Raw genomic sequence first — 57,671 nt, forward strand, 5'->3', positions numbered from 1 at the left:
TAAACGCTGTTCACTTGCCCAAGCCGTGACCAAATGCAAAGCTTTTACGCCTTGATTACGGTCATAAGAACCTCTAATACTTTTGCCATCAATGGGGATAATCTCGCCAACTATCGAACCAAGCATACTTTGAAGCCACTTCGCTAAACATTGTTCTCTCATCATCAGGATTGATTTTTTCAAAGACTCGTCGAAAAGTATCGTCACTCGGGATACCATTGGGTAATTCGAGAAATTCCTCTAACCATTGCTGTTTAGCGATGCCATAATTTTCCAGGTCTTCCCAACCTTCGGCACCGCCAATGACGGCTAAAATAGAGATTACTAAAATATCTTTTAATGAGTGTTTTTGGGTTCTTTGAACTCTGGGGTCCGGGATCTCTGCTACATAATTCAATAAATTGGCTTGGATGTCGCCCAGAGGTGTTAAATGTCGTTTTTCTGCTCTTTTGGCTTGAGATTTTACAGCGAGTTTCAATCTAGGTGCAAAACCCTTTGTCATTGTCTTTGACTCCGTTTAAACTTGATTGACTTTGTTAAGATTCAAACTTGATTATAGGTTTGAGTTCGGTGCACAGATATAGAGCCTATTGGCGGCTTTTTGTCAAGTACAATTTATACCAAATTAGATGAGCTTACCCTGCCCCGAATACAGCCCCGACTATAACTTAATTGAATTAGTATGGCATTCGGCAAAAGAATATATTGCCAATCGACTTTTTACATCTATTGAAGAGCTAGAGTATTTATTGCACCGCCTCTTAAATGAAGGGCAATTAATAATTAAATGGGGTCGCAAAATCAAAAATAAGGGTAATGCTTGTATCACAGTTTAAATGTGCAACAGCTTATTGTTTGCTCCCAATGCTCCGCCTGCAGAATCCCGTAGAAGATATTTGGCTAAATGCCAAGACTTGGTTGAGAAAATTTGGGAATCGGCTCAGTTCTTTTGCCTTGGTTAAATGGTTTTTCAATTTTACCATACAGGAACAAAGCTTTGACTTTCTCAAGTTACACAAATTTGGTATTTTTGAACCAACACTCAATGGAACTGCTGCTCGATCGAACCCTTAATTAATTTACGAATGATTTGCGATCGCTATAGTAACTCTGCTGAGAACTAAAAACAATCTCATACCGCTCCTCTATATAAGCTTTTAGTTTTCCTAAATTCCAATAATTATTTTTTTGTAGCCAATCAATGATGGCTGCTCGTTCCTCATGTTTTAAATATCCCACAGAACCCTTATAAGGCAGCTTGAGAGCAGATACACCTTGCAGGGCGAATATCTGAGTCCATTTACTAATAAAGCCAGAACTGACTGATAGACTTTCCTGAATCTCTCGTTGCTTATATCCTTTAAGCTTCATAGAGACGGTAATTGCTCGTTTCAACTCACGGGGATCGGGATTAGATTAGATAAATTCCGTTAACTCTTGTAACATAGAGAACTTATGTAGTGATTCTAGCTATCTCATAAATCATTTAGGATTGCTATAGTTTAGCATACTAGCTACTGAAGAGCCGTTTTTTTCCGAATCAAGAGAGTTAATGCCTACTTGTTGACATATTCATCTCAAACTCCAAACAACCAAGCCTGAGAGCATTTGCTCTCAGGCTTTTCTAGCGGAATTTTTAACTGCTTGTTGCATCTGGCGCGCTAGCTCAAGCAGAGGATTTGGTTTCTTCAGCTACTTGCTCGTTGTTGGGCAACTCCAGGCAATAACCAGCCCCATATACGGTTTTGATGTACCGAGGATGTCGGGGATCGGGCTCCATCTTGGTTCTCAGGTGTCTGATGTGTACACGAATAGTTTCGATGTCGTCGTCGGGGTCGTAACCCCACACTTCTTTGAGAATTTCGCTGGGAGAGACTGTCTGACCGTGGCGCTGAAGCAAGCAGTGCAGCAACTCAAACTCTAGGTGGGTCAGTTTGACTGTCTGATCGTACCAAACAGCTTCAAACCTTTCGGGGACAAGGGTCAGCGGGCCGTAATTCAGAATTTCGGAGTGTTTGGCAGCTTGGGGGATGCGGTCTGTGCGCCTTAGTAGAGCTCGCACTCGGGCTAGCATCTCTTCTAATTCAAATGGTTTGGTCAGGTAGTCGTCGGCGCCGGAGTTGAAGCCTTCTACTTTGTCTTGAGTTTGACTTAAGGCTGTCAACATCAAGACGGGAATGTCTGAGGTGCGCTCGTCACGCCGCAAACGCTGACATACGGTGAATCCGTCTACTCTAGGCAGCATGAGGTCTAGCATGATCAGGTCGGGGAGCAGTTGTATTGCTAGCGCCTGACCTTTGATGCCGTCTTCTGCCTGGGTGACTTCGTAGCCAGCCATTTCTAGGTTGACTGCTACGAGTTCGGCGATCGCCGCGTCATCATCAATAACAAGTATCCGAGGCATCATTATTTATCTCACCGCTAACCGAATGGCAGATCCTACAGCCTTCTGGGGGTTCCAGGTAACTTTAACGAACAATTTTTTAATTTTAAGCTTCATTAAGGATTATAAGGTTGATTAAGAACTTTCGGGACTCTGTAAATATTCTTGTACTAATTATAAGCCCTAAGAGGCCTTATCAGAAAACTGTTGGGCCAAAATCTTGCTGGGGGCAGATTTTTGGTCGCCAAGAACCGCCTTAACTTTTGCAGGGTGCGCCTGGGGCTTCAGAGGATAGCCCTAACGGTAGTCCGCGTTTTGCATAACCCTGTTAACCGTTAACTGTAAATTTTTTAAGTTAGTTAATTTTGCTTATAAAATTTTTGTGTTTTTTGAGGGGGTAGGGCTTGCTTTTTTGGCGTATTGACGGTATTATTAAATAATATTAATATGACTATTTATAAAATAAATAAAAATATTGCAATTATTAATTGATATCACAGAAAAGTCAAATAATCAATCCCGCACCCTCACAATTTTTGGCCTGTGGGGCTAATTTTTTCATCGCCCTGGAATCAGAAAAACAACCGATAACAACCGCTTGCATACCTACTGAGGGCGAGTTTGCGATCGAGCTGGCTGAGTATTTTGGTTAGGAACACTCGCCTTAGAGCTTAATTTTTGGAAATAAAGACCGCCGATGGTGGCTAAGAATATTGTGTAAGCCGCTGCTTGGACGAGATAAAGTCGATCTCTGTATCCAAACAGTGCTTTGAGAATCACTCCCGGAAATTGCCGATCGGGCAAAATTTCCGCTGCATTCCACACCATCGGCCCTAAAATACAAGAGTGGACTGGTGCGAGGCGCTCGTAATAAAAACAAATCGCTGCATACTTGCTATTCATCTGCGACAAAATCCCAGCGGCTTGGTCAAAATGTTTGAGTGCAGATACTGCCAAACCTGCCACAATTAACAGCAACAAAATCCCCATAAACTTGAAAAACAGGCGGATATCAATTTTGACACCCCACTTGAACAGTAGCGCGCCAATGATTGCCGCCCCTGTCAAACCGCCCAAAGCTCCCAAAGCGGGGCTCAAACCTTGTTGAAACTGAGCGCTGACAAATATAACTGTTTCAAAACCTTCGCGCAGTACCGCAATAAAAATTAAGCCAAATACGCCCCAGCCAGCATTGCTATTTTCTGTCAAAGCTGCTGTAACTGCTCCTTCAACTTCTGCTTTGAGAAAGCGCGCTTGCTGAGTCATCCAAATTAGCATCCAGCTTAGCATTGCGATCGCCCCAATGCCCAACACGCCCTCTAATAGCTGTTTAATTACTGGTGCGTAAGGCTGCTCTGATGTTGATAGTGCTGCGAGCAATCCATTGAAGAGAACACCCACAAAACCGCTAGCAGCAATGCCGGCTGCGACACCTGCATAAACCCAAGAATTGAGGTGACTTTGCTCGGCTTTTTTGAGACAAGCTAGTACAATTCCTACGACTAAGGCGGCTTCTACGCCTTCGCGCAGGGTAATTACAAAAGTCGGTACCGCTTCGCTAAAATTCATTTTTTATAATCATGGAGGATGGGGCCTGGGCATGGAGCCGTGGTCATTGGTCATTGGAAATAACAACTCGCCACTAACCAATAACCAATGATTAAATCAACTATAATCCCGCAGCATTTTTTTTAATTCTACTTGGTGCAATTCTTCTTGTCCAATCAGATTGCGGGCATATTCTTCCAAATAAACGCTGGAGTTAGTCACAACTTCAAGTAAAGATTTATACTTTTTGAGCGCTTTTTTCTCGTGATTTAAACTTTCTTCCAATAAGTCTTTCACCGAGTGTTTGTAGGTTTCTTCGATGGGAGCAATTTTCTGACTAGGATGCCCCTCTAAACCGGTGAGAATTTCTCCTGCTTGTTGGGCGTGGAGTAGGGATTCCGTGGCTTGTGCTTTAAAAAACTGCACGATGGGAATCCTGTTTGGCCCTGTCACCATTAGTGCATAGTGAGTGTAGCGCACGACACCTGCTAGTTCCCATTCCATGATGGTGCATAGCAGTTCCTGAGTTTTTTTTTCGTCAAGTTCTTTCATTTGTTGTTTTAGATGTAGAATGCCTTAGAGGGCGCTGTTTATAATATCACATTTAAGTGAAAAATGAAAAGTAAGGTGCGGATGGCGCACCTTACCGGAGAGATGTTGTATGTGAGCTACGGGTTAACTTCTAAGGTTCCCGTAGGAGCAAACACTACAGTAAACTTAGCGACTGGTGCTGCACTGTTACTGCTGCTAGTTTCGGAAGATTTCAGCAGATTTGGCAAAGGAGTTTCTTGGGTGTAATCCTTGGCTGGTTGATTGAGCGGCTCGAAATTGCCGATCGCCCCATCTTGACTTGTACTGACTCGATAGACTAGATTTTGATTGAACGTAGGGCTAGTTTGCCAACTTCGATCGATGTGATCGTAGACTTTTAGAGCTAACTCATCTAGTTTTACGCGATCCGTAATTTCTGCTGTCTGATTTGGTCCATCCACCGCCTGAACTTCCTGCTGGCCTGCTGATACAGGTACAGCTTGGAAAGTCTTATCTGTACGGCTACTCGCAATAGCCGTTTCAGTAGACTTATTAGTGAAAGGTACAACCTTTGGAGACTTCTCAGGCAGCTTTTTTTGGCTGTCAACAACTAAACTGGAATTATTTGTAGTCGCAAGCGCACTGCTACTCGCAATAGCTGGTTGGGCAAGCCCCTTAGCAATAGCATTATCCGGTTTTTTCCCCTCGATTGTCAAAGACTTGACGTGGGAACCGAGAAACTTTTTTTTTTGGCTGACGCGCCACATTGAGATAGGAAAAGTCACAAAGAAAAGAGTCAAAACTCCCATACTAATCCAAACTATTTTGTGCATCTCCCTGGCTGGGAGCGGCTTATTTTTTGTTTCCATTATCAAACCTCACATTATTTAAGTTAACGGCAAATAGGGGAAGAGAGGATGCCAGGACATAGCTGTCGCAGCAACTAACAAAGCAAACATCCAGAAAAATATGGTGCGACTTTTAATCTGCTGATTTTTCCACAGCAGATGCAGAATTGGCCAACTGACCAGCCAACCGACAAGCAACATAGTTTCTTTGCCCGTGTAGCTGCCGATGTTGCCCCACAATTCATCATTAGTCTTGCTTCCCGGAATCCAACTACCCAGGTTCCAAAGCATTTCGTTTATCTCTTTGGATGTGTCCCCTAAATGGTGACTCACCATCATTGTGAAACAACCAATTGCAGCGCTAACTATTGCTGCTGCTGCCGGGCCCGAAACGCTAGGCGCAGTTGCCGAACCCTCAGCTAAACCGTTGGGAAAGTGTTTTAATTTGCTCCAAAATTTTCCGTAAAAAGGTTCATCACCCGCATGGCTTTGGCGGGATAATTGTCTGGTCATTTCACAAATCTCCTATGATAGTTGATAGTGGGTAGGGGCAGTGCCACCTTGTCCGCCCTGAGAGTCAATCGATTGAGAGTTGAGAGTTGAGAGTCGATCGATTGATAGTTGTGGATAATTGGCAAATGCTGACTACAAAGCATGAATTTTTGCAACGCCAATTCCACTTACCATGCCACCCATTGAAAAAAACATTAGCGCCATCAAAGCTACACAGGTTGCGGTTAAAACCTGGCGATTCTGCTTTTCTAAAATTGCATCGCCGTAAGTCCACAGAATCCAGGTGCAAGCTATTGCTAATGGCAGGGTAAACAGGACGCTAAACTCGTGATATTCCATCAAAACATACTGCCCTAAAGGCGAGTTTTCTTTCAGCCAAGCCCGAGCTCCGCCAAAGTCCATGCCTGCCCGATAACGCATATAAGCCCAATTCCCGGTAGCTATGGCTAAAAAGCTCAAAATAGATGACCAAAAGGCTAATGTACGCATTTGCGGCAAGATTTTACCGGCACCCCGCAGCAAGGGGAAAGCTAAATGTCCCGTGTAAACCATCACTACCATTGCAAACATTGCGCCTAAGCCGTGAATGGTTCCCATCAATCGTTGCCAATGGCTGGGATGCAGTAGGTTGACTAAAGGTAAAAACAGAAACATACCAGCCGATAAAAAACTCAGTCCGTAGATAGAAACTTGAGCAATATCTAATTGTCTGGGAAATTCAGATGTAACTAAATTGGTAGTTGAGTCTGGTGTTGAGTGCTGCACCACTGGCGGGCCTCCTGTAGGTTGGTCGGAAAATTACTTGAGAATAAGCGCATTAGTATTGTGAGTTTCTTGATAATGCAGCCCGTGCGGGAAAAGCCGATCGCACATTGGCGCTAGTGACAACTGCAAACCTACTGCTAACTATATCAACTCGCAATAATTGAGGCTTTTTCGTTTCTAGAACACCCAATAATTACGACTTGACCAGCTTTAGCCCAATTTCGCTGCTGCTGTGGTCAAAAAATTAATGCAACTTATTCTCAAGAGTTGAGAATAAAACCAATTAGGGATTTTCAGTTTTTTCTTTATATTTTTTTAATATTCTTGTTTGAGCTTGACGCTGAATACATTTTGCTTGTAAATCTGTAAACAAATATTGATAATTCTTATCAAAAAGCTTCTATTTGCAGGTGGTCTGTAAAATATCCGAATAATTCTTCAGGATTATTTAATGTAAAATTTCTCCGGCTCAAAATCCTGCCCCAGAGGCGCTAATCTATATCGAATAAGCGATCGCCCGCCGCAAACCCCCCGATCGCTCGATCGCATTAATGCCCCCAGAGGGGGTTTTAAATTTTTGTAAAAAATAGTTGACTAAAGAGTTGGAACTTCTCTCGTTTGGGATAGATCGATGCACATACCTGATGGTTTCCTTTCACCGCCAGTAGCCGTTGCCACCGGCATAGCAAGTGCAGCAGTAATTGCAGTTGCCCTGAATCGAACCCGCGCCAGTCTTGGACTTCGACAAGCCCCAATCATGGGCTTAACTACAGCTTTCGTATTTGCAGCCCAGATGATCAACTTTCCTGTAGCCGGCGGCACCAGCGGCCACTTGTTGGGAGGGGCGCTCGCATCCGTCGTTTTGGGGAGCCCTTGGGCGGCAACTTTAGCGATGAGCACAGTTTTTATAATTCAGAGCGTCTTGTTTGCCGACGGGGGCATCACCGCCTTGGGAGCCAATATTTTTAACATGGGGCTAGTTGGCATTTGGGTGGGCTGGTGGCTGTTGCAGCCATTGCAGCAACTCTTGGGAGGTTCCAGAAATCGTTTGCCCCTAGCCGCGGGCATCGCCGCCGCCCTTAGCGTTGTGGCTGCTTCGATTTGTGTGGCGATCGAACTGGCAATTTCTGGTACAGTAGGGCTCAATATCGCGCTCCCAGGAATGGTAGGCGTACATATTTTAATTGGGATTGGCGAAGGGGTAATTACAGGCGGCGTTTTAACTTATCTCGTCAAAGTGCGGCCGGATTTACTGCCGGGAGAACAGCCGCAATTGCAGAAATGGGTAGTGCCAGTAATCGGAGTTTTATTAATTTCCGGGGTGCTTTCGCTGTTTGCTTCAAGTTGGCCTGACGGGTTAGAAGCGGTAGCCGAAAAACACGGCTTTAAAGATAAAGAAGCTGTGGCGATCGAAAATCCTACTCCTTTAGCAGATTACACAGTTAAAGGATTAGAAGAACAGCCTATTGGTACTAGCATTGCTGGACTTTTGGGGTCTGCCTTCAGCTTCGGCGCGGCCTTTGGTATTGCTCAGTTGGTGGTAAAACCTAAAGATGGCTAAACTCTCTATACCTTTTCGATTGCGCCTGTCTTTGACAATTGTCATCGGCATTGGTTTTATGAATACTGGCGCTTGGCTGTGGCTGGGAATTTATGGGGCGATCGCACTTTTTTGGTCGTTTTGGCTCAGGGCTCCGGTACGAACCCTAGCGCAACTGTTGGGAGCAGAATTACTTTTTCTCTCCTTATTAGTGCTGCCGCAAGGTTGGGAACGTGCCAGTTTTCTGTTGCTGCGTTCCCTAATTTGCCTGCTAATTATGAACAGTTTTCTGCTAACTTTGCCGCCCCACAGTTTCGGAATCGCCCTCAAAGGATTACCCCTACCAGCAGGTTTGCAAGAGATTGTACTTTTAACGGGACAATACTTAGAAATTCTGCTGGCCGAAGTCAACCGCATGAAAATATCCGCCCAACTCCGAGGCTTGTCCGGCGCCGGAGGATGGCTGCGTTACGCCAGTGCTTCCATGATCGGAGCGCTTTATTTGCGAAGTCTCGATCGCGCAGAAAGAGTACACGCAGCCATGCTAATTCGGGGATATCAAGGAAGTTGGCCCGCAGACTCAAAATCGACACCAAAAGAGCGACTCTGGCTGACAATAACAATGTTAATAGTAGCCGGATTAACAACAGCTTCTTACGGTAATTGGGAATGGGTAATTGGGAATGGGTAATTAACTGGTTCCCAAGCTCTGCCTGGCAACTGATGTCCAGACGCTCTGCCTCGCTTCTTGCGGAGGGAAGTTGGAGGCAGAGCCAAAGCATCTGCCTTCGCAGGCAGAACCGGGGAACAAGTAGAAATTATTCAATCTAAAATCTAAAATCTAAAATCTAAAATCGGATGACTAATCTCAAATCCCCACCAACAATCGAAGTGCAAGACTTAGTATTTGGCTATCCCGATCAAAAGCCAGTATTGCGGGGAATTTCTTTTACTTTGCAACCGGGAGAAAGAGTTGCTCTACTTGGCCTGACAGGTGCTGGTAAAAGCACTTTGCTCGAAAACTTGATCGGATTAAAAATGCCTCAATCCGGTGAGATTAGAGTGCAGGGAAAAAAGTTGGAACCGAAGACGTTATCGCAGGCGCGCAGGCAGATTGGATTTTGCTTTCAAGATGCTAATGACCAGCTATTTATGCCGACTATTTTAGAGGATGTCATGTTCGGCCCCCGCAATTACGGAGTGCCGCCGGGAGTTGCGCGCGATCGAGCTTTATCACTATTAGACGAATTCGGTTTAGTAGAATTTGCCAACCGTTCGGCCCACGAACTTTCGGGAGGCCAAAGAAGATTAGCAGCCTTGGCAGCAATTTTAGCATTACAGCCGGCAATTTTAATCTTAGACGAGCCGACGAACGGACTCGATCCCTCGTGGCGGCGTCATTTGGCTAAGGTTTTGTCCCAATTGCCGATCGAGGTAATTTTGATCGCTTCTCACAATTTGAATTGGATTGGGAAAACCACTCAAAGAGCCTTAGTTTTGGCGGACGGTGAGATTAAAATTGACAGAAGAACTAAAGATTTGCTGGCAGATAAATTAACTCTCGAGTATTACAATTTACCGCCAGATTGGTAATTAATTATTGGTTTGTATTGAGAATTTTATTCCTCTGTACAAACCTGCTAACCGTTATTTTACAGGACATCAAATGAAAGAGAATAGACTTATTACTACATAAATCTTTGATGGAGCGAGAAACCGTAGATGCAATGCCGATGAAAAGCAGATAATTTTAAGAGAATTGGCTATTTTGGTAAGAGGTATAATATCTAGCTCTAATTACAGCTCGAATTTGCAAACGGCTTCATTGTACAGATGAATAGCTAAATCGCGAATAATTTGTTCATTTTGAAAATCACTTCCTAACTTCAGTTGTGCCGTTTGAACACACATTTTCATCAACTCGCATGAACTTTCGATGTGAAGTGCGATCGCCATTTGCTTTTGTTCAAAAATTACCTCCCTCTCCGTCAACATTTCTACCGATTGAGAATTGGCAGATGGTTCTAAATTTTCCGGTGTTTTTTGTTGCTTTTTCCTTTGCAATTCCTCGGAAAAACCAGAAGAAATTATACCCGCAGGCAAAGCAAAAATTCCGATGCCCAAAAATGCTAATATTGATCCTAAAAATCTGCCGATAGGAGTGATGGGATAAATATCGCCGTAACCGACAGTAGTTAGAGTCACAACTCCCCACCACATTGCATCGGGGATGCTCCCAAAAGATTTAGGCTGGGCTGATGATTCCACAAAATACATGAGACTAGATGCAAAAATCAATAAGATAAAAACGGCAAAAGCGGTAGCTAGTAATTCCTCTTTTTTAGCGTATAAGACTGAACCCAAAGTTCGCACCGACTCAGAATACCTGCTGATTTTTATCAAGCGTAATAAGCGCAGAATGCTAATTATATAAACAAATCTTAATTGGGGAAATAACAACAATAAGTAAAAGGGTAAAATAGAAATCAAGTCGATCAGGCTCAGCGGTGTGAGAGCGTATTTAAGTCTTCCCCAAATCGGGTGGCTGTATTTGCGATCGACGGTACACACCCACATCCTCAAAACATATTCTAGTGTAAAGACCAAAGAGGAAAAAATTTCGATATATTCAAAAAGTTGTTTGTGTCCTAGGGAAAAGCTTGGGGAAGTGGAAGCAATAAAAGCTGTAAGGTTTAAAACTATTAAGGAAGGAATAATTAGATCATCTGCTAAGCTGTAGAAATTATTGCTATCTGAGACTTCTAAAATTTCATAGAGGATTGTTTTGAGTTTTTTTCGCATCTGGTTCTCTCGTGGGTGATGGCAGATTAATGATTACTGCTTAGTGTAGCTTAATAAATTTAATAAAAAAAGTAAGCTTTGGAGCTAAGCTGGGAAGAACTGCCAACTATTACTGGATTAGCAGGCAAAATCATGAAGGTAGCCGTATTTAATACCAAATCCTACGATCGCACTTTTCTGACAGCAGCCAATGTCGGCGGTCAACACGAGTTGGTTTTTTTTGAACCGCATTTGACCCTAGAAACCAGCGTTTTGGCTGCTGGATTTCCGGCCGTCTGCGCCTTCGTGAACGACTGCTTGGACGCGAAAACGCTCGGGGCGATCGCCGAAAAAGGAGTCCGCTTGCTGGCCCTGAGATCTGCCGGATTCAATCACGTGGATTTAGCAGCAGCGAAGGATTTAGGCTTAACTCTCCTCCGAGTTCCTGCTTATTCTCCCTACGCCGTTGCGGAACACGCAGTCGCTATGATGTTGTCCCTCAACCGTAAAATCCACCGCGCCTACAACCGCGTCCGCGAAGGCAATTTCGCCCTAGACGGCTTGTTGGGTTTTGACCTCCACGGGAAAACGGTGGGAATCGTCGGGACTGGCAGAATTGGCGCAATTACTGGCCAAATTCTGCACGGATTCGGGTGTCGCCTCCTGGGTTACGATGTTTTCCAAAACGTAGATTGCCTCGCCCTAGGCATGAAATACGTCGCACTCCCGGAACTGTTCGCCGCCTCTGATATTGTCAGCCTCCACTGTCCGCTGATGCCGGAAACTTACCATTTGATCGGTGCAGAGGCGATCGAGCAAATGAAACCGGGGATGATGCTGATCAATACCAGCCGCGGTCAGTTGATTGACACTGAAGCTGTTACCAAAGGACTAAAGTCTGGTATAATTGGCTACCTCGGATTAGATGTTTACGAACAAGAGACGGATCTGTTTTTTGAGGATTTGTCAAATCACGTCATTCAAGACGACGTTTTTCAGCGTTTGCTGACTTTTCCCAACGTCCTGATTACCGGACATCAAGCTTTTTTCACCGAGGAAGCTTTGAAAAATATCGCCGAAACTACGATCGGCAATATCACCGACTTTGAACAAGGACGCCCTTGCCCGAATCAAATCGACCTCGATCAAGTGAAAAAATGAGTCAAAAGACCGATTTGGCAGCGAAGGCAATTGTTTAAAATCAAGTCATATCGTTATTTTTGCTTGCAATTTGTGAAACTCTGCCTTAGTCTCATCAATTAGTCCCTGCAGCGCGGATGCTGTGCTAATTGCCGGAGAATTATACTGGCAGCAATTCACAGCCTGCAATTTTACCTGACAACGGAGGAAGTATTCAATGACACAAGCTAACTTTTCGGACGAGACACAAACAATCACTGAAGTCGTGACAGTAGATCTGGTGGAGGACAAACCGGGGGTCATGACTACAGTGACAACCACAGAAACACCGACCAGCCAGTTCCAAGATATTAAAGACCAAGTTATTACAATTTTGTCGGAACTTCCAGCCTATCTCTCTAATTTTTTTGCTGACTACCAAAAGCCCCTCATAACTGTTGGTTTAATTCTGGCAGGTGGTATTAGTATTAAGGTAATGCTGGGAGTTTTAGGTGCTCTTAATGATGTCCCTTTGGTAGCTCCAGTTTTTGAGTTAATTGGCATGGGATATACGGGTTGGTTTGTTTACCGCTATCTGCTCAAGGCTTCTAACCGCCAAGAGTTGTTAACGGAAATTGATTCTTTAAAAGAACAAGTTGTAGGTAAAGATTCTTAAACGGATGTTGAAGGAAGAGGGAAGTTCGGCAACGGATTATGTAACGGATGTAACGGATGTCAGGAAGAAGGAAGAAGGAAGAAAGAGAATTTTTCCCACTCTCCCCTCTCCTAATCTCCTAATCTCCCACTCCTCCCTCTCCCACTCTCCCGCTCTCAATTTGGATGGCAAACTTGTTGCAAAGTGGCGGTAAAGTCGGGGTAGGAAATGGCAGCAGCTTCTGCCCGGTGAATGTTAGTAATACCTGTGGCGTTGAGCGCTGCGATCGCCAAACTCATGGCGATTCTGTGGTCGGTGTAGCTGTCAACATCCGCACCCGTCAAAGGAGTTCCCCCGGTAATTTCTAAACCGTCGGGTAACTCGGAAATTTGCGCTCCCATGCGGTTGAGTTCGGCAGCAGTCACGGCCAGCCGATCGCTCTCTTTGACTCGCAACTCGGCCGCATCTCGAATTATTGTAGTACCGGACGCAAAGATCGCCGCTACGGCCAAAATCGGGATTTCGTCAATCAGTCGGGGAATTAAGTCGCCCGCAATGGTGCATCCCCGCAATTGGCCGGAACTGCGAACCAAAATATCCGCTACCGGTTCCCCAGCCGCCTCTCGCTGATTTTGCAGTTCAATATCGGCGCCCATCATTTCCAAAGCTTCCAAAATGCCTGTACGAGTTGGGTTGACGCCGACATTTTCGACTACGAGCTCGGAACCGGGGACTATCGCCCCAGCAACTAGCCAAAATGCCGCCGAACTAATATCCCCCGGTACAATCACATTCTGCCCTTGCAGTTGTGTCGGCCCAGTGACTGTCACGCTACAAGTTTCTGGATCGACGCTCAATTGGGCTCCAAACGCTCGCAGCATCCGCTCGCTGTGATCCCGCGACAGAGCGGGTTCTGTGACTGTAGTTTCTCCGCTTGCCATCAAACCGGCGAGCAAAATGCAAGATTTAACTTGAGCCGAGGCGATCGGAGAATGGTAGTGAATCGGTTTTAACTGCTGTCCTAGTATCGCTAAGGGAGCTAAAGAATTACTTTTTCGGCCCCAAATTTGCGCTCCCATTTGTTGCAGCGGTTTAATGACGCGCGACATCGGGCGCGATCGCAAAGAACTGTCACCCGTTACCGCAAAAAAACGCCCCGGATGAGAGGCTAAAATTCCCAGCATCAGCCGCATCGTCGTGCCGGAATTGCCCGCGTCCAAGACTTCTACAGGCTCCTCTAACTCGCCAATTCCGACGCCCGTGACCCTCACCCGTTCCGCGTTGAGTTCAGAAACTTTGGCTCCCAAGAGCGAGAAACATTTAGCAGTGCTGCGGGGGTCTTCTCCTAGGAGTAGTCCCTCAATAGTAGTTTCACCTTGGGCGATCGCACCCAACATCAAAGCTCGGTGAGAAATCGACTTATCCCCCGGAACTCGAATCCTCCCCATCAGCGACAAGCCCGAGGCCGGTTTTTGAATGCTTAAAGTTTGGCTTTTGTCAAGAAGCGTAGTAGTTATAATGTCAGCTTGCATTGAGATAAACTAGGATTGGATGGCGTTAGCTATCCTACCTTTTTCCCAGTCCTAAGTTAGTCGTCTTTTGTACGGCCTGCGGGTTTTTTCCCAATGTGTCCGGTTAACTTAAAGCCTGATTAAACTCGCCCGGAGACTCCGCTGTCAGTTCTCGATGACACGGGAGTGCGGACGCAACGGCACGGATTTCACATTAATTTCACAAATATTATCCGTGTATCTGCTTAGATTTCATCTCCTGCTCTCAGTTATCGACCCGATGATTGAAGTTTGACTGAACAATTTTAGATTTTCGATTGCAAGTTGTAGATTTTTCATTTTTTTAAGCAAAAGCTCCGGAATTTGGAACCCAGCCAATCTAAAATCTAAAGTCTAAAATCTCAAATCTCAAACCGCCCGATCCACCACAACTCCTAAACTTTTATTTATGCTGACCCACCACCGCAAGCCTGTAAGTTTATCGCTGGTATCCACAGATTTACCTTTGTGGTCAGTCGTTGAAACCGCTGCTACGGTTTATCAAAAAGACCGGGATCGCTTTCACTTGTTGTTGCACGAACCAGCAATAATCGATCGCGAATTTTCCGACGGCTCCGACAAATCTGCCGAGCAAGTTACAATCTTACCCCCAACTACAAAACCCCGGTTGCTCTGGCTAGAAGTTTCGCCCTATCGAGTCATTATGACGATGCAAGGAAACGGCAAATACAGTTACCGCCACTGCTGGGAACGAGGAATGTACGGCCTGAGCCGTTATTGGCTTCAGGGTGAATCCTTGGCGACTCCCGAACAGTTGCGGCTCCGCAACTTCACTCGCAACTTGACGCTGACAGGAAAGCCGGAACCGGATCACTTGCAGTTAGAATATGAGTTGTGGTCGGACAAAGTACAACTCGGTCGCTATATTTTGAATCTAGAAATTCATCACTAAATTGGGTAATTGCAAAGGGGTAGATAGTAGGTGAAGGCGACGCCTTCCTCAAATTCATTCACCTGCCGTGGGTTGTTGGGGTTCGCGTGGCCATCTCAAAACTCAAAAATCTTAGCCTTTAGCGATCGCTCTTACAATAATTAATCAGTTTGCTAGTCAAAGCGTCTTGATTTGCGGCTGCTTGATTCGCCTGTTGGCCGGCTCTAATAATATCTGCTTGAGCTGTTTGGATTTGCTCTCGACCTTCTATACTTGTAGAAGCTAGATTGCCAGCCTGAAGGCTTTTGCTTATGTCGCCGAGTGCTTGACTAATTTCCTGGAAGGATTTAACCGATGGCTTCTGAATTTCTTTGAGGGTTGGATCTGTTATTCGCAGAGCCTCAAGTTCTTTGGCTATCACGTTCAAATTTTTAGCTAAGTTGTCGTTCGTTGCAGCATCGTTGCTGTCTTTATCAACATCAATGAGAGCGTTGCCTTTGTTGACAATTTCAATAAATTTAGTACACTGGACAGCTCGGCTATCGCTGCAACTAATCGTCAGCGTACAGCAAGCAACAACTATCAGCAGGATGGCAATCTGTTTGCGAAAAAAGTACATGAACCCTCGGTTGCAAAAAAAAGTAGATTCTGGGATTTTATAGTAGAGTGAGTCAGCGATTAGCCGATATATCGACTGTCGAAAAACTTTCGCGGCATTCAGACACGCTCTACTAAGCTAAACTACGTACCTGTTTAGGAACTATGGTCAAAAACAGCAATAACCTAAAGAAGGGAAGCATTTGGGGATATCTTACCCTGCTTTTGCCTATTTCCTTGACGGCGGTTGCCAGTTTCGAGTCGGGAAGGATGTTTTGGGCGATCGCCACCACAGCGGGCATTGCTTGGGCTTGCAGGCTCTACCAGCAGCAGCAAAAACACAAACTCGCTCATTTAGACTCGGTTTTCTATAAGTTGATCAAGGAAAATCAAGGGCGAGTTACGGCTTTGGATTTGGCGATGAATGCGAAACTCCCCGGGGAAAAGGTTCAAGAGTATCTCGACGAACGAGCCTCTGAGTTTGCAGCGGATTTTGAAGTGACGGAACAAGGCGGAATTTTGTATTATTTTCAAATAGCTCCACCTGCCAATCAAAGCGAAACAGCTAATGCGGGAATAGCTGTTCAAGAGCCTCCCACAAATCGGGAAAAAGCACAAGATAAAAAACCAAATTTATTCCCCCTTGCTCAAACCAAGACTCCTCAAAAGCCCAAAATCTCTTTTACGCAGACGGAACTCTCTCGCAGGTTCAAAGTTCACGCAACTACGATCGGCAAGTGGAAACTTAAGCCGGAGTTTGCTCAGTGGAGCCGCGAAAAAGACCCGGAGGATCTCGCCTGGGAATATTCTACAGAAAACAAGCGATTTTATCCCAAAGATTGAGTTCCTCCGGTATTTACCAAAATATCTCAAGAAACCCGGTTTCTACGACGCTCTGCGCTTAGTAACGAAGAATTTTGGAAGAAACCGGGTTCCTGAGATTTGAGCGCGTCCTGGACTAATTTTACTGCGGTTGACCGAAAGCATCCAGGATACAAGCTCCCGGATTCATCCGTCCAGAAATAAAAAACCTGTATCCGATGAAACTTGCCCCCCGAATTTATCCGTGAAGTGAATGCTTCAATTCTAAAATCTAAAATCTAAAATCGATTGACCGATCGACCTGTTTAGGTTATTTTAAGTAAAATCCTCTATTGTTGAGTTTGCCAAATAAAAATCGGTAAATTCGATCGTCCTATCTGTGACTTTTTTCTCCTATGTCCAAAACAACCTTGCGAGTAGTTGCCCGCCTCGCTGCCTTTCCTGACAAAGTAGCAGAACTTAAATCTCTGCTGCTGAGCATTATGGAGCCCACTCGCAAAGAAAAAGGCTGCATCAAATACGAACTCCTGCAAAATCAAGCCGATCCCACAGATTTTACCTTTGTTGAAGAGTGGGAAAGTGCAAATTTGCTCGAACTACATCTCGGTTCAACTCACATTCAAGACGCCGTGCAGAAATTAGACGGTTTGGCCGTTGGGCCTCCAGATATCCGCCGCTATGAATTGCTAGCTTAATTGGGTTTTTATAGCAATTTTATTAAGGGTTGGGAAATAGCTTAGACCCCCCTAGCCCGCCTTATGACAATCCTAAATCATTTGTGAATTTCTTAGTCCCTCCCTTTGGTAAGGGGATGGTTGGGGTGAGGTAAAAAAATTACGAATTATTTAGGATTGCTATAGTAAGGGGGAGAAAAGTTTAGGTTAAATTGAAGCACAGCTAAAAAAAATATGACAGTAGCAACAATAAAACAGTTATTTATTTATCCAATTAAAGGGCTGACACCGCAAGAAATGTCGGAGTTTGCTTTAACAGCAGGACACGGAATTAAGGGCGATCGAGCTTTTGCCTTAATGTTTGCAGATAATCCTGAAGCTGCAAAGATGCCCCCCCAAAATATGCGTTGGATGAGCAAAAAAAATTTTGCTGTCCAAAACGATTGGCCTTTGTTAGCAGCTTTAGAATGTGATTATCAACCGGAAACGGGGGTTTTAACAGTCAAGCGTCAAGGAGTTGAAGTGTTATCGGCAGAAACGAACACAGCAGCGGGGCGCGATCGCATCGGCACTTTTTTCACCGAATATCTGGCGGCAATTGAACCCACAAAAGAAGCGAGACACCCGCAGTTTGCACCTTTGCACTTAGTCGGCGACACCAGCGGCGAAACTCGTTATCCCGATCGAGAACCAGTACACATTTCTTTACTCAGTCAAGCCACATTAGACCAATTAACAGAAATCGCTCTTCAAAACATTGACGTGGGCCGATTTCGCCCGAACATTGTGCTAGAAGGTATGGCAGCTTGGTCAGAATTTGAGTTGATCGGAAAACAGTTTCAATTAGGCACGGCGCGCATAGAAGTTACAGCACGAATCGGTCGCTGTGTCAATATAGAAGTGAATCCAGAAACAGGCGATCGGGATATTTCCCTACTCAGTTTACTCCAAAAGGAATTCGGTCACGCACAAACTGGAGTGTTAGCCAAAATTATCAACAGCGGCACAGTTAAAATCGGCGATGTTTTGACTTCTTAATAAAAAGCAACATTAAGATTGTGAATGCTGCCTAACTTCCTCTACTGATAAACCGAGTGCTTCTGCTACTTGCTGTGTATTCAATCCCATTGCCAACAACCGAGGGATGGCATCCCGCCGTGCTTGGGCTTCTGCACTCAAAGCCTGCTCTGCTAAGGAAGCTCGTTGCTGTTCGACAGCAGCTCGTTCTGTACCTGTCAGCAGCAAATTGCCCTCGCTGTCCCACCACCGCAGCCACAGCATTGTCTGGTTTTGATAACTGCCTTGCCACAGTCCTAATTCTACGCCCATTGGCGCGATCGGATAATGAGCGCGAGCGTTCGGAAGCAACTGCTGGTAAAACCCATTATTCAGGCTGTAAACCTCCAGCCTGCCACTATTGATCTCATAGATGCCATAATACGGAATCCGCATGATCCGCTCATAGACCCAAAACTTCCCAGGTCTTGGCGCCGATTCGACTTCGGAGTACGATAGTGGCGTTGTGTCTCGCTCTTGTGAACCGTCTCCCGATGCGAACTCCAAAGCAATCATCGGAGCCATGAATTCCCGCCACAGCACGTAAGAGCGACGAATCTGATTTCCTAGTCTTGGTGGCACGTTCGGCACGTAGAACCAATCAGGAGCTTCTGCTCCCTTTTCAAGCGGGTCTGTTTCTCGCCAATAGATGCCACAGTCTTGCCCTATAGCATATTGCCGATCGGGATGAAGCCCTTGCAATACCGACCCGATAGAATCAGTTAAAAGAATGCTCTGGGGATGCTCCTGAAAATTCTTGACGAAAGTGCCGTCTTCCTCTGGCAGTTGAGTGTGGTCGGGGAAGGAAGAGGGAAGGACAATCTTTTCGCTTGCCGGGCTCATGCTACCTCTCAAGTATTGCAGCTTACCTGAATATCTTAACAGCTAGGGTATGATACCCTTGAGTCATAATATAGACACTGAGGCTGTCAGCCCTTTATGAGTGGCGACTCAAATATGTTAACTAGAATACATATTCACTATCAACACCGGTATTGAAAACATGAGTAAACAATTATACAAAGTTTTTGACGAAGTAGAATTCCAAGCTCAACTGCTTGCTAAATACTGGAATAATTTTTCTACACAAATTTCTGAACATTTACCAGATACATATCAGCCTGAGATACAAAAACTTTCTAGTAAATTAGACCAGGCTTTAAGCACTCTGGTTGAGGCACTTCGTAATCCAACTCTGACTCTTGCGACTACAGGAACCACCAGTAGTGGGAAAAGCACTTTGGTAAATTTGTTATGTGGAGCCGAAATTGTCCCCGTAGCCGTAAGTGAAATGAGCGCAGGGGCAGTCACAATCGAATATAGCAAGGAAAAGTCTCTAATAATCCATGAAACACCAGGAGCATTGTGGGAATGTGGAGAATGGAGAGGTATCAGAGAGGAAAAAATTTATCAGCGCTTATACCAAGTAATGATAAGTTATATCGAAAACAGAGAAAAAGAACCGAATTTAGCTTGCCCACAATCTACAATATTTTACCCTTTCAGGCTTGTCAAAGAGTCTAAACTGGAACTACCACAAGGAACAAGGGTAAAAATTCTTGATTTACCTGGTTTGGCGTATGTGGGCGATCGAGGTAACGCAGATGTTATTAAACAGTGCCGAGAGGCCTTGTGCATAGTCACATACAATAGTGCAGAAACCGATGCACATAAAGTAAAAAGCTTACTGCAAGAAGTTGTACAGCAGGTAAAAGATTTAGGTGGTTCTCCTGCACGTATGCTCTTTACTCTGAATCGGATTGACGTTTTTAGAGCCGACAAAAATTGGCCTGAAACAGAAAATCGCTTTGTTGAAAAAGCTATACGTGATATAAAAAACGAATTGACTGAACAATTACAAGAATATACAGAAGATATTGAGAAGTTACAAGTTGTCAAACTTAGTACATGGCCTGCTCTACTAGCCCTTCAGATCCACAATAATGATGATATCTATAGTGCTGAAGCCTGTAAAAAGGCAGACAACAATTTTAATGGATTAATTGATGAAGATATATTAGAAGTCCTGCCACGTAACGTACAAAAATGGTCTAGACACGATCGAAACCGAGTTGCTGAAGCATTATGGCAAAAATCTTATGCAGAGGAATTTCAACAGAACTTAAGGGGACATATTACTCAACACTTTCCACAGTTAGTGATCCCACAAATTATAGAACGCTTCAATCTATCCGCAGGAAATGCCGTAACGGAATGGGCAACACAAACAACAACAGCTATTCTTAATAGTTCGGAAGAACGCTATAAACAGGAATACGAAAATATATCAAGGATTAGGGCATCACTTAAACAGTTCTTAGAAATTAGCGATACAAATTTAAAACAGCCTTTTGAAAAACTAGATACAAAAGTTAAACAGGTTCTTGGAAAACAGTCAGAAGATGATGTTGTGAAGTATATAAGAACCGTAATTTCGGAGCTTCTAGAAGTTGAACCATACAAGGAACTAGGAGTAAAACCATACAAGGAACTAGGAGTAAAATTACATCCAGTCTATTCATGGGAAAATGAGTTTCAGAGAGGAATTAACCAAGTATTGGAAGCAGTAGCAAAGTCTTTAGAGACTGGGATAGTAGATTTAGACAGTCCGAATCTGAAAAGAGCAAATGTTTTAAATGTAAATTTACTAGCAAGAAACTTGAACCGTTTAGTTGGCTTAGGCTACAAGGCTTCCGTTGCTAAAGAAGGAAAAACAATGGAAGCAAGAACGGAGGCTGAGAAAAATAAACTCAAACAACTTAATGAGGAACTCAATGAACTAGCTATCCATCTTAACATTGTTATACAGGATGTATTAAAACAGATTTCTACTCAAGAATTAAATAGAATTCATGAGGCTGTGTCCGAATTGTTTCGCTGCCATTTGTCTTATTTTGAAAATGAAGCAAATGATATTGCACCTAACATAGCAATTAAATTTCCTGAATCAGAACTGATTAAAGTCGAAAGTGATTTCACATTTAACTTTAGGTTTAAAGCAGGATTTCCTATTAGAAAAGAGAATTGGGAGGAAGCAGTACAGGTTCCAAGACAAAAAAGAACTTGGTATACATTGTGGATAGGGAAGAAAACCATTTATGAAACCGAATATCGAACTCGTTCTAGCGATAATGCTGATATACCAAGCGTAGACAATTTACTTGAAGGGTGGGTAATGCAGGCAAAAGGGGAAGACTCAGAAAGAGTAAATCAAGTTGCAAGCTGGTTACTAGAACAAATTGATTGTCTAAAAAAAAATGTAGATAAAGTTCAGAGTGATATTCTTGACCGTTATCAAGAAAGGCTTGATAAGGCCCACCAAGAGATTACTCTAGATTATGAAAAACAAAGAAACGTCTGGCAACCTATGCAACAAAAAGCTCAAAACCTAGCCGAAGAGTTTTCTAGCTTAGAACAAGTTTGGAAAGTTAAGTGAAGAATTGATAATTAGCTTTGTTAATTTAAAATTATTGCTCAATTCAAAAAATATAATGGCATGACTTCGCAAACCAACAATCCAGTAGCTCAAAACATAGAAAAATTGTATCAACCGATTTGGAAAGAGATTTATCCTAAAATTAAAAATCACAAGAAGGGAGTTCTGTCCACAATAATATATATAATAGTTGGAGGAGACAACTCACAAGCTCAAGAAGTTTGTCAGCGTTTTCAAGTTAAAGCATACGCATCAATAGAAGATGATTTATCTAAATTCGACGAGATTATTGAGCTTTTCATAAGGAATCCTAATAACATAACAGCGATAAATGATGATAATATAATTAAGCGGGCTGAGAAAATTTTTTTAAAAAATCTACGTAAGGTTAGGAATAATTGGGAAGGTAATGATATGCAATTATGGCAAATTTTTTTCATAGGATGTCTAATGGTAGGAACAGTTGTTTGTATAAAAAATAAAGGACGAGAATTAGAAGATAGTCGCGAAATTCAGCTATCAGATAGCCTTCCACTACGATCAAAAATCCCAAAACCTGTAGATTTGTGTCTTGTTGTACCAGCATCAGTGGTAGGAAATTTAACAAACAATAGCCCAATTAATGTGTCTGACATAGAAAAACTCATAGATAATTCCTTATATTTTCTATGTACAAGTCCTGAAGATGCAGATACTATCCAGCCACGTCTAGAATTAACAGGCGAAAATATTACAACTGTTAGTGAACAGAGAGAAATTTATGTCAGGATTAACATTACTGATGGAGAAAACATGATAGGGCAGAAAGTCCCATATATTTTAAAAAGAAATCTCCCTTCTAATGGAGAAGGTAGGGTTACACAATTAGATTGTCTAAAATATCTATCTGTATCTGGTTTAGAAAACTTTAACCGGATTTAAGGAACCCCAAAATGGATTGGAAAACAGCATCTTCTTACTATGAGGCTCGTCTTAGCGACGCTCTAAACGTGCAGCGACACGCGCTTAACTTGGCTATTTTACCCCAAGCTGAAGTTCCGGCACGATTAAAAGAGGTACTTTTACAAGAAGCAGAACCAACTCGCCGCCAACTTGAAAGACTCAAAAAGCGAGAGTTTCGCATTGCTGTTGTCGGGCTAGAGAAAGCCGGAAAAAGCACATTTATTAATGCTTGGCTAGAATGCGATTTACTTCCAGCGAAGGGAGGAAGATGTACATTTACAACCACCCAAATTTATTCAGTTGAAAATGAGTCAGAACAAAGGCTGGAAGTACAAGCGAGAACTGAAGAAGAGTTTCTCAATTTACTAAAGGAACTTGAGAAAGTAGGGGCGAAAGAAGACCTAAATACTATAAAAATAAACGAAATAACTTTACAACAGGTAAAAAGAGAAGGTAATCTCACTTTTCCCTTTACTAGACTAGAAGATATTAGAGAACCGCTAAAGAAGTATGTAGCAGATGAAAAGTATGCTCACGCTGTTTTAGAAGCTCGACTTTATACTAACAAACTTGCTCAAGCTGAAGGGATTGTTTTTTATGATGTTCCGGGTTTAGATTCTGGTTTAGCAAAGCACGTTGATGAAGCACAAGAGATGCTGTCTGACTGTGATGCTGTGATATTGGTACAGCGGTTTACTAGCCTCCGAGAAAAGGAACTAGAAATAATAAAATTTACAGAACTTGGTGATAAAAACGTTACTGTTGCAGATAAGCTATTTGTTTTTTTAAGTCGCATTGATTCATTAGCCAGTGCAGAGGCCCTTAAAACACATATAGAAGAAGCTTCTCTAGACTGGTTAAGGCGTGCAAACCTTCCCAGCGATCGCATTGTATATGGTTCAGCGGGAGCCTACTTAATTTTGAATGGTTTAGCGGGAGAACAGACTAAGCTAGAGATTGGAGAAGCCAGTAACCTTCAAGCTCAGTTGAAGAGATTAACTGGAATTACCGATGGAGAAACTATCACTAAAGATGGCACGGGCATCCCAGAAATTAAAGACAAAATATTTAACTATATCAACACTGAGCGTGTATCTATTTTAAAGAAAAGATGCGAAGCCTCTATCAATAAAATTATCAACACTTCTGAAGAGATTTATATTACAGTTAGCAAAAACTATCCTGAAAATCCTGAAGAAGCAAAGCTATTTGAAGAAAATAATCGCCGAGTTTTGTTTACGGAATGGTGGAACCAAAAATGGGAAATAATTAGAGCGGACTTACAAAAATATTACGAACATTCTGTTGTCAACAAACCCTTAGAGAGTTCAAGTGCTAACTCATTCACTCAAATAGAAAAATTTAGAGAGCGATATTTACAAATCGTTGAGGCAGAAATGAAGAAACTTAGGGAGGAAACATTTAAAAAGAAAGATACGATTTTTCTGGCCAACTCAAATCCCGAGTTCGATCGCATGAAAGCCAATTTTGCTTGGCGTGATAGTTTGTACGGCGATATTAGTAAGCTTTTATCTTCAATTGCTCATCAACTTGCTTTAGAACTTAAGGATGAAGCATTAAAATTAGTTGACTACATGACAAGTTTATTATGGGAAAGTAACCAAGTAAAAATTAGGCTAATTGAAAATTCAGAGGAGTATTTTTTGGCAAAACTCGAAAATAGCTTAAGCGTATTATTTTTACGCTTTGCCCGTCCAGTTGCTGAAGCGCTGATTCGTGGCCCAGTTAATAGTGATACTCGAAATAAAATCATCAAAAGTTTAGGAGTAGATATTGAAATTGTTGATAACTACTATAGTGGCGAAGAAGCTGCCTTTAAAATTCTGAAAAAATATGTAAAATATGGATCTGATTTACTATTTAATCCTGACCTTCGGCAACAAGTCTTAGGAGTGGCAGGAGTAGCGACACAAATTGCTGGGGTAGCAACGCAAATAGTGGTAGATGTTTCTAAAGGCCTGACATCTCCACAAGACTCTGTAGCTTTTGAGGTAGAGAATGATATTAATGCGTTTGAAGAATACCTACGCTATGCAATTTTCGGTGCCTCTGGTTTCGAGTCATACTGTATTCAAGAACTGAAGGGTTTAGTCGATAGTTTTAGAGACAAAGAAGGTACTTGGACTGGGGTTGCTCTCAATGAATGGTTGCAGGGAAATTCAATTCTATTTGCTGAAATACCTGAGAAGTTGAAGTCAAAAGAATCGAATTTAGAAGTTAGCGAACGATTAAGGCAATTATCTATTGCCTTAAAAAGAAGTCGTTCCTAGCTACCCTAGTGATATCAATTCCGGTTCTATTGGAATGATTAAACCGCAGAGGACGCAGAGGATACAGAGAAAGGGAAGAGAGAGATGAATAATTGCGAGGCCAACGGATTTGACATAACTTATCTTAGATACCCAACTTATTTAAGAAGTTGGGTATGTGCGTATTATATTTTTTATCCTTGTTCCGGCACTCTCACCTTATTACCAATCAAGTTCAGAAAACTCGCTCCAAAATGTTGAATCTCCAAAAAATTAGCATAAGCAGGAGTTGACTTGTAAACTCTAAAAGTCCGCATAATTCCTAAAGTCGCCGCGCTTTCCAGCGGGCCAATAAAGCTAGTATCCCTATCCAAAAAATGAGACTGCTTAGCCCAGTGTGCCATCTGTTCCGCATTCAAAAAATAGCACCCGGAATGAGGATTCAACGCCCGCTCAAAAGCGATTGTTTGTTCCATGATTTTTCCCATTAACTGCCGCTGCTCCTCTACATTTTGAAACGGAGAAGTTGCTGATTCTGCTAAATCACCATCAACATATGCTTTAAAAACCGCGCCTTTAGGCGCTATTTCATAGCGATTAGGTTGCAGCAAATTCCCATTCCCTCCGTGATGCGTAAACCACTTTAATTTACTAAAAAACCACGGATCATGCAGAACTAAATCATCTTCCAAATAACAGAAATAATCGTATTTGTTAAGACACGCCCGCAAAACGGCTTGACACTCAAACCCCAACAGCAGCGGTTCACATTTTGTAGCGTGGTGCATAAAACATCTGGGCTGCACTGGCAGTTGAGGCAACAGATGATAACCTTGAGTAGTGCAAACAACAATGTCAATTTCGTGCTGTTGAGATTGATTTGCTGGGATAGTTGCACATTCGGCAATGTCAATCATAGACTGAGATTTGCCGTACAAAGCTTGCAGCGCTGTCACGCAAGCGGTTAAAGCATTTAGTCGTGGTTGCGGATCATTTCGCTGGGAAGCGTGTTTCCCGTCGCCGCTGGGATTGTAAAAGTGAGCAATAGTGAATAGAATTCGCATTGGTGTGGAGTAACAATTAGAAATTAAACAATAAAACAGAACGATCGCACAATAACCCTATAAATCTTACCGCACTTAGTCACCAAATAACTCCGGCAGGCGATCGCGCAACTCAGCATTTAAACGTGGCAACTCGTCCCGCATTTGTAAGTACCTATCTCGCCGCTGCCGGTAGTGGCCGCACAGCAAGCGGTTGCCGCGCACCCATTCGTAAGCATTCGCGGCTATTCCCCGGCGCATAGAAGTGTCAGAAATCAGCGAATTTAGTTTGGTTTCAAACTCTTTTTCATATCTATAAATCAATCCGGTTTCACCTTCTACAATCGAATGTTCGTACACGGTGGGACTTGCCAGCACCGCTACTCCCCGCGCTGCACATTCAATAAATTTTAAGTCGGATTTCATTTCGTTTACCGGGTTGGAAACCAGCGGTAACAGAGCGATATCACAACTGTACATAATTTCTTGATACCGTTCGTAACTGCAAAAGGGTTCAAATTCTTTTTGCTGTATTTTTAAGGCTTCAAAAAATTTTCTATCGTGGATTACTTTAACTCGAATTCGGTGCTTGTGTGCAACTAAAACTCGATTTAGCGCTGCCATAATCGGCTGCCAATCTTGTTCGCGGTTGAGCGCACCAAAAAAGATTGTGACTGTATCTTCTGCCGGATAAATTCGCGGCGGAGGTAGATAGGCTAATTGATTCGGAAATACGGCCACATTGGGATTGTAATGCCGCAAAATTTTTGCTAGCGGTTCGGTAGAAGTTTGAACGCAGTGACAGCCGCGATAGCTGAGGTAATTATTGTCGGCGTATTCGCGGCGGCGGACGGGATTATCGTCAATTTCTGCTACTATTAAATAGCCTTGTTGAAGCAGTTCTTTTAGTTGGGGAATATAGGCGGGATATTGCATGATTGTCCGCTGCCAGATGAACACTTTTTCTTCTTCCGGCAGCGGCGGAATTAATTCTGCTTTTTTCACGCCGGATACGGTGCGGACACCGGGAATTGTGGCGCTAAATTTGTCCGGTTCCAAAACTCGCACGCGATCGCACCCTGTAGGAGCCATAATGATAGTCTGAATCAGTAGTCTGCGCGCAGGTACGGTCGATTTGGTCGATCGCACGATATAATATTCAGCACCGGTTTCGGTAGCAAAACTGCTCGATGTGAGTTCTAAAGCCTTTACCATTGGATGCAGTAATTCCTGAAAGTGGACAAAATTTTCCGTTTTGTGTCCCTTTCCTTGAAATTCATAAACCTGCAATCCGGCTTGAGCAAATAGTGATTTAATACTTTCTAGGGTAAACCAGTGCTGCATCTTGTTGTCGGGATTCTCCCACTGTCCCCGCAACAGATTGACAATCCGCCGCCAGTATTGAACATTAGGGATTCTGGCGAGAATTTGCCCCTCTGGATTCAGCAAACCACTGTACTGCTGGAGCACTTCCCAGGGATTTTTGAGGTAGGGTAGCAAGTCACCAAAAACCAAACAATCGACGGTTCCTGGGGCGATGTCGAGACTTTCGAGGGCAATTTCTTCAATATTGGCGAACGTCACCCAGTTTAGGCGATCGACTGCAATTTTAGCTTTTTCTCGATCGCATTCAATGCCAATATACTGACAATGAGGATTGATCAGCTTGTACTCTTGGCCCATCGCACCCGTACCGCAGCCAATTTCAACAATGACTTTAGCATCCGGCGGTAGCAGCTTCAAGAGGTCGTGGTTGACGCGATCGATCACTTTCTCTAAAATTCCTGATTAGTTTATCGTAAAATAAAATAGAGCAACCCATGCCGACAGACAACGAGCCCAAGGTTAGCATTGCGATGCCAGTATACAATGGCGATCGGCACATTTGTCAAGCACAAAATTTTCTGTGGCCAACTCTTTCTATTCCCTCTCTTCTCTTCCTCTGCGTTCTCTGCGCCCTCTGCGGTTCATTTAATCTTATTCACCCATCCTCCAAGGATTGGTATATCTTAGCAAATATTGAGCCAAATTATAATTTTTTCTCAACTCCTACCCTCCTTTAGCGCAATTGAGGCTCTCCATTAATTCGGCTTTTTCCCCAAAAATAAACACAACAATTTGCTGAATACATTATAAACTATGAACTCAAATCTAGGAATTAACATCGCCGGCTACATCAGCGGCGAATTTGGCATAGGAGAAGGTGTCCGAGCCAACATCAGAGCCACAGAAGCCGCCAAGATTCCCTTCGTCATCAACAATTTTACCCGCAGTCCCCACCGCAAACAAGACACCACCTATCAAAATTTTAGCCAAGACAATCCCCATCCCGTAAACTTAATTCAAGTCAACGCCGATGAAGTTGCAACCTTTATCAAACATACAGGTTCCAGCTATTTTGAAAACAAATACAATATCGGCTTTTGGGCTTGGGAACTTCCCGAATTTCCCCCAGAATGGCAGCCAGCATTTAATCACTTTCACGAAATATGGACTTACAGCAACTATTGCGCCGAGGCAATTTCCGCAGTCTCGCCAATTCCCGTTATCAAAATTATGCCCAGTATTGCTCTCCCCGCACCTTCCCTTAACAGAGAAGCACTGAATTTACCTAAAGATAAATTTATTTTCTTGTTTGCCTTCGACTTTTCCAGCCGCATCGAGCGCAAAAATACTTTAGCGACAATTCAAGCATTTAAACAAGCTTTTGGCGAAGATAACCGCCTCTTGTTGATTATCAAATCTTCTAATTCCAACAAAAATTTAGAGCAGAAAAACTTATTAAATTATGCTATCGCCAATTCTGCAAATATCAAACATCTAGACGGGTATTTGTCTAAAAATAAACTTAACGGTTTGCTGTACAATTGCGACTGTTATGTATCCCTGCACCGCTGCGAAGGATTTGGCTTAACAATGGCTGAAGCCATGTTTTACGGCAAACCCGTAATTGCCACCGGCTATTCATCAAATACAGAATTTATGAATGTCGGCAACAGCTATTTAGTTAAGTATAAGTTAATCCCTATTGAGAAAGATTGTGGGCCTTACAAAAAAGGCAATGTTTGGGCCGAAGCGGATGTCGAACACGCTGCTGATTTAATGCGGTACGTCTTCAACAATTACCGGGAGGCTCAACAAATTGGAGCGATAGCTGCTGAGGAAATTAAGACTTTACTCAACCCGCAAGTTACAGGGAATAAAATTAGAAAACGTCTCGAATATATTGCCGAGATTACCGATAACTTTCAAAGCATACCTCTGTCAGGAACAGCCAAAGCGAAGTCGGGCCAAATTAGGGCTAACTTGCCACCCTCAAAGCAACAAAGTCAATCAAAAGCCGAACTGCTAAACGGACAGCCGAAGGTTAGCATCTGCATTCCGACATACAACGGAGAAGCATTTATTGGGGAAGCAATCAAAAGTGCTTTGGCCCAAACCTACGCTAACATAGAACTGATTATATCCGACGACGGCTCTACCGACCGCACAATTGCGATCGCCCAATCATTCCAATCACAAACCTCAGTCGATTTCCGCATCGTACTGCACCGCAACTACGGCTTATCACAAAACTGGAACTTCTGCATATCCCAAGCAACAGGTCAATACATTAAATTTCTCTTTCAAGACGACTTGCTCGCACCAGAATGTATTGATAAAATGGTTGCAGTCGCCCAACAACACCCAGAAATAGGTATGGTTTTCTCCCCGCGCGGCATCACCATAGCTCAAGATGAATCTAACCCTATTTTGCGAAGAGCTTCCCAATCAATTAAAGATTTGCATAAAAATTGGTCAAATTTAAAGTCTATTCAGCCCGGAAAAGAATTACTGGCAGATACTAACTGCTTGAGCAACCCCATAAACAAAATTGGCGAACCCAGTACCGTCTTAATTGCCGCGCGAGTCTTTGAAGAAATAGGATTATTTGATTCCGGATTATCTCAGTATGTAGACTTAGATATGTGGTGGCGGATCATGGGGAACTATCATATCGGATTTGTAGATGAAAAACTGTCTTCCCTGCGGATTCATCCCGAACAACAAACTTGGAAAAACTTCGCTGCTGGGGAAAATCATAAGGATGTAGTAAGATTTTACAAAAAACTACTAAATAGTCCAGATTACAGTTTCTTGGAGCAACAAATCAAACAGACCATCCGCCAAAAGCTGGCATTGAGAACCCAGCCGAGTTTATCGGAATTGTCAGCACTGCTTGAGCAATACAATAAATTACCCTCAAAACAGCCTCTTCTCGCGCTGCGCCCATACCGCCAACAGCTAGCTGAATATTGGCTGAATTTGCCAGGAAAAAATTTAGAAAATGCTTACTCGAAAGACATGGGTAAAGCTCATAAATTGCTATTAGGTAGCGCCCTCAAAAATGAAACTTTAACTGAGAAAGAACAACGTTTTGTCCAGCAGTTATCCTCGAAACTTGCAGAAGGAGGGGAAATTGCCGAGAAGATGCAATATCTCCTCGCAGCGATGCTGTACCGCGACGCTTATCAGTTGCCAATTGAGTATAACAATGCAGCGATTCCCCAGTGGTTTTTTGACGACTTTTTGAAATTTATATTTCAGTCTCCCGGTTATTTTAAACACAACTGGGAAGTAGAAAGGTACTCTGAATATTTCCAGCAGTTAATCAAGTACGTCGCTGCTAATATCGCCAGTTTTCCCGATTCAGAAGTTTGGCGTTATTTGGCTGTTTTTATTGCGAAAAATGTTAGCTTCCAAGCTTTGTATTTGAGCGAGGTCAATCTGCTCAATATATTGATTCAGCGAGCTGATATTCTGGAATTTTATTTGAAAAATATCGGCTGTCAAATAGAATGGAATTTTCCTCAGAGAGAACCTGAAAAAACTAAAATCCGAGTGGGCTTTTTGCTTGGTAAAATTAGTGATGAATCCGAGACTCGTGCAGCAATTCCTAGTTTTGAATATTTAGACAGAAGCAAATTTGAAATTATCGTGTACTATTTCCAGGTACAAGACGAGCGACTGGGGAAATATTGCGAAAATTGCGCCGACAAACTGGTGCAACTGTCAGAAGATTTGCCCAATCAAGTCCGAGAAATGCGATCGCACGATTTAGATATTCTGCTAATCTGCACCAATACTATCGACACTTCGCAACCAAGCGCGCTGCTGTGCCTGCACCGACTAGCCCGAGTGCAAATAGCTAGCGGTGCATTAACCCCCGCAACCACGGGCGCCCGAAATATCGATTATTTCATGGCTGGAGATTTGACATTGCCCGCAGGTGCAGCAGCAGAGTATCGCGAAAAATTAATTACTTTAAAAGGCTCGGGAGTTTGTTTAAGCTATAGTGTAGGATCAGCACCTGCCCGAGTTGAACCGACTCGTAGCAGTTGGGGAGCCACCGAGCAATCTGTAGTGTTCATGTCCGGCGCTCAAGCTTTTACAATTATCCCAGAATTGAGAGAAACTTGGGCAAAAATTATTGCGGCGGTACCAAATTCTATTTTAGTTTTGTATCCCTTTAGTTCCGGCAATGAAAACTATCCGACAGTGCCTTTTTACAACCAAATTCGATCGCTTTTTGCCGAATTTGGGATTGACAAAAAGCGCTTAGTTGTGATTAAAGCGCTGCCATCTCGCGCAGATTGCATAAAATGTCTGGAATTGGCTGATATATATTTAGACTCCTATCCATACAGCAGTGCCTGCTCCTTAGCAGAACCGCTGTTGGCAGGGTTGCCTGTAGTGGTAAGAAAAGGGCAAACAACTCGATCGCGACAATCAGCAGCCGTGATCGAAGAACTGCTAATTCCGGAACTGGTAGCAAATAGCGAGAACTCTTATTTAGAGATCAGCATAGCTCTGGGAACCAACCCAGAACTGCGCCAGCACTACCGCGAGCGAACCCAGCAAAAAATGGCGGCAAACCCCAAATATCTCGACAGTCGCGCTTGCTCGACCCAACTCGAAACACTCTTTGAAAGACTATTCCGAGAGTGAAGGAAGAAGGAAGTTCAGCAACTAAGCAGTGTACGGGATTTAACGGATGGATGTTGAGGGAAGAAGGAAGATGGCAGAAGTAAAGATTTTCCCACTCTCCCACTCTCGCATCCCGCTACCATTATGAGACCCGCGGGGAACCCCTCGCTAGGCAGAGCGTCAAGAAATAGACAGCAATAGCGCTAGCCCCCTGACGGTCTGCTATCATCGGGGAATCGAGGGGTTAGTGGTTGTCGCTCTTTTCCTGCCACAGCTAAATTAAAAGGGGAAGCGCAAGTCAGTTGGAGATAAAAAAATGACAGGACTTTTTCAAATAGGCGATAAATTACTGCAAGCTCAGGATATGCCATCGCTCCTGAAGCGGTACCAGTTGATGCCGCAATTCTTGCGCGGTGTAATAATAGACCAAGCGATCGCATCCTTTAGTTGCAGCGACGAAGAACGCCAATCCGCCGTCGAGAACTTTCTGGCACAACACCAACTGACAGCCCCGGAAGCCAAAGAAGCTTGGCTGCGCGGCCAAAATATGACGGAAGAAGAACTTCAAGAGATGGCCGTCAGGCCCTTGCTGATCGAAAAATTTAAGCAAGCCACTTGGAGACCTAAAGTAGATAATTATTTTTTAACCCGCAAAGCCAGCCTAGACCACGTAGTCTATTCCCTGGTACGCACCAAAAATCCAGCACTGGCAAACGAACTTTACTTTCGCATCCTCGAAGGGGAACAAACCTTTGCTGAAGTGGCCCGCGACTATTCCGAAGGGCCCGAGTCCAAGTCAGGTGGCTTGTTGGGCCCAGTACCCCTCTCGCAGCCCCACCCGGCAATCAGCAAACTTTTGTCCGTCAGCCAGCCAAATCAACTCTGGACGCCGCGTCCTCTGGCAGAATGGATGGTAATTATTCGGCTAGAAAAGTTCATGCCGGCCCAGCTCGATGAATCGATGCGGCTGCACTTGATTAACGAACTCTTTGAAAGCTGGCTCGCCGAACAGATATCGCAAATAGGCCCGCTACAGCCCCTCTCCTCGGTGTCTTCAATATCATGACAATCAAGCAATTTGGTCAGGGGCCCCCGGATTTATCCGTGGAGACTTGAAAAAGCGTAGCATCCTGACAAAAACCCCCTGGATTCATCTGTGGATTCAATCTAAAATCTAAAATCTAAAATCTAAAATTGGATGACTTCTTCCGCTGTTTCCCTCTCCCAAATTCAGGATTTCCTAGCTCAAACACCTCCCTTTGACCGACTGTCAGAGACGGCTCTGACAGCCTTGGTGGCTAAATGCCAACTCCTTGGCTACCGGACGGGGCAACCCCTGTTTGAACGGGAAAAAATGCCGACTCAGGTGGCAATTATCTATCAAGGCCAGGCCCGGCTGCTGGGCTTTGACCAGCGCTCGCAGCGCCACGTAAGTTTACGCTTGGTGCAGTCGAAGGAAATTCTCGGCTGGGCTGGCTTGCTCAGGGGAGTTCCCTGCGAAACGGCGATCGCTTCTACAGATGTGATCGCGATCGTCCTACCTGCCGAAGATTTCCTGAGCGTACTGGAAAAACAGCCGACATTTGGAGAAGCCTTTCGCGAACACTGTTCCTTGAGCGAAGTATTTGAACTGTTGAGCCTGGAGTTGCAGCGCCAAGCGGACGGCACTTCCAATCTCAAGGAACTCACCCTGCAAGCTTGGCAAGATGCGACAGTTGTCAACGTGCCAAACGGCAACAAAAAAACTCAAGACATCGCCAAAGAGCTAGATGCCGATCGAGTTTGGCTCGTCAGCAGCGGCGTCTTGGGCGACTTTCCCACCGGCAGCCGCTTCTCTGTGGAAAACGCCGCCAAATCCTTAAAAGTAGAAGGCCGCCTCGGCGCCCGCTTGGTCGGCTTCCGGGAACCCCCAGAACCCCAACCCGAAACAGACTCATTCGATGGCACGACCGATCCAGCAGGCTTGGTGCAGAAGGCGCCCGGCGACGGAACATTCATCGAGGTTATACCCGGCCCAGACCGTCCCCCAGAACCCACAACCGACCAACCAAAGGATGCGGCGAGATACCCAGTTTTCCGCGCCAAAGGGCAGATTGACGCCCCGCTAGCTTGCTTCCAAATGTTGAGCAAGTATTTCGGCCTCAAATTTCGTCGAGATATCATCCGCAAAGTTCTAGAAAATCAGTTAAAAACCGCCGGTTCCATCAGCATCCAAGCCTGCGGTGCGATCGCCCAAAGCATTGGCCTCACGCCCCAATTGGCGCAAGTGCCAGCAGAAGCCATCAACCGAATCAAAGCCCCGGTAATGATTAAATGGGAAGACAGCTTTGCCATTATTTACAGCATTACCGAGCAAGAATTGGTGATGGCGACAGCCGAAAAAGGGTTGATGCGGAAGCGGATACCTCAGTTTAGAGAAACCTGGGGAGAATCAGGAGAAGTCCTGCTGCTGCAAGCTCCGCAAGTTGAACAAAAAGAGCAGTTCAGCTTCTGGTGGTTTGTGCCGGCGCTGATGGAACACAAGACAGTGTTTTTTGAGGTGTTGCTCGCTTCGTTTTTTGTACAGTTATTTGGTCTGGCAAACCCATTAATCAGCCAAGTAATTATTGATAAAGTATTAGGTCAGCGCAGCATTGACACCTTGGATATTTTGGGGGCATTTCTGTTAGGTGTTGCTCTGTTTGAAGGACTGCTCAACGGTTTGCGTACCTTTTTGTTTATAGATACCTCAAACCGCATCGATGTCAAATTAAGTGCAGAAGTCATCGACCACTTACTCCGGCTGCCCCAGAATTACTTTGATAATCGGCGGGTGGGAGATCTGGTTTACAAATTCAGCATGATGGGCCAGATTCGGGAATTTATGACGAGTACAGCTCTGACAGTGGTTCTTGATGCGGTATTTTCGGTGGTTTACGTCGCCGTTATGCTCTCTTACAGCGTGCAGCTAACGTTTGTATCTTTGGCAGTGGTACCGATACTGGGGCTGATGATTGTTCTAATCAATCCGCTGGTGCTGCGCCTGATCAAACAGAGAAATATGCGTTTTGCTGACTCTCAATCTTATCTAGTGGAAGTAGTCAGCGGGATTCAAACTGTTAAGGCTCAAAATATTGAATTGAAATCCCGTTGGGAGTGGTCGAGCCGCTACGCAAAATACATTACAGCCAGTTTTAAAACAATTATCACGGGAACTACGGCCGGTACGGTTAGCAGCTTTTTAAACCAGGTGGGTAACTTAGCTCAGTTGTGGGTGGGAGCTTATTTGGTACTGGGAAATCAGATTACTTTGGGTCAGTTGATTGCTTTCCGAATTATTTCCGGGAACGTGACTGGTTCGCTGCTGCGTTTTGTGAGCGTGTGGCAGAGTTTCCAAGAAGTCTCGATGTCGATCGATATGCTCAAGGATATCGTCGATAAGCCGACGGAAACCAGCGATGAAGACCGGAGCAATATCCCGCTGCCGGCAATTCAAGGGCAGGTTACCTATGAGGAGGTTTCCTTCCGATTCCTCGAAAGCGGCCCACTGCAACTGGCGAATGTGAATTTGGAATTTCCCGCTGGCAGTTTTGTGGGAATTGTGGGGGGAAGCGGTTCCGGTAAAAGTACGGCGATGAAGCTGTTGCAGCGTCTTTATCCGCCGCTGTCGGGCCGGATTTTTATTGACGGGTACGACATTTCTAAGGTGGAACTGTACTCGCTTCGCAGCCAACTTGGGGTGGTATTGCAAGATACTTTGCTGTTTAACTGCTCAGTACAGGAAAATATTGCTCTGAGCAATCCCGATGCGAGTACGGATGAGATTGTGCGAGCTGCGAAATTAGCGGTAGCTCACGATTTTATTATGGGCTTGCCTGCTGGCTACAATACGATAGTCGGAGAGCGGGGGGCCTCGCTTTCTGGGGGTCAAAGACAGCGTTTGGCGATCGCCCGCACGATTTTACAAAACCCGAAACTGCTGATTTTAGACGAAGCTACAAGCGCCCTCGACTACCATTCAGAACGCCAAGTTTGCAATAACTTAGCAGAAGCTTTCGCCGGCCGCACGGTGTTTTTCATTACTCACCGCCTGACGACAATCCAAAACGCCGACATAATTATTATGATGGATCAAGGTTCTGTAGTCGAGCGGGGAACTCATAAAGAATTAATGGCTCTTAAAGGGCGTTACTACTGCCTCTTCCAACAACAAGAGTCATCGAATACCTGATATCTAAAAACTCACAACTGATCGCTAACGCTTAACAACTGACAACTAACAAATGGCAATGAAATCGGTAATACTTTCTGAGCAACCAGTCATTCTCGAAAAACCAGCGATTTGGTCGCACTTGTTTTTGTGGATGATCATGCTGATGACCACTTCTGCTGTAGTTTGGGCTTATTTTGCTAGCGTAGAGCAAGCTGTCCCCGCTGTGGGCCAATTAGAGCTAAAAGATGGTGCTAGAGACATCCAAGCACCTGCTACGGGCGCTGTGGTGAGACTTCACGTTGAAAATGGCGATCGTGTGGAAAAAAACCAGCCTCTGCTCACTTTCAACCCCCTTGCACCCAGTGCCGATTTAACATCGATACAGAAAACTAAAGAAGCTCTGGAAAAGGAAAATAAATTTTACGAAGATGTTGTCAACGGCAAAATTCAAGGCGCTGTTCCTTCTAACCTAGAATCAACAATCAAGGACAGACAGAGCCTCACGGCACAAAATCAAGTGCTGCAAGCTTTGATTGACGAACTGTACCTAAATCGGGGAGCTAGCGGAAATTTTGATGCTGCTCAGCAAGGACTTTATGTTAATTATCGATCGGAGTTTCTGTCTCGCGTCGCTGCTGCTCAAGGCCAAGTTCAGGAGTTGGAAAAACAACTGAAGCAAGCTCAGGATGCTGAGAAAGCCGCCGGCGATCAAATGACAGTGGCACAGCAACAATTGGGTTTTGCCCAGAACCAATTAAATTATGCTCAGCAGCAGTTAGCTTCTTCGCAAGAGCAAGTAAAATCAGCCCTGGCTCAGAAAGATTTGGCCCAAGAACAGTTAACGAAATCCCAACAAGTATTGAAGTCGAATCAAAACATTCTAGGCAGACTCGCCCCCCTGGTAGAGGAAGGAGCCATCGCTGAACTGCAAAAAGAAAAACAGGAACAAGATGTTTTCAGAGGGCAAAGCGACGTTCTCAAACAGCAAGATCAAATCAAGCAGCGCGAAGGTGAAATCAACTCTCGCAAAGGCGAAATTAACACGCGCCTCGGTGAAATCAATACGCGCCGAGGCGAAATTAACGCGCGTCAAGGTGATATCCAAAAAATTAGTGCTGAAATACAGCGCCAGCAAGGAGAGCAAGCGCGCATTCAGGAGTCCATCGCCCGCGCCGAAGAACAATTGAAAAACACCAAGGATTCCTGGGCGAAAGAACTTTATACCAAAATTGCTGAAAACCAGAAACAAATTGCCAGCAGCGATTCTCAGCTAAGTCGCTTCAAAGTGGAAAACCTAAAAAAGCTGTCCGAGGTGAACGCTCAGCTAGAAAAGGCTCAACAAAACCGCGACACTCAAGTTCTGAAAGCTCCGGTATCCGGTGTTATCTTCGATTTGAAACCTTCTAAGAAGGAGAACGCTAAGCTGGATATAGCGAAAGATCCGATATGCCAATCCATTATTAATTCGGTGGTGAAACCGGGCGAACCGCGCCCAGCACGCTGCGAAGAAGCTTATTACGAAGCGCAGCAAACTGAAAAGCTACTCAAGGTTTTGGATGACGAAAACGGTCTGGAAGCAGTTGTTTACCTGGAGAACAGCAATGTGGCTCTGGTATTGGATGCTTTGAGACAGAAGCGGGAAAAATTGGAGCCGTATCACGGCAAACAATTAGACGGAGAAAAGGTTGACTGCGAAAAAGGTAAAAGTTGCGTTTGTCCAGAGAAGGAAGTTAACAGAGAGAAACTGGGTTTGACCAAATACCAATGCGTTCCTGTGGAAGTGAATGTTGAAGCTTTTCCGGCTATGGAGTTTGGTACTGCTGAGGGTGAAGTGAAAGAGATTAGCAGCGATGCTGAGCCTCCTACTGAACTCCGGAAATACTACGCTTTCAAAACCAAAATTAAGCTCAAGAATCAGAAGTTTGTTTTGAACAAGGGCAAGGCAAATGAAGTGGAGGTTGGTTTGCAGTCGGGAATGTCCGTGAGTTCTAATATTAATATCGGCAAGCGGACTGTTTTGCAGATGTTTATCAACCGATTTACTGGCAAATTAGATACATTCAAGACTGTTAAGTAATTCGGTTAACCGAATGGAACGCGAGACTTTTAGGCTGTTCGGAAACCCGGTTTCTTCAAGAAACCGGGTTTCTAGGTGTTATGTTTTTAAACTTGTTTGTAGTAAGGAATGCAAGTCGCGATCGGTCCAAACTATGAGGAGTAAAGTCTTCACTACACACTTGATAAAAATTATTTAACCGGGTTTGATATAAAATGGTGATGGCAATCAGTGCGATCGCACTTTCATGAAAAAAATTATCTTATTTACTTTATACCTAATTCCTGTTGTCCTGTTAATCGGATTTGTAGCGAATTTTAGCGTTAACGTTCCCGTTGATGACGAGTGGAGGTTAGCTAGCCTTTTTGAAAAAATAGCTGCGGGAAATGTAACTTTTAACGATTTTTGGGCTTTGCACAGCAACCACCGCATACTTTTCCCTAAAATAATTATTGCGGTGCTGGCTTTTGCTTCCCGATGGAATATTAATTATCAGTTGTGTCTCAGCATAGGTTTGGCTGCGATAACTTTTATCGCTATGTACAAGTTATCCTCAATGCAAGTTAAGAATGTCGCGGATGATTTGTGGCATTTAGCTAATATTTTAACTTGTATTTTGGTTTTCTCTCTAGTTCAGCACGAAAACTGGCTTTGGGGATTTCAATTAGCTTGGTTTTTCGTAAATTTGTGTTTTGTAACTGCGGTTTATGCGCTGGTTTCACCTCATAAATTAGTGCCTAATATTAGAATCTCTATTGCTGCTGTATTCTGCTTTGTTGCGAGTTTTTCGCTCGCTCAAGGCTTGCTGTCTTGGTTGGCTGCGATGCCGGCTGTGGTGGCTTTGGAGGGAAATACAGCGCAGAACCGAAAAAGAGCGATCGCATGGATGCTGCTGTTTGTGGCAACTTGTGCTGTTTACTCAATAGATTATCATCCTAGCCGGAAAGCAAGTATTATTTCATTGTTGAATAAGCCCCTTGTAGTTATTGATTACTTTTTAAGTTTGCTGGGTTCGCCAATTGTGCGATCGCCTGGAATTTCGGCATTTGTAGGAGTGGTAATATTTGCAAGTTTTGTATTTTTTGTAGTTCATTTTGGAAAAAAGATTGTATCAAGTTCGAGAGCTTCATGTGTCAGCGCTCACTCAGAAAAGCAATTTCACGTCCCGGGGATTGCTCCGTCCCTCCCAATGACAGATAGGAATGATATTTCTGAGAACTATGAGGCTTTACCTTGGCTGTCAATAGGTATTTTTTCGGTTTTATCCGCTCTGTTTATTACGGCTGGGAGGGCAGAATTTGGGGCAATTCACGCGCTAGAATCGTCGAGATATACGACTAATTCGATTTTGCTATTAATTGCTGTGGTTCAGCTAGGACAATTGTTTGTCAGAGGTAATTATCAAGAAAAAAAAGCAACGTTAAAACATAATTATAAATTAATTTATCGGGTAGTTGCAGGGCTGTTAATTGCTACAATTATTCTTAACTCTCAACAGGCGATCGCCCAATCTCGATCAGCACTTCTTTACAAACAAGGCGCTCAAGATTGTTTGCAGTTAATTAACTATCTGGAACCCTCATATTTTTTTGATAATTCGCCCGAAAGCTGTTTGAGGGTGCTGAGCAAAAAAACGTGGCTGGTGAGAGAAGGCGCTGCAATTATCGATAAAATAGGTTGGATCAAGTTCGCGAAAAATGTAGAGTTTATTTCTAATACCGAGAAAGTTTACGGCTATTTAGACAAACCTCAAACCAGCGAGAAATCGGTGACTGTCAAGAAAAATGCTGCTGTCAAGGCTGCCGGTTGGGCGGTTTTGCCAGAAAAATTGCCACAGCCGAACATTGTACTGCTATCTGTGGGCGACAAAAAATCTTTTTTTGCTAACGCTTATGTAAATTTGGACAGTCCCGACATCGCTAAGAGTTTCAAATCTGAGTTATACAATAATGCAAGGTGGGCTGTTGATTTGTCGGATAATAATTTGCCGATCGCCCAAACGGAAATTAAAGCTTGGGTGTATAATCCTGTTGACAACCAGTTTGTCGAGTTGCGCGGAGGATGAGGAGTGAAAATTTCTGTGATTATACCAGCCCACAATGAGGAGGGCTGCTTGTACGGTACTGTGCGGGCGATCGCCCAAACGCTCGATTTAGAAGGCATTCCGCACGAAATTTTGATTGTCAATGACAACAGTGTCGATCGAACAATTGATATTTGCCAGGAGTTGTCAGAGACTTTTCCCACAGTTAGATACATCAACAATCAACCCCCGAATGGTTTCGGATTTGCTGTGCGCCGGGGATTGGCGGAATTTGACGGAGATGCTGCGGCAATTGTGATGGCGGATGCTTCCGACGATCCCATAGATTTGGTAGCAGGATACCACAAGTTGCAAGAAGGATATGATTGCGTTTTCGGTTCCCGCTTTATCAAAGGTGGCTTTATAGTTGATTATCCAATTCACAAGTTAGCAATTAACCGCTTAGCAAACTGGTTTGTCAAAAGTATTTTCGGCTTGCGGTACAGCGATGTCACCAATGCTTTTAAAATTTACCGCAGAGAAGTGATTGAAGGCGTGCAGCCGATTTTGAGCCATCATTTTAATTTGACAGTGGAACTGCCTTTAAAAGCAATTGTCCGGGGTTTTTCCTATACGGTGATTCCTCTGAGATGGTACAATCGGACTGCCGGCATTTCTAAACTGAAAATAAAAGAGATGGGGAGTCGGTATTTGTTTATTGTCTTGTATGTCTGGCTCGAAAAACATCTCTCTCGCGGCGACTACCACCGGACTAGAAAGATAGCAAAATTAAAAGTGAATGCCTGAGAGAATTTTAATTGTGGGCGGTGCGGGTTTCATTGGCAGTTGTTTGGCAATTGGCCTGAAGAAACTGCACCCGGAATGGCAAATAATTTGTTTAGATAACCTGCGTCGCCGGGGCTCGGAATTGAATCTGCCTCGGCTTAAAAGTTGCGGTATTCAGTTTGTTTACGGGGATATTCGCACAGCGGCAGATTTAGATCCAGTTGCACTCAATGCTGACTGCATTATAGATTGTGCTGCGGAGCCTTCTGTGCTGGCTGGTTTTAGTTCGCCACAGTACGTTTTGCAAACGAATTTACTGGGCACTGTGAATGTTTTGGAGTTGGCGAGACAAACGGGTGCGAGTTTGCTGTTTTTGTCTACGAGCCGGGTTTATCCGATCGCCAGTGTCAAGTCTGTTAAGCTGTTAGAGTTGCCGAATAGATTTGCGATTGCCCCCGAGCAAACTTTACCCGGTATATCCGAGTTGGGCATATCAGAAGACTTCCCTTTAAAAGGACACCGTTCGCTTTACGGAGCAACTAAATTAGCTTCAGAATTGCTGATTGAGGAGTACAGGGAAGCATACAATGTGGCGGCAATTATTAACCGTTGCGGGTTAATTACCGGGGCTTGGCAAATGGGTAAAGTAGATCAGGGAGTTTGCGGTTTGTGGGTGGCGGCTCACTATTTTCAAAAGTCGCTGAGTTATATCGGTTTTGGCGGCAGCGGGAAGCAAGTTAGGGATTTGCTGCACGTTGAAGATTTGTTGAGGTTAGTTAATTATCAGTTAGAAAATTTTCCTGAATTTGATGGCGAAGTTTTTAATGTGGGCGGCGGTTTGAGCAACAGTCTTTCTTTGGTTGAGACAACTGATTTGTGCCAAAAGATTACGGGTAAATCGATTCCGATTCATCCTGTTTTGGAGGAACGCGCGGGGGATATTCCGATTTTTATTACTGATTCTTCTAGGGTGATGGAGAAAACCGGGTGGCAGCCTGTTATTTGGCCGGAAGCAGCTTTGCAGGATATTTATGATTGGATTGCTGCTAATGAGGTGGTTTTAAGTTCGATTTTGTAGGGATTTTTTAACCGCAGATGCAGGCGGATCAACGCGGATCAACGCAGATGTATCGCTCTGCCTGCATCTGACTGGAAATGCGTGTCATGAGTCTCTACCTCTCTGGTTTTGTTTCGATGCTTTAACAAACATTTGGCCTCCCAAAAATTGCCACAAAAAAGGCAATTTTAAGTAAACTTTTAACAGCAAAGGCGAGGCAGGTCTGCCTTTAGTCGAAAATGGTAAAAATCTCGGTATAATTAGGTCGATTTCAAAGCCGACGGTTTGTAACAGTTCTTGCAGCGATAAGTGGGTAATTGGTAATTGATGATCGATAAAGTCGTAATACTCTTTGAAAGAATATTTGAAATTTGGTTGGACAACTAAGAGAGAACCCCCTGGCTTAAGGGCCTCAAAGCAAAATGAGATAATTTGGGTTAGTTCTTCTTTATTGCGGAGATGTTCAAAAAAGTTAGAGATAAATATCCGATCAAATTCTTCGTTAAAAGCTGGTCTGTCGCCCAATTGTAAAACATCAATGTTCAACACTTTTACATCAAAATTTGCAAATAACTTTGAATCGGGATTGAGGTCAATCAAACATTTGTTCTCAGCCACAATTTGATTGATAAACTCGCAGTAACCGCCGCCAATATCTAAAACGGCTGATTCTGGAGGAACATAATTTTGTAAAAAATCTTCAATTAAAACTTTCCAGAGTGCCACCTTCGCTTGCATTTGTCGGGAATCAAAGCGGTTGGCATACAACTTTTTGAGATATGTGTCAGTTTTCATAGTAAAATAGCAGAGACAGAGTATGAGTTTATCACGCGATACAGCCAACTATGAATGTTATATCTACTGAAATACCGGAAGTTCTGATCATTGAGCCGAAAATTTTCGGAGACGATCGCGGTTTCTTTTTTGAGAGTTTCAATCACAAAGCTTTTGTCGAAAAAACAGGCGTAACGGCAGAATTTGTTCAAGACAATCATTCCAAATCTTCTAAAAATGTGTTGCGCGGTTTGCACTACCAAGTGCAGCAGCCTCAAGGCAAATTGCTACGGGTAGTTGCTGGCGAAATATTTGATGTAGCGGTGGATATTAGACAAAGTTCGCCCACTTTCGGAAAGTGGGTGGGGTGTTTGGTGAGTGCTGAAAATAAACGGCAATTTTGGGTGCCGGCGGGATTTGCTCACGGTTTTTTAGTGGTTTCGGAGACTGCTGAAGTTTTGTACAAAACTACAGATTATTATGCACCGGCACACGAGCGGTGTATCCTGTGGAATGACCCGGATTTGGCGCTCGACTGGCCGCTAGATGGTGCCCAACCAATCTTATCAGCTAAAGACCAAGCCGGTCAAACGTTGAAAACAGCTCAAGTGTTTTGATTATGAAAATTTTACTCGCAGGTGGCAGCGGACAGCTAGCTCAAGAATTGCAGCCGATTTTATTATCTTCGGGAGAGGTTATTGCGGTCGATCGCACTCGCCTCGACTTATCCCAACCCGAAAGCATCCGTCAAGCAATGGCTGAAATTCAACCGGATTTAGTCGTCAATGCGGGTGCTTACACTGCGGTAGACAAAGCAGAAAGCGAACCGGAATTAGCAAACGCAGTCAACGGCATTGCCCCGGGAATTTTTGCAGAAGAATGCGAAAAACTGGGATCAACTTTGATTCACTTTTCGACTGATTATGTATTTGACGGCAGCCATGGTTCTGCTTATCTAGAAACAGATTCTACAAACCCGCTGGGAACTTACGGCAAATCCAAATTAGCAGGCGAGGAAGCAATTCAGAAAGCGGGAAACCGACATATTATTATTAGAACAGCCTGGGTTTACGGCAACGGCGGCAAAGGTAATTTTGTCAAAACCATGCTGAGGTTGGGAAAGGAAAGGGAAGAAATTAGAGTAGTAGCAGATCAGATCGGAAGTCCTACTTGGACGGGGGATTTAGCGGAGGCTATTTCGCAAATGATTCCTCTGGTTGAACCAGAAAGTTTTGGGACTTACCAGTACACTAACAGTGGTGTTTGTAGTTGGTACGATTTTGCGATCGCCATTTTTGAGGAAGCAGCAAAACTCGGCCTTCCCCTAAAAGTTCAGCGCGTAATTCCCATCACCACTTCCGAATATCCGACACCAGCAAAACGTCCGGCTTTTTCTGTCCTCTCTACGGTAAAAATATCAGCACTTCTAGGCACGCATCCTCCCCACTGGCGGCAAGGGCTCAGACAAATGCTGGCAAGAGAAGTGAAATAAAAAATTGAGGAAGACTCAAAACGCGAGGGCGAGTTTTGTTAAGGAGTTACCTGTTAGATCCAAAGTTTCTCACCTAAACTCGCCCCTACCACTTAATAAAAATCTCCCCATGTCTGAATCCATGAAAGTCAAGCAACAATATATTTTAATTGCCGCATCAGTTCTCGGCATTCTAATACCAGCGTCATATATTTTGTACTTGATATCTCAAGCGGGAGACTTGTCTAATTTTGATTATTGGTGGATGACGTGGAATTTTTATTCAGTAGACGGTTTCTCTACAAATCCTTTTAATTGGATATTTCGGGCGAACGAGCATTTTGTCTTGATTCCGGCAATTATTTATGGCTTAAATATAGTTGTCACCCAAGGTTCAAATATTGGTTTATGTTTAGTTGCCTGGTTCTTGGGTTGGATTCAGTGCCATGTATTAATTGCTCTGCTGCCGTTAAAATTGAGGCGTTTTCCGCGGCAATTTATCTCGCTACTCCTTTGCATTTCTATTTTTAATTTTACTCCGGCGGCGGCTCACAATTGGATGCGGGGATTCAGCGGCGTTCACTGGATAATTGCTAATTTATTTGTGATTTGTTCGATATTTTGTTTGCAATCCTATGTGATGCTTTTGTCAAGTAAGAGGGCGGCGGAGCCTCTGGATATTCATTCCCAGGCAGCTCCTGGTAACGAAGGATGGAAACAAAATAAGTGGGTAATTGGCAGCATTGTTTTTGGCGTTTTAGGCTGTATTAGTTACAGCACTCCTTTAGCTTTGTGGCCGATATTGTGTGCTGCTGCTGTTGTGCTGCGGTTTCCTCGCCGAATAACTTATTGGTATTTTATTGCTTCGATTGCAGTGATTGGGATTTATTTTTTAACTTATAAAACTCCATCTCATCACCCTTCTTTAACTAAAATCAACCCGCTCAAAGCTATCGAATATATTCCCACTTATCTCGGCGGAATATTTAGCGAAAATATTATTGTTGCTTCAATTATTGGTATAATTGGTTTGGTGGCAGCGACGGGTTTTGTGGGTTATTGGCTATTTGTAAAAAAGGTCGATCGCCCGGATTGGCTGCCTTGGCTATCAATCCAACTTTACACGCTGCAAACGGCGTTAATGGCCGCGGTTAGTCGATCGGGATTTGGCGTCGAACAAGCCACCGCTTCCCGCTACGCCACACTCCCAGCTTTGTTTTGGATGAGCACAATTGTGCTGACAGTATTGTGGGTGCGCGAGTTGCAGCCAACACCAAGAATCCAAGGGCGTTGGCTGACACCGCTGTTTGCAGTCGCCACAGTCGCGATTATTTTAATGTACGGGGTGGGAGGCGAAACTGCAATGGCGATCGCCCGCAGAGCAACCTATCAACCGTTAGTAGCATTATCACTGCAATTAGGCATCACCGACGTAACGCTAATTAAAGAGCGCGTAGGCAATAGACCTGCCGCTTTTATCGGGTTAATCGACGCCTTAAAAACTAACAACTTAGTGCCATTTAATCGAAACATCAAAAAGCACAATTTCTGTGCAGCATTAGACACAAAAATTGCTCCAAATTTACTGTCAGCGCCCAAAGACGGAGTACCCGGATATTTTGATACAGTAACTAAACTAGCACCAACAGCAGCGAGAGTAATTGGCTGGGTAGGAGACCCCGAAAACAATGTAAAATGTATTGCCATTCTCAACCAAGAAAATGTCGTTCGAGGTTTTGCCATGTCAGGATTTCCGCGCCCAGATTTAGTTAAATTGTTTGGCTCTTCTTACGAATTCGCAGCTTGGAGAGGATACATTCAAACATCACCAACAGATAAATTATTGACAGCTTATGCCTCATTTAAAAACCGCGAAGGTTGGGTAGCTTTGCGGAACTCCCAAGTTATGGATAAAAATTAAAACACCTCTCTTTCTCCTTCTCTGCGCCCTTTGCAGCTAATAAAAAAATCTCCTTTACAACATAAATGAAATAAAATAGCCCTATGTCAAAACACCTCAGCTTCGTAATTCCCGTTCACAACGAAGAAGCCACCATAAAATTACTGTTTGAAAAAATCCAAATTGTCATGTTTCAAACAGAAATTGACAGTTACGAAGTCATTTTCATTGATGACGGTAGCCGCGATTATTCATGGCAAGAAATCGCCGATTTAGCCAGCCAGCATCCCCAACTAATTAAAGCGATTAAAATGCGCCGCAATTTTGGCAAATCCGCCGCACTTTCAGCAGGCTTTCGTAATGCAGCAGGGACAATTATTTTTACTCTTGATGCTGACCTTCAGGATGACCCCGCTGAAATCCCCAAATTTTTACATCATTTAGAATCAGGATTTGATTTAGTTTCCGGTTGGCGAAAACAGCGGAACGACCCGCTTTCTAAAACTTTACCTTCCAAGCTGTTTAATGCCGTGGCGTGTTTGCTAACTGGGGTGCAAATGCACGATATGAATTGTGGTTTTAAAGCTTATCGCAGGGAAGTTTTGCAGTCGATTAAATTGTACGGGGAATTGCACCGCTACATTCCGGCTTTAGCAAACAATTTAGGGTTTAAAATTGGCGAAGTAGTTGTGGAACATCATCCGCGCAAGCACGGAAAATCGAATTACGGCTGGGAACGTTATGCGCGGGGATTTATTGATTTGTTGACGGTGTTAGCCACGACGCAGTATTTACACAAACCGGGTCATTTGTTTGGGGGTTTGGGATTGTGTTTTGGCTTGGTTGGCACTGTTTCGCTGAGTTATTTAATAGTTATTTGGTTTCTGAATTTGGCGGGGATGAATTTTGGGCCGATCGGCAATCGACCTTTGTTGTTTTTTGGGATTTTGTGTACTATTCTGTCGGTGCAGTTGATTTCTTTGGGGATTTTAGCTGAGTTGATGGCGCGGAATGTGGATGCGGATTATGTGGACAAGCAAATTAGCGAAATTATTGATGATTCTGGTTTTGATATTTAACCGCAGATTAAGGCTGATTAACGCAGATAAGTCGGATCTTCAAGTTGCTTATAGACAAGAAAAGTCTGTCTCTGCAGACTAAGATAAAAGTCTAATTGAGATTTAACAAGTTTTACTAAATACCTATTACCTAATTTTATAAAGTATCCATTTGCCTTGTTTGTCGGCGATTTCCCCTTGAATATTGGGATGCCAGTCAGTACGAGTCAGGATATAATTGGCATGATAGTTTCTGGCTACCTTGACTAAATCTGCACTGCTGCGATGGATAAAAAAGTCATTTCCTCCCCAAATCATTTGCGGGTTTAAGGGAACTCCTAAAACGGTTTCCATGCGAGCTTGCCATTCTTTGATGCCTTTTTCGGTAAAGGGAAAGTTCTTGAAGTTGACGACAATCGCTCTTTCGGAGAAAAACTGGAAGTTGGTAACTGAAGGTGGAACTAATACGAGTGAATCGCGGCTGCTAATTTGCGAAAAGCGCACAGCTAATTTGCTTAAGTCGTCCCTGGGAACGGCATTGATATTAACTCTTGTTTGAAATACATTTAATATAGGTTTGGGCAGAATTCCTGCTACTCCCAAAACTAAGGTGGCGGTAGTTATTAAGGCTAATGTGTGAGTTAGAGTCTGTTTTATAGATGTAGCAACGGATGTTTCTTCTAAAATGAAGGGGAAGGCGAGGATTGAGAAAAAAATTGGGATGCTAATTATTCGATCGCCCATTATTTCCCATGAATCAGTCAGCGGATATATCACGCTAAAAATTACCGTTCCTACTGCTAAAATCCACCACAATATATTATAGTGTTTGGGAAATGCGTATTTTTTTGTTGACCAAACTGATAATCCTAGGAAAATGATACCTCTAAAAGGCAATGTTAGAATAGCTAACAGAAACAAGCTAATAGCTATTTGTTGGTTTCTGTAAAGTCTATCGACCATCAAAGCAACAGCAATAAATATAATTAATTGAGCAAAAGGTACAGTCCTAGCTAACTGTAGTTTGGCCATAAAAGCCAAAGGATAAACTTCTACAAATATGTAATTCAGAAACAGAGCCAAAATCGATGTACTAACAATTGTATAAAAAATAATCTTGTCTTCTTGTGGCAATAAATCGGATTTTTTGATGCACAGCAAGCCACCAATTATGAAACATATAAAGTTGAACCAATTCCCCAAACCCCAATTTGACGGGAGGATGTGGTGGGGGTTGCGGACTTTAGCGTGAATGTAGACAAACTGGGCATTATCGATAGTGTGAGTGCTGGTAGTACCTGTTAATAACATCGGTACGTAAACGATACTTGCCATTGCTGCTAAAAGTGCGATCGCCAAAATTAATGTTTTGAACTTCCGCTGTCTTACAGATTCAATAAATAAAACGGGAAGCATCATCAATCCGGGCAACAAACCAACTAAAAATTGCAGCAAACAACCCAGTCCAAAACAGAAATATCCGATCAGCCATTTTTGGCGCAAACTAAAGTAAATTCCCCAGACTGCGAAGGCCATAGCGAAGGTACTGGGTACTGATTTGGTGGAAAATATTAGGGTGTTACCAACATCTGTAAATGAAGCGGCTATACATAAAAAAGCCATCGCTGCGGCAGGCAGTTTGGAATTAGTATAGATATTGATAATTGCGTAGCAAGCTAGGATAAATGAACCGAAGGATAGGAATTGATAGATAAAGTGCGCTAGGGGAATGCTGGTTCCTAAGTTAGCGAGCAAATAGATGATATAATAATAGTAATATCTTGGATTAAATTTAACCATTTCCTGAACATAATAATCATTTTTATACAGTTCAGGATTTAGCATAAATTGAATTGGTGGCACTTCGGGAAAGTTGCCTCCAATCGGGAAAATATAGCCAGTGGCCATCAGGGAGCCGATGATGACAAAAGTATAGAGAGATAGATTAAAATACCAGTTGGATTTTTGATGTTTCTGCATTGATGGTTCCACTTACCGACGGACAGCCAAATTGTTAATCTCCAGTTGGCATTGCTTTGTTAAATCCTGTTTGCTGCTACTCAATACCTCAAGCAGCAGATACATGGGATTTTTGCCCTCAACTAATAGATTTAAGCCGATCGCACTTTTTTGACTATAAGCCATCTCTGCTGAGTCTACTAATTTACCTTGCTTGTCCCACAAAGTCAAGCGCAGGGCAATTCCCGGACATTGTTTGTTAGGTAAATTGAGTTTGCCTGTAACTTTCGCTTTGTCTGAAATGGAACCTAAATACAGGAAAGATGTATCGAGTTTCTTGCTGTTTTTAATTGGATGAGTTACAATCTTATATAGGTTGTCGGATTCTTGACTGACTGAATAATTGGCACTTGTGTAGATTGATTGATGCAAACTAATCCAATCTAACTGCGTGCCTGGTCGATCGACTATTTGCCGCTGCATCGCATCCAGAGTCCTAACTGCCGTTGCTGTATCAGTCGGCCGCATCCTCCGGTAAACGCTGACAGTCACGCCGTTTTCTAGCTTAAACTGTTCCGGTAGCAATTGGAAATCGCGGGCAATTTCCCAGTTTTGAGTAAAGGCATCGTACACAACTTTAACAACATCTTGTTCGTGTGATCGCAAAACTTGTTCGTCAGTCGGTAACACCTGCTGAAAAGGTACAGCAACCACCGCATATTGTGACTGCAACAACTCCGGTAGCGGGTAAGTATCGCGCGAGTCAATTTGCGGCCTCCCGATTGTATTTAATTTCCACCAACCCTCCGGCGGATTTAATTTTCTGTTGGCTTGTCGGAGTATGTTAGCATTGAAATTGTTAGAAGCACCGGCAATATAAATTGGTTCTTCATTCGGTGCTAATTTTCGCAGAAACTCTACTAATTTTACAACTTCGTCGTAGTCCGATCGCACTAACGGCGGAAAATTACCTACAAACAGTCTTGACAAATCAATTTTGAGAGGAATTAACCCGACTGCGGCATTCAAAACCAGGTACAAACCCGCCACGCCCAGCATCAAATATCGAACTTTTCCCTTGAGAGTAAGCCAAGTTGTCCAGAAAAATGTGGATAATCCCAAAAGTGCGATCGGTGTAAGATGAATTGTATAGTGCAAGTAGCCGTAACGCAAGACTAACAGCCATTCAATCAGCGAGAAAACCCCAAACAAGGAAACAAAAATAGCCGCCCCCGGAACCAGGGTTCGGGCGAGAATTCCCGCAGAAAAACCAATCAGTACCAGCAGCCAAGTTCCCAAACCGTAAAAATCCGCATAACGAGTTAAAATATCATTTACAGGCAAACTCCAAGCGACATACAAATTGCGGTAGTCAACCGTCAGAGCACTGCGAGTAAAATCTCCCGCTACCAACATTAAAATAGTCAAGCTAGTTGCAGCTATCAAACTCAATTTGATGCCGGATTCAAACAAGCATTTGTAGGGAAACGGCACTGCCACCTCCTTGTCTTTTGAAGACGACAACGCCGTTTCCCTACGGTATATTAGTACAACAAACTCGATGAAAACCTGTAAAGTCGCTGCACCAAAAAATGCGATCGCACTATAAGCAAAATGGCGTCGCAACAGAATCGCCGCCGCCAGCAAAAATCCAATCAACAGGATTTTCCACCACGATTTCAGCTTAACATCCTGCAAATAAACCCAAATTGCCAAGGCTACAAATACACAGCCGCCAGTATCCAGATATCCCCGCAGAGTCGGTATCCAACTCATCGGAATTAATAAACTCAGCAGCACAGTTGACCAAAACACTCGGCGGGGATAAACTGGGATTAGCTTTGCAGAAATTGCCCCCAGCAACAAGCGAAACGGCATCACATAAATCAGGGATACGCTGAGAATGTAACTCAGCCGAGACTCGCCAAATAAAAGAATAAACGGCACTAATGGCAAAGAGATTAATAGGTTTTTTTCCTTAGATAGCGATTCTATAACTCCGCGCCATGCTTTATCTGGCGAGTCTCGAAATAAATTGGCTGTGTTGACTGTAGCGGTATTGTATCCAGCGTAATCCCACCAATAAAAAGTATGTTCGCTGGATACATAGATTGATGTTACTGCAACTGTTACGAGAACAAGTAAAAACAGGAAAAACCCATCAATTATAAATTTACGAGGCGATTTAAAAGAAACAACATCAAATAATCCCATCCGTCTAGCAACCCTAAGTAACTCCTAAACTTCCTTTTTATCTCTGCCTTCGCGCCTTTGCGCCTTCGCGCTTCGTTAACTTACTTTAAAACAGTACGTTGCAAAAAACCTTCCAACTTTTCTGCATATTGCCGATTGGCGATCGCACTTGGATGAATGTCATGAGGTAAATTATTATTGGCAGGTATTTTCAAATCAACCGAAATATCCGCTGTAGCAATTCCCTCCTGACTTAACTCCTCCAACATTTTAGCAGAACCGGTATTAATTCCGGCCACCACTAACTTAACACCATTAGCCTTCGCCACACGGTTAAACTCTTGAATAATTGCCTTAGAAACCTCGTGACTTTTGTACAATCCCTCTTCAAATTGATTGTAATTAACCTCCAAAAAGTGGCTTAATGCAGAAACCCGCATCAGCGGGAACTCGTGATATTCAAGTTTTGCCATGCTGTAGGTAAAATTATTTTTTCCATTCAGCCTAGCATCGGGCTGGAATAAAATACCCAGTTTATTCCAAGCAGCCATTTGCTTTCTTCTCGCCCTTAACAAAGTATTGCGGCGCTCATGGAATCCCGCATAAGCAATCACCGCAATTTTGGGTTTATTTCCTTGTTTTAGTGCTTCTTTAAATTGAATAAACGAGTGCAGCGTGCCGTAGCCGTTAACACCAAAATTCACTATTTCATATTTTGGTAATTTCTCTTGCAGCAACCAAGCATAAGTTTCGCTGTCATTCAATGACCAACCGTAGGTAAAAGAACAGCCAAATATCCAAATTTCTGGCTTTTTTGAGGATAATAAATTGTAAGTATTGAGGGGATGTGTTATTCGGAGACTATTATTGAGGTGAGTCGCATTAAATGAGTAATTGCCGTTAAGTGTCACCTTGAATTTACCCGGCAAATGCTTGTAGCCAAGTTCCGAGTCTTTGGTAAAAAAGTTACCTTTTGGTTCGACCGCAACATCAACATTTTCTATTTGCCAGGGTTTGTATCCCGCAACTCGCAAGACGATTTCAGCCGTGGTTGTGGATAAAAAAATTGGAAAAATTAGATATGTTATTAATCTGAAAATAGAGGTTTTAATAAATTTTTTTTTCATAATTTATCGTAGGGCGGGTTTCACCAACCAGATCGGCGTAAGACCAACAATATAATAAACCCGCCCCCGCCCAACGAATAATGGGAATCTACATTTTTTTGATGGGAATCTAAATTTTTTTGGATGATCTCGAACATCAGGTTAATCTAAATTATCGGCTGTGTGGGGGCGGGTTTATCTAAATTGTTTGTGAACCTCAAATATTGTTTGTAAAACCCGCCCCTACAGGCAATTGTAGGGGCGGATTTCACCAATTATCTATGTCTAAAACAAACAATCTCGTAAACCCGCCCAACCGGTGGATTAATTCCTAATAACCAGGCTCCTCCTCATACTCAGGAGTCTTAGTTTTCTCAGGGATATTCACCCGAGGAGCCTGGTAAGGCTTCGGCGCCTCATCGTCAGCCCAAGCATCAGCCTCCACATCATCGTCGTAGTCGTACTGCACCACCGGCTGTTTCGGGCGAGAACTCTCAGGGCGAGTGTATTGCGGTTTCTCCTCGTACTCCTCATCCTCGTAATCGTCCTCCTCGCCGCCCCAATTATCCTCTTCGTAATCCTCGTAATCCTCGATTGGCTGCTGCTGTGCCTGCACCGCGCGCATCGGCTGGCGCACCGGCGGCCGATTCCACTCTAAATCCTCATCCCAAGGAACTTCCTCCACCGCAGGCGCAGCTACGCGGCTCCGCATTTCCGGTGCAGGTATCCGCACGCCCGGGCCCAATTGATTTCCCGTAGCCACGGGTTTCGGATAATAACCTGCCTCCTCCTCTTCCCGTTCCCAAGGTGCTTGGCCCAAACCAACGCGCTCCAGCAAACCCACACTAAGCTGCCTGAGCCTTTCCTCGGAACCTTCAAACACAATCAAGCGATTCGGGCCGCTGCTGACAATTTCCTCAATCCCCAACTCGTAAGTGCTGAGAACTTGGTCGGGGATTTGGGGGATTCCCAGGGAAGCGATAATTATAGAAACTAACTTACCGTCTTCGGGATCGAACCTAAAGCCCCGCACCCTACCTAAAAGTTCGCCGGTTTCGGTAATAACTTCGCTGTTAATCAAAATGCTGTAGACTTCAACATCAACATCATCTTCGATCGCGCTCTCATCTTCCACCAACAGCACGTCGCCGATTTCGCTGACATTGCTGAGGAACATAAACCTCGGCATTCCAGCGACCGCGAATATATTATCTCGCAGACCGATCGCCACAACTTCCCGCCGATCAATGTCCACCCACAATTGACTAACCACCCCCAAGCGTTTACCTCTGTCGCGGGTGATGACCTGAGTGCCGAGAATGTCGGAGCGTTGGCAAATTTGTTCGGATGTCATTGTAACTTTAATCCTGATTTATTAAGTACATATATCACTCAACACGATCATTAACAGAGACTCCAGGACTACAACTTCAGTCCTATGACTTGAGTATAAGCTCCCCGCGCTTGAGTAACGCCAATTGTACGCTCAGCCGATTGAATCATAGGTCGCCGCAAACTTACAACAATAAACTGGGCTTGTTCAGACTGTCGTTTTATCATTCTAGCCAATCGCTCCACATTTGCCCCATCGAGAAACATATCCACTTCATCAAAAGCGTAAAACGTAGACGGGCGGTAGCGTTGCAGCGCAAAAATAAAACTCAGCGCCGTCAGCGACTTTTCGCCTCCAGACATGGAAGCCAGCCGCTGTACGGGTTTGCCCTTCGGGTGTGCCACCAAATTCAAGCCACTGCTGAAGGGGTCTTCCTGGTCATCTAGCTGGAGATAGCCATCGCCTTCGGAAAGTTCCGCAAAGATAGTCTGAAAGTTCTCGTTAACCGCGTCGAAAGCTTCTTTAAAAGCGCGCCGCCTGAGTGTGGTAAAATTTTCGATTCTCAACAGCAGTTCAGTGCGTTCTCCTTCCAATGTCGTCAATTTTTGACTTAATTCTTGAAGGCGTTCTTGAGTGCGGTTGTACTCTTCCAAGGCTAGCATATTGACAGGTTCTAAAGCTTGAATGCGTTTGGCGATCGCCTTTACTTCCTGTTGCAATTCCGTCAAATTGGCTTTTTCGACATTTTCAGGAATCGACGGCACGGGGTCGGGCATTTCCGCCCGCTGCGTTTCCAATAGAGTGCGGATTGCGGCTAATTGTTCCCGGCGTTCTTGCTGAGTTTCGTGGAGTTTTTGCAACTGCCATTGTAACTGTTGTTTGGCTAAATGCTGTTCTCGCAATTGAGATTCCGCCCGATCGCGATCTCCCTTCTGCACGCCCAATTTTTCCTCAATTTCCCCCAAAGCCGCCTTAGCTGCGGCAATTTGTCCATCGAGTTCTAACTGCTGCGAAACAATGCGATCGAGTGCATCCGCCCCCGCGTTTTGCTGCACTTGCCATTCCTGCAATTTCTCGCTACCTTCCTTAATTTTCTCTTCCAAACGTCCGAATTGATTTTCCAAGTCTACAAGGCGCTGCTGGACGTTTCTCAGAGCCAATTCTCGCTCTTGCAGTTGCGCTTCCAGAGCGCGCAAACTCGATTGCATTTGCTGCCATTCGCTGTGACTGTTCGACTCTTCCAACTGCGCCAAAGTTTGCCGGTACTGCTGCAATTGAGTTTCCTGTGCGGGCAATTCTCGTTCCAGCAACTGCAATCTCGATCGCGAATTAGTTAATTCCTGTGTGTTTTTCGCAATTTGCGATCGCACTTGTTCCTGTTGCCCTTGCAAATTCTTAATTTCTGAATCCAACTGTTCCAATCTCAACTGATTTTCGCGCAAATTCTGTTTCGCTTCCATCAATTCTTGGCTGCGAGTTTTGACTGCAACAGACGCGCGGTCGATCGCAATTTTGCACCGTTCCAAAATCCGCTCAATTTCCTCCAACCTTTCTTGCAGAGATGCGATCGTCCGCGCTTCACTAGCAGCCTCACTCGCCTCAACCGTGCCAAAATGCAAGGTAGATCTATTAGTAGAACTTCCCCCAGTCATCGCCCCGCTAGTTTCCAAAATTTCCCCGTCCAAAGTGACAATCCGGTACTGTCCCAAATACCGGCGCGCGTCGCTGAGGTTGCTAAACACAACCGTACTGCCAAAAACGTAAGCAAAAATTTCCTGATACCGGGAATCGCAATCAATCAAATTTACAGCCGCATCAACAAACCCAGCCGCGCGCCGCAAATTTTCATTCACCGAATACCTGCCGCCCCTAATCTTATTCAAAGGCAAAAACGTCATCCTTCCCGCCCGTTTTTGTTTCAACAATTCGATCGCAGCAGCAGCCACGCTGTCATCTTCCACCACCATATTTCCCATGCGCCCGCCTGCAGCAATTTCCAGCGCCAACTGATAGCGCGGTTCCACCCTGCCCAGTTGAGCCACCAAGCCGCAAACTCCGCCAATTCCGCTTTGCGCGACAATTTTTGCAGTAAACGTTCCCGTCGCTTCTTGCAGTGCTTGAAACTGCACTTCTAGCTTGTCTAATTTGCGCTGTCTTTCCCGCTGTTCTTCCAACAAACGAGTTTGAGTTTCCTGTTGCAGTTGCAATTCTTGTTCGGCTTCGACTAAAATCTGAGTCAGCGATTCTACTTGCAAAGATGCAACGCCTTTTGTTTCCAAAAGGCGAGATTGCTGCTCTTTTTTCGCTGCAATTTCCTGTTCCAATACTTGCAGCGATTGGTTTTGTTCTTGAATTTGACTTTGCAGGCGATCGGCTCTTTCGCCAATGGTAGCTTGTTCTGTACGCTGCGGTTCCAAAGTTTGTTGAATTGTTTCGATTTGGCGGTGCAGTTCCGTTTGCTGCTGTACCCAAACTTCGGCCGTGGAGGCGATCGCATTTGCAACTTCCCGACTTTCATCTAAACTTTGCTGGGCTGCGTCCCGCTGTTCCTGCAAACTTCCTATTTGAGACTTAACATAAGATATTTCAATCTCAATTTGCTCCAAACTTTGCCGGAATTGCCGAACTTCTTCCTCTGTTTGTGCTATGTTAGCCGCCATTTGCCCAGCAGTTTTTTCCAAATCCTGTTTGCGGTTTTGCAGTTGCCGCCGTTCCGCTTCCTGAGTCGCAATCGTCGCTTGCAAAGCCAACAATTCGGACTCTCCCAAAGCTTTAACGCGGGCATTCAGCGCATCAAGTTCGGCGGTTGCTTCTTGAATTTGGGTACTAATTGCTTGCAGTTGTTCGGTGAGAGATGCCGAAGTGCGATCGCCCGTTTCGATTTGTTCTCGCAGTTTCCATTCTTGCTGCTGTAATTGACGGAATTTCAGCACAATTTCCCACTGCGACTTTTCTTGAAATTCCGCCCGCAATTTTTGATATTTTTCCGCTTTTGTGCGATCGGAAGCCAGCCTATCGCGCTGAGAAATCAGCTCTTTTTCTACAATGCGGCTGCGTTCTTCCACCTCCTTAACTTCATCCAACTTCTGCCTAGCTAAAGAGATTTTGCGATCGAACTGAGCCACACCAGCTAATTCGTCAATGATTTCTCTGCGTTCCTTAGAATTCATCGAAATAATGCTAGTAACGTCTCCTTGGAGCACGACGTTATAGCCTTCGGGATAAATTCGCAAGCGGTTGAGTTGTTCGTGAAGTTGAGTCAGCGTGCAAGGTTGGCCGTTAATGTAATAAGTTGAAGTGTAAGTACCTTGGCGAGTTACCCGAAGTTTCCGCGTCACACTCCACTCATCCGATTTTGGATTTTCGATTTTGGATTTTCGATTGGTAGCGAGTAGTTGTCCGTTGTTGTCTTGAGTTGCTGCGATTTCAATCTCTTCTACGTCTTCCACAGATAACTCTTCGGATTTTGGATTTTGGATTTTGGATTTTCGATTGACAGGAGATGATTGGCCGTTGTTGTCTTGAGTTTTGGCAATTTCTATCCCTTCGACTTCCTCTGCTTCAACAGATAACTCATCTGCTGCATTTTCCTCCTCATCTTCATCCCGGGCGAACCATTCCTCCCCCACATCTTCCAGGGCAAAAGTCGCAGTCACGCTAGCTTCGATCGTACCGCGTTTGTTTTGGGCGCTGTTCACCAAATCCGGCAAACGTTCAGCCCGCATTCCCTTAGAACTCGAAAGTCCGAGACAAAACAGCAAAGCGTCGAGGATGTTGGACTTCCCAGAACCGTTGGGCCCGGAAACCACAGTAAAACCGGGCAGCACGGGA

The 57,671-nt window shown here is 44.0% G+C and carries 43 protein-coding genes and 3 pseudogenes (1 of these 46 running past the window's edge); 25 read left to right on the forward strand and 21 right to left on the reverse strand.

Annotated features, from left to right (window positions below; genetic code table 11):
• Positions 1-421: pseudogene (locus QUA04_RS10380) on the reverse strand (ISAs1 family transposase); the annotation flags it as partial.
• Positions 422-644: 223 nt separating this feature from the next.
• Here QUA04_RS10380 and QUA04_RS10385 point away from each other — a divergent pair.
• Together QUA04_RS10385 and QUA04_RS10390 are read left to right on the forward strand one after the other, a co-directional pair.
• Positions 645-836 (forward strand): annotated as a pseudogene (locus QUA04_RS10385) (transposase); the annotation flags it as partial.
• A 12-nt stretch (positions 837-848) separates the two neighbouring features.
• Positions 849-1,074 (forward strand): annotated as a pseudogene (locus QUA04_RS10390) (hypothetical protein); the annotation flags it as partial.
• Here the strand turns inward: QUA04_RS10390 and QUA04_RS10395 are convergent.
• From QUA04_RS10395 to QUA04_RS10430, 8 genes are all read right to left on the reverse strand, one after another.
• Positions 1,075-1,371 carry a hypothetical protein gene (locus tag QUA04_RS10395; RefSeq protein ID WP_333256350.1) on the reverse strand — a complete coding sequence of 99 codons (297 nt, stop codon included), beginning with the start codon at positions 1,369-1,371 and terminating at the stop codon, positions 1,075-1,077.
• Positions 1,372-1,666: 295 nt separating this feature from the next.
• Positions 1,667-2,404 carry a response regulator transcription factor gene (locus QUA04_RS10400; RefSeq protein WP_333072153.1) on the reverse strand — a complete coding sequence of 246 codons (738 nt, stop codon included), beginning with the start codon at positions 2,402-2,404 and terminating at the stop codon, positions 1,667-1,669.
• A 585-nt stretch (positions 2,405-2,989) separates the two neighbouring features.
• Positions 2,990-3,952, reverse strand: a complete 963-nt coding sequence (locus QUA04_RS10405; protein WP_333256353.1) for an FTR1 family protein — start codon at positions 3,950-3,952, stop codon at positions 2,990-2,992.
• Positions 3,953-4,048: 96 nt separating this feature from the next.
• Entirely contained in the window at positions 4,049-4,483 is a 435-nt protein-coding gene (locus QUA04_RS10410) for a ferritin-like domain-containing protein (protein WP_333256356.1), read from the reverse strand.
• A 116-nt stretch (positions 4,484-4,599) separates the two neighbouring features.
• Entirely contained in the window at positions 4,600-5,331 is a 732-nt protein-coding gene (locus QUA04_RS10415; protein ID WP_333256358.1) for a hypothetical protein, read from the reverse strand.
• 18 nt (positions 5,332-5,349) lie between these two features.
• The gene (locus tag QUA04_RS10420) at positions 5,350-5,823 is read right to left on the reverse strand and encodes a hypothetical protein (protein WP_333256361.1); all 474 of its coding nucleotides are present in this window, start codon (positions 5,821-5,823) and stop codon (positions 5,350-5,352) included.
• A 132-nt stretch (positions 5,824-5,955) separates the two neighbouring features.
• Positions 5,956-6,591, reverse strand: coding sequence for a hypothetical protein (locus QUA04_RS10425; RefSeq protein WP_333256364.1), 636 nt, complete (start codon positions 6,589-6,591; stop codon positions 5,956-5,958).
• A gap of 493 nt (positions 6,592-7,084) precedes the next feature.
• The gene (locus QUA04_RS10430; RefSeq protein ID WP_333256367.1) at positions 7,085-7,225 is read right to left on the reverse strand and encodes a hypothetical protein; all 141 of its coding nucleotides are present in this window, start codon (positions 7,223-7,225) and stop codon (positions 7,085-7,087) included.
• Between QUA04_RS10430 and QUA04_RS10435 the strand changes: the two genes are divergently transcribed.
• The 3 genes from QUA04_RS10435 to QUA04_RS10445 all read left to right on the forward strand — a co-directional run bounded on the left by QUA04_RS10435 (position 7,220) and on the right by QUA04_RS10445 (position 9,721).
• Positions 7,220-8,149, forward strand: coding sequence for an energy-coupling factor ABC transporter permease (locus QUA04_RS10435; RefSeq protein WP_333256369.1), 930 nt, complete (start codon positions 7,220-7,222; stop codon positions 8,147-8,149). The genes QUA04_RS10430 and QUA04_RS10435 overlap by 6 nt on opposite strands.
• Positions 8,142-8,819, forward strand: a complete 678-nt coding sequence (locus tag QUA04_RS10440) for an energy-coupling factor transporter transmembrane protein EcfT (protein ID WP_333256372.1) — start codon at positions 8,142-8,144, stop codon at positions 8,817-8,819. Before QUA04_RS10435 ends, QUA04_RS10440 begins: the two co-directional genes overlap by 8 nt.
• 167 nt (positions 8,820-8,986) lie before the next feature.
• On the forward strand, positions 8,987-9,721 hold the full coding sequence (locus tag QUA04_RS10445; RefSeq protein WP_333256374.1) for an ABC transporter ATP-binding protein: 735 nt from the start codon (positions 8,987-8,989) through the stop codon (positions 9,719-9,721).
• Positions 9,722-9,925: 204 nt separating this feature from the next.
• Here QUA04_RS10445 and QUA04_RS10450 read toward each other — a convergent pair whose 3' ends face one another.
• On the reverse strand, positions 9,926-10,930 hold the full coding sequence (locus QUA04_RS10450; RefSeq protein WP_333256377.1) for an ion transporter: 1,005 nt from the start codon (positions 10,928-10,930) through the stop codon (positions 9,926-9,928).
• Positions 10,931-11,062: 132 nt separating this feature from the next.
• Between QUA04_RS10450 and QUA04_RS10455 the strand changes: the two genes are divergently transcribed.
• On the forward strand, positions 11,063-12,070 hold the full coding sequence (locus tag QUA04_RS10455) for a 2-hydroxyacid dehydrogenase (RefSeq protein ID WP_333256467.1): 1,008 nt from the start codon (positions 11,063-11,065) through the stop codon (positions 12,068-12,070).
• A 196-nt stretch (positions 12,071-12,266) separates the two neighbouring features.
• Positions 12,267-12,704, forward strand: a complete 438-nt coding sequence (locus QUA04_RS10460; RefSeq protein ID WP_333256381.1) for a CAAD domain-containing protein — start codon at positions 12,267-12,269, stop codon at positions 12,702-12,704.
• A 155-nt stretch (positions 12,705-12,859) separates the two neighbouring features.
• Here the strand turns inward: QUA04_RS10460 and aroA are convergent, their stop codons facing one another.
• Positions 12,860-14,215 carry a 3-phosphoshikimate 1-carboxyvinyltransferase gene (gene aroA, locus QUA04_RS10465; RefSeq protein ID WP_333256383.1) on the reverse strand — a complete coding sequence of 452 codons (1,356 nt, stop codon included), beginning with the start codon at positions 14,213-14,215 and terminating at the stop codon, positions 12,860-12,862.
• 427 nt (positions 14,216-14,642) lie between these two features.
• Here aroA and QUA04_RS10470 point away from each other — a divergent pair, with 427 nt between their 5' ends.
• On the forward strand, positions 14,643-15,146 hold the full coding sequence (locus tag QUA04_RS10470) for a hypothetical protein (protein WP_333256386.1): 504 nt from the start codon (positions 14,643-14,645) through the stop codon (positions 15,144-15,146).
• Between the two features lie 118 nt (positions 15,147-15,264).
• Here the strand turns inward: QUA04_RS10470 and QUA04_RS10475 are convergent, their stop codons facing one another.
• Complete coding sequence (locus tag QUA04_RS10475; RefSeq protein WP_333256388.1) at positions 15,265-15,744, reverse strand: hypothetical protein; 480 nt, start codon at positions 15,742-15,744, stop codon at positions 15,265-15,267.
• A gap of 143 nt (positions 15,745-15,887) precedes the next feature.
• Here QUA04_RS10475 and QUA04_RS10480 point away from each other — a divergent pair, with 143 nt between their 5' ends.
• The 3 genes from QUA04_RS10480 (at position 15,888) to QUA04_RS10490 (ending at position 18,256) form a co-directional block, all read left to right on the forward strand.
• Positions 15,888-16,565, forward strand: a complete 678-nt coding sequence (locus QUA04_RS10480; RefSeq protein ID WP_333256391.1) for a hypothetical protein — start codon at positions 15,888-15,890, stop codon at positions 16,563-16,565.
• A gap of 374 nt (positions 16,566-16,939) precedes the next feature.
• A complete protein-coding gene (locus tag QUA04_RS10485) occupies positions 16,940-17,239 on the forward strand; it encodes a putative quinol monooxygenase (protein ID WP_333256394.1) in 300 nt (99 codons plus the stop codon).
• Positions 17,240-17,452: 213 nt separating this feature from the next.
• Complete coding sequence (locus QUA04_RS10490; protein ID WP_333256396.1) at positions 17,453-18,256, forward strand: MOSC domain-containing protein; 804 nt, start codon at positions 17,453-17,455, stop codon at positions 18,254-18,256.
• A gap of 12 nt (positions 18,257-18,268) precedes the next feature.
• On the opposite strand, the gene QUA04_RS10495 is transcribed toward QUA04_RS10490, so the two are convergent.
• The gene (locus QUA04_RS10495; RefSeq protein ID WP_333256399.1) at positions 18,269-19,117 is read right to left on the reverse strand and encodes a Uma2 family endonuclease; all 849 of its coding nucleotides are present in this window, start codon (positions 19,115-19,117) and stop codon (positions 18,269-18,271) included.
• Positions 19,118-19,277: 160 nt separating this feature from the next.
• Between QUA04_RS10495 and QUA04_RS10500 the strand changes: the two genes are divergently transcribed.
• The 3 genes from QUA04_RS10500 to QUA04_RS10510 are packed head-to-tail and all read left to right on the forward strand — an operon-like array spanning position 19,278 to position 24,943.
• A complete protein-coding gene (locus QUA04_RS10500) occupies positions 19,278-21,710 on the forward strand; it encodes a dynamin family protein (RefSeq protein ID WP_333256402.1) in 2,433 nt (810 codons plus the stop codon).
• A 60-nt stretch (positions 21,711-21,770) separates the two neighbouring features.
• Entirely contained in the window at positions 21,771-22,631 is an 861-nt protein-coding gene (locus QUA04_RS10505; RefSeq protein ID WP_333256404.1) for a hypothetical protein, read from the forward strand.
• A gap of 11 nt (positions 22,632-22,642) precedes the next feature.
• The gene (locus QUA04_RS10510) at positions 22,643-24,943 is read left to right on the forward strand and encodes a dynamin family protein (protein ID WP_333256407.1); all 2,301 of its coding nucleotides are present in this window, start codon (positions 22,643-22,645) and stop codon (positions 24,941-24,943) included.
• A gap of 173 nt (positions 24,944-25,116) precedes the next feature.
• On the opposite strand, the gene QUA04_RS10515 is transcribed toward QUA04_RS10510, so the two are convergent.
• Together QUA04_RS10515 and QUA04_RS10520 are read right to left on the reverse strand one after the other, a co-directional pair.
• Positions 25,117-25,986 carry a calcium-binding protein gene (locus QUA04_RS10515; RefSeq protein ID WP_333256409.1) on the reverse strand — a complete coding sequence of 290 codons (870 nt, stop codon included), beginning with the start codon at positions 25,984-25,986 and terminating at the stop codon, positions 25,117-25,119.
• Positions 25,987-26,061: 75 nt separating this feature from the next.
• On the reverse strand, positions 26,062-27,735 hold the full coding sequence (locus QUA04_RS10520) for a methyltransferase domain-containing protein (RefSeq protein ID WP_333256412.1): 1,674 nt from the start codon (positions 27,733-27,735) through the stop codon (positions 26,062-26,064).
• A gap of 369 nt (positions 27,736-28,104) precedes the next feature.
• Between QUA04_RS10520 and QUA04_RS10525 the strand changes: the two genes are divergently transcribed.
• The 7 genes from QUA04_RS10525 to QUA04_RS10555 all read left to right on the forward strand — a co-directional run bounded on the left by QUA04_RS10525 (position 28,105) and on the right by QUA04_RS10555 (position 42,067).
• Positions 28,105-31,953, forward strand: a complete 3,849-nt coding sequence (locus tag QUA04_RS10525; protein WP_333256415.1) for a glycosyltransferase — start codon at positions 28,105-28,107, stop codon at positions 31,951-31,953.
• Between the two features lie 295 nt (positions 31,954-32,248).
• Positions 32,249-32,998, forward strand: coding sequence for a peptidylprolyl isomerase (locus QUA04_RS10530; protein WP_333256418.1), 750 nt, complete (start codon positions 32,249-32,251; stop codon positions 32,996-32,998).
• A 132-nt stretch (positions 32,999-33,130) separates the two neighbouring features.
• Positions 33,131-36,142 carry a peptidase domain-containing ABC transporter gene (locus QUA04_RS10535; RefSeq protein WP_333256421.1) on the forward strand — a complete coding sequence of 1,004 codons (3,012 nt, stop codon included), beginning with the start codon at positions 33,131-33,133 and terminating at the stop codon, positions 36,140-36,142.
• A gap of 52 nt (positions 36,143-36,194) precedes the next feature.
• Complete coding sequence (locus QUA04_RS10540) at positions 36,195-38,201, forward strand: chromosome partitioning protein ParA (protein ID WP_445242312.1); 2,007 nt, start codon at positions 36,195-36,197, stop codon at positions 38,199-38,201.
• A 226-nt stretch (positions 38,202-38,427) separates the two neighbouring features.
• Complete coding sequence (locus QUA04_RS10545; protein WP_333256426.1) at positions 38,428-40,245, forward strand: hypothetical protein; 1,818 nt, start codon at positions 38,428-38,430, stop codon at positions 40,243-40,245.
• A 3-nt stretch (positions 40,246-40,248) separates the two neighbouring features.
• Positions 40,249-41,010 carry a glycosyltransferase family 2 protein gene (locus QUA04_RS10550; RefSeq protein ID WP_333256428.1) on the forward strand — a complete coding sequence of 254 codons (762 nt, stop codon included), beginning with the start codon at positions 40,249-40,251 and terminating at the stop codon, positions 41,008-41,010.
• Positions 41,003-42,067 (forward strand): NAD-dependent epimerase/dehydratase family protein, encoded by a 1,065-nt coding sequence (locus QUA04_RS10555; RefSeq protein ID WP_333256431.1) that lies wholly within the window; start codon positions 41,003-41,005, stop codon positions 42,065-42,067. The genes QUA04_RS10550 and QUA04_RS10555 overlap by 8 nt, the downstream gene beginning before the upstream one ends.
• Before the next feature lie 84 nt (positions 42,068-42,151).
• On the opposite strand, the gene QUA04_RS10560 is transcribed toward QUA04_RS10555, so the two are convergent.
• Positions 42,152-42,841, reverse strand: coding sequence for a class I SAM-dependent methyltransferase (locus QUA04_RS10560; RefSeq protein ID WP_333256434.1), 690 nt, complete (start codon positions 42,839-42,841; stop codon positions 42,152-42,154).
• A 50-nt stretch (positions 42,842-42,891) separates the two neighbouring features.
• Here QUA04_RS10560 and rfbC point away from each other — a divergent pair, with 50 nt between their 5' ends.
• The 4 genes from rfbC to QUA04_RS10580 all read left to right on the forward strand — a co-directional run bounded on the left by rfbC (position 42,892) and on the right by QUA04_RS10580 (position 47,270).
• On the forward strand, positions 42,892-43,437 hold the full coding sequence (rfbC, locus tag QUA04_RS10565) for a dTDP-4-dehydrorhamnose 3,5-epimerase (protein WP_333256436.1): 546 nt from the start codon (positions 42,892-42,894) through the stop codon (positions 43,435-43,437).
• Positions 43,438-43,439: 2 nt separating this feature from the next.
• Positions 43,440-44,312: a dTDP-4-dehydrorhamnose reductase gene (rfbD, locus tag QUA04_RS10570; protein WP_333256439.1), complete on the forward strand. Its 873-nt coding sequence runs from the start codon at positions 43,440-43,442 to the stop codon at positions 44,310-44,312.
• Positions 44,313-44,421: 109 nt separating this feature from the next.
• Positions 44,422-46,212, forward strand: coding sequence for a hypothetical protein (locus QUA04_RS10575; RefSeq protein WP_333256442.1), 1,791 nt, complete (start codon positions 44,422-44,424; stop codon positions 46,210-46,212).
• A gap of 83 nt (positions 46,213-46,295) precedes the next feature.
• Positions 46,296-47,270, forward strand: a complete 975-nt coding sequence (locus tag QUA04_RS10580; RefSeq protein WP_333256445.1) for a glycosyltransferase family 2 protein — start codon at positions 46,296-46,298, stop codon at positions 47,268-47,270.
• 126 nt (positions 47,271-47,396) lie between these two features.
• On the opposite strand, the gene QUA04_RS10585 is transcribed toward QUA04_RS10580, so the two are convergent.
• The 5 genes from QUA04_RS10585 to smc all read right to left on the reverse strand — a co-directional run.
• Complete coding sequence (locus tag QUA04_RS10585; protein ID WP_333256448.1) at positions 47,397-49,229, reverse strand: DUF6798 domain-containing protein; 1,833 nt, start codon at positions 49,227-49,229, stop codon at positions 47,397-47,399.
• A 12-nt stretch (positions 49,230-49,241) separates the two neighbouring features.
• Entirely contained in the window at positions 49,242-51,422 is a 2,181-nt protein-coding gene (locus tag QUA04_RS10590) for a hypothetical protein (RefSeq protein ID WP_333256450.1), read from the reverse strand.
• An 80-nt stretch (positions 51,423-51,502) separates the two neighbouring features.
• The gene (locus tag QUA04_RS10595; RefSeq protein WP_333256452.1) at positions 51,503-52,435 is read right to left on the reverse strand and encodes an SGNH/GDSL hydrolase family protein; all 933 of its coding nucleotides are present in this window, start codon (positions 52,433-52,435) and stop codon (positions 51,503-51,505) included.
• A gap of 403 nt (positions 52,436-52,838) precedes the next feature.
• A complete protein-coding gene (locus QUA04_RS10600) occupies positions 52,839-53,861 on the reverse strand; it encodes a PRC-barrel domain-containing protein (RefSeq protein ID WP_333256455.1) in 1,023 nt (340 codons plus the stop codon).
• A 68-nt stretch (positions 53,862-53,929) separates the two neighbouring features.
• Positions 53,930-57,671 carry the 3' portion of a chromosome segregation protein SMC gene (gene smc / locus QUA04_RS10605; RefSeq protein WP_333256458.1) on the reverse strand. It continues 62 nt past the right edge of the window, so 3,742 of the gene's 3,804 nt are visible here — the last part of the coding sequence; its start codon lies beyond the right edge, outside the window; the stop codon is at positions 53,930-53,932.

It is taken from the genome of Microcoleus sp. S13_C5 (assembly GCF_036700845.1).
Lineage (GTDB): Bacteria > Cyanobacteriota > Cyanobacteriia > Cyanobacteriales > Microcoleaceae > Microcoleus.

Bases quoted from the DNA above. Each gene is read 5' to 3' on its own strand.
- QUA04_RS10455 (WP_333256467.1), top strand. From the start codon at position 11,063: ATGAAGGTAGCCGTATTTAATACCAAATCCTACGATCGCACTTTTCTG.
- QUA04_RS10470 (WP_333256386.1), top strand. From the start codon at position 14,643: ATGCTGACCCACCACCGCAAGCCTGTAAGTTTATCGCTGGTATCCACA.
- QUA04_RS10580 (WP_333256445.1), top strand. From the start codon at position 46,296: ATGTCAAAACACCTCAGCTTCGTAATTCCCGTTCACAACGAAGAAGCC.
- QUA04_RS10410 (WP_333256356.1), bottom strand. From the start codon at position 4,483: ATGAAAGAACTTGACGAAAAAAAAACTCAGGAACTGCTATGCACCATC.
- QUA04_RS10435 (WP_333256369.1), top strand. From the start codon at position 7,220: ATGCACATACCTGATGGTTTCCTTTCACCGCCAGTAGCCGTTGCCACC.
- QUA04_RS10450 (WP_333256377.1), bottom strand. From the start codon at position 10,930: ATGCGAAAAAAACTCAAAACAATCCTCTATGAAATTTTAGAAGTCTCA.
- QUA04_RS10480 (WP_333256391.1), top strand. From the start codon at position 15,888: ATGGTCAAAAACAGCAATAACCTAAAGAAGGGAAGCATTTGGGGATAT.
- QUA04_RS10505 (WP_333256404.1), top strand. From the start codon at position 21,771: ATGACTTCGCAAACCAACAATCCAGTAGCTCAAAACATAGAAAAATTG.
- QUA04_RS10510 (WP_333256407.1), top strand. From the start codon at position 22,643: ATGGATTGGAAAACAGCATCTTCTTACTATGAGGCTCGTCTTAGCGAC.
- QUA04_RS10575 (WP_333256442.1), top strand. From the start codon at position 44,422: ATGTCTGAATCCATGAAAGTCAAGCAACAATATATTTTAATTGCCGCA.
- aroA (WP_333256383.1), bottom strand. From the start codon at position 14,215: ATGCAAGCTGACATTATAACTACTACGCTTCTTGACAAAAGCCAAACT.
- QUA04_RS10460 (WP_333256381.1), top strand. From the start codon at position 12,267: ATGACACAAGCTAACTTTTCGGACGAGACACAAACAATCACTGAAGTC.
- QUA04_RS10485 (WP_333256394.1), top strand. From the start codon at position 16,940: ATGTCCAAAACAACCTTGCGAGTAGTTGCCCGCCTCGCTGCCTTTCCT.
- QUA04_RS10475 (WP_333256388.1), bottom strand. From the start codon at position 15,744: ATGTACTTTTTTCGCAAACAGATTGCCATCCTGCTGATAGTTGTTGCT.
- QUA04_RS10420 (WP_333256361.1), bottom strand. From the start codon at position 5,823: ATGACCAGACAATTATCCCGCCAAAGCCATGCGGGTGATGAACCTTTT.
- QUA04_RS10490 (WP_333256396.1), top strand. From the start codon at position 17,453: ATGACAGTAGCAACAATAAAACAGTTATTTATTTATCCAATTAAAGGG.
- QUA04_RS10560 (WP_333256434.1), bottom strand. From the start codon at position 42,841: ATGAAAACTGACACATATCTCAAAAAGTTGTATGCCAACCGCTTTGAT.
- QUA04_RS10600 (WP_333256455.1), bottom strand. From the start codon at position 53,861: ATGACATCCGAACAAATTTGCCAACGCTCCGACATTCTCGGCACTCAG.
- QUA04_RS10540 (WP_445242312.1), top strand. From the start codon at position 36,195: ATGGCAATGAAATCGGTAATACTTTCTGAGCAACCAGTCATTCTCGAA.
- QUA04_RS10525 (WP_333256415.1), top strand. From the start codon at position 28,105: ATGAACTCAAATCTAGGAATTAACATCGCCGGCTACATCAGCGGCGAA.
- QUA04_RS10415 (WP_333256358.1), bottom strand. From the start codon at position 5,331: ATGGAAACAAAAAATAAGCCGCTCCCAGCCAGGGAGATGCACAAAATA.
- QUA04_RS10530 (WP_333256418.1), top strand. From the start codon at position 32,249: ATGACAGGACTTTTTCAAATAGGCGATAAATTACTGCAAGCTCAGGAT.
- QUA04_RS10500 (WP_333256402.1), top strand. From the start codon at position 19,278: ATGAGTAAACAATTATACAAAGTTTTTGACGAAGTAGAATTCCAAGCT.
- QUA04_RS10495 (WP_333256399.1), bottom strand. From the start codon at position 19,117: ATGAGCCCGGCAAGCGAAAAGATTGTCCTTCCCTCTTCCTTCCCCGAC.
- QUA04_RS10395 (WP_333256350.1), bottom strand. From the start codon at position 1,371: ATGAAGCTTAAAGGATATAAGCAACGAGAGATTCAGGAAAGTCTATCA.
- QUA04_RS10545 (WP_333256426.1), top strand. From the start codon at position 38,428: ATGAAAAAAATTATCTTATTTACTTTATACCTAATTCCTGTTGTCCTG.
- QUA04_RS10400 (WP_333072153.1), bottom strand. From the start codon at position 2,404: ATGCCTCGGATACTTGTTATTGATGATGACGCGGCGATCGCCGAACTC.
- QUA04_RS10590 (WP_333256450.1), bottom strand. From the start codon at position 51,422: ATGGGATTATTTGATGTTGTTTCTTTTAAATCGCCTCGTAAATTTATA.
- QUA04_RS10585 (WP_333256448.1), bottom strand. From the start codon at position 49,229: ATGCAGAAACATCAAAAATCCAACTGGTATTTTAATCTATCTCTCTAT.
- QUA04_RS10440 (WP_333256372.1), top strand. From the start codon at position 8,142: ATGGCTAAACTCTCTATACCTTTTCGATTGCGCCTGTCTTTGACAATT.
- QUA04_RS10555 (WP_333256431.1), top strand. From the start codon at position 41,003: ATGCCTGAGAGAATTTTAATTGTGGGCGGTGCGGGTTTCATTGGCAGT.
- QUA04_RS10535 (WP_333256421.1), top strand. From the start codon at position 33,131: ATGACTTCTTCCGCTGTTTCCCTCTCCCAAATTCAGGATTTCCTAGCT.
- rfbC (WP_333256436.1), top strand. From the start codon at position 42,892: ATGAATGTTATATCTACTGAAATACCGGAAGTTCTGATCATTGAGCCG.
- QUA04_RS10445 (WP_333256374.1), top strand. From the start codon at position 8,987: ATGACTAATCTCAAATCCCCACCAACAATCGAAGTGCAAGACTTAGTA.
- QUA04_RS10405 (WP_333256353.1), bottom strand. From the start codon at position 3,952: ATGAATTTTAGCGAAGCGGTACCGACTTTTGTAATTACCCTGCGCGAA.
- QUA04_RS10515 (WP_333256409.1), bottom strand. From the start codon at position 25,986: ATGCGAATTCTATTCACTATTGCTCACTTTTACAATCCCAGCGGCGAC.
- rfbD (WP_333256439.1), top strand. From the start codon at position 43,440: ATGAAAATTTTACTCGCAGGTGGCAGCGGACAGCTAGCTCAAGAATTG.